The 55869-nt window shown below is 65.4% G+C and carries 53 protein-coding genes and 1 tRNA gene (2 of these 54 running past the window's edge); 27 read left to right on the top strand and 27 right to left on the bottom strand.

Annotation, left to right across the window (positions count from 1 at the left end; translation table 11 throughout):
• From Q8J98_RS00610 to hisH, 11 genes are all read left to right on the top strand, one after another.
• A protein-coding gene (locus Q8J98_RS00610; protein WP_305292556.1) for an ABC transporter ATP-binding protein crosses the window boundary here: on the top strand, positions 1-231 show its end. The gene continues 708 nt to the left of window position 1, outside the view; 231 of the gene's 939 nt are visible here — the last part of the coding sequence; its start codon lies beyond the left edge, outside the window; it ends in the stop codon at positions 229-231.
• Entirely contained in the window at positions 228-1358 is a 1131-nt protein-coding gene (locus Q8J98_RS00605) for an ABC transporter permease (protein ID WP_305292554.1), read from the top strand. Before Q8J98_RS00610 ends, Q8J98_RS00605 begins: the two co-directional genes overlap by 4 nt.
• A 223-nt stretch (positions 1359-1581) precedes the next feature.
• Entirely contained in the window at positions 1582-3153 is a 1572-nt protein-coding gene (locus tag Q8J98_RS00600; protein ID WP_305292552.1) for a 2-isopropylmalate synthase, read from the top strand.
• A gap of 152 nt (positions 3154-3305) precedes the next feature.
• Positions 3306-4340 carry a rod shape-determining protein gene (locus Q8J98_RS00595; protein ID WP_305184172.1) on the top strand — a complete coding sequence of 345 codons (1035 nt, stop codon included), beginning with the start codon at positions 3306-3308 and terminating at the stop codon, positions 4338-4340.
• A gap of 56 nt (positions 4341-4396) precedes the next feature.
• Positions 4397-5329 carry a rod shape-determining protein MreC gene (gene mreC / locus Q8J98_RS00590; protein WP_305292550.1) on the top strand — a complete coding sequence of 311 codons (933 nt, stop codon included), beginning with the start codon at positions 4397-4399 and terminating at the stop codon, positions 5327-5329.
• Positions 5322-5861 (top strand): rod shape-determining protein MreD, encoded by a 540-nt coding sequence (locus Q8J98_RS00585; protein ID WP_305184174.1) that lies wholly within the window; start codon positions 5322-5324, stop codon positions 5859-5861. Before mreC ends, Q8J98_RS00585 begins: the two co-directional genes overlap by 8 nt.
• Complete coding sequence (mrdA, locus tag Q8J98_RS00580; protein WP_305292548.1) at positions 5858-7804, top strand: penicillin-binding protein 2; 1947 nt, start codon at positions 5858-5860, stop codon at positions 7802-7804. Before Q8J98_RS00585 ends, mrdA begins: the two co-directional genes overlap by 4 nt.
• Positions 7801-8940: a rod shape-determining protein RodA gene (rodA, locus tag Q8J98_RS00575; protein ID WP_305292546.1), complete on the top strand. Its 1140-nt coding sequence runs from the start codon at positions 7801-7803 to the stop codon at positions 8938-8940. Before mrdA ends, rodA begins: the two co-directional genes overlap by 4 nt.
• Positions 8921-9880 (top strand): 2-hydroxyacid dehydrogenase, encoded by a 960-nt coding sequence (locus Q8J98_RS00570; RefSeq protein WP_370868036.1) that lies wholly within the window; start codon positions 8921-8923, stop codon positions 9878-9880. The genes rodA and Q8J98_RS00570 overlap by 20 nt, the downstream gene beginning before the upstream one ends.
• A 119-nt stretch (positions 9881-9999) precedes the next feature.
• Complete coding sequence (gene hisB / locus Q8J98_RS00565) at positions 10000-10587, top strand: imidazoleglycerol-phosphate dehydratase HisB (RefSeq protein ID WP_305184178.1); 588 nt, start codon at positions 10000-10002, stop codon at positions 10585-10587.
• On the top strand, positions 10587-11225 hold the full coding sequence (gene hisH / locus Q8J98_RS00560; protein WP_305292544.1) for an imidazole glycerol phosphate synthase subunit HisH: 639 nt from the start codon (positions 10587-10589) through the stop codon (positions 11223-11225). The genes hisB and hisH overlap by 1 nt, the downstream gene beginning before the upstream one ends.
• Before the next feature lie 18 nt (positions 11226-11243).
• On the opposite strand, the gene Q8J98_RS00555 is transcribed toward hisH, so the two are convergent.
• The 3 genes from Q8J98_RS00555 to Q8J98_RS00545 all read right to left on the bottom strand — a co-directional run bounded on the left by Q8J98_RS00555 (position 11244) and on the right by Q8J98_RS00545 (position 13366).
• Positions 11244-11630, bottom strand: coding sequence for a DUF2147 domain-containing protein (locus Q8J98_RS00555; RefSeq protein WP_305184180.1), 387 nt, complete (start codon positions 11628-11630; stop codon positions 11244-11246).
• Between the two features lie 76 nt (positions 11631-11706).
• A complete protein-coding gene (locus tag Q8J98_RS00550) occupies positions 11707-13176 on the bottom strand; it encodes a sodium:solute symporter (protein ID WP_305292542.1) in 1470 nt (489 codons plus the stop codon).
• A 4-nt stretch (positions 13177-13180) separates the two neighbouring features.
• A complete protein-coding gene (locus Q8J98_RS00545; RefSeq protein WP_305184182.1) occupies positions 13181-13366 on the bottom strand; it encodes a hypothetical protein in 186 nt (61 codons plus the stop codon).
• A gap of 167 nt (positions 13367-13533) precedes the next feature.
• Between Q8J98_RS00545 and hisA the strand changes: the two genes are divergently transcribed.
• The 4 genes from hisA to Q8J98_RS00525 all read left to right on the top strand — a co-directional run bounded on the left by hisA (position 13534) and on the right by Q8J98_RS00525 (position 16961).
• A complete protein-coding gene (gene hisA / locus Q8J98_RS00540; protein ID WP_305292540.1) occupies positions 13534-14253 on the top strand; it encodes a 1-(5-phosphoribosyl)-5-[(5-phosphoribosylamino)methylideneamino]imidazole-4-carboxamide isomerase in 720 nt (239 codons plus the stop codon).
• A 91-nt stretch (positions 14254-14344) separates the two neighbouring features.
• Positions 14345-15106, top strand: a complete 762-nt coding sequence (gene hisF / locus Q8J98_RS00535) for an imidazole glycerol phosphate synthase subunit HisF (protein ID WP_305292538.1) — start codon at positions 14345-14347, stop codon at positions 15104-15106.
• Positions 15103-15411 carry a phosphoribosyl-ATP diphosphatase gene (locus Q8J98_RS00530; protein ID WP_305184185.1) on the top strand — a complete coding sequence of 103 codons (309 nt, stop codon included), beginning with the start codon at positions 15103-15105 and terminating at the stop codon, positions 15409-15411. Before hisF ends, Q8J98_RS00530 begins: the two co-directional genes overlap by 4 nt.
• 182 nt (positions 15412-15593) lie before the next feature.
• Positions 15594-16961 carry an aminotransferase gene (locus Q8J98_RS00525; RefSeq protein ID WP_305292537.1) on the top strand — a complete coding sequence of 456 codons (1368 nt, stop codon included), beginning with the start codon at positions 15594-15596 and terminating at the stop codon, positions 16959-16961.
• 30 nt (positions 16962-16991) lie between these two features.
• Here the strand turns inward: Q8J98_RS00525 and phaR are convergent, their stop codons facing one another.
• The 3 genes from phaR to phaC form a co-directional block, all read right to left on the bottom strand.
• On the bottom strand, positions 16992-17555 hold the full coding sequence (phaR, locus tag Q8J98_RS00520) for a polyhydroxyalkanoate synthesis repressor PhaR (protein ID WP_305292535.1): 564 nt from the start codon (positions 17553-17555) through the stop codon (positions 16992-16994).
• A 145-nt stretch (positions 17556-17700) separates the two neighbouring features.
• Positions 17701-18153, bottom strand: a complete 453-nt coding sequence (locus Q8J98_RS00515; RefSeq protein WP_305184188.1) for a phasin, PhaP — start codon at positions 18151-18153, stop codon at positions 17701-17703.
• Positions 18154-18269: 116 nt separating this feature from the next.
• Positions 18270-20063, bottom strand: a complete 1794-nt coding sequence (gene phaC, locus Q8J98_RS00510) for a class I poly(R)-hydroxyalkanoic acid synthase (protein WP_305292533.1) — start codon at positions 20061-20063, stop codon at positions 18270-18272.
• A 93-nt stretch (positions 20064-20156) separates the two neighbouring features.
• On the opposite strand from phaC, the gene phaZ reads away from it, so the two are divergent.
• Positions 20157-21422: a polyhydroxyalkanoate depolymerase gene (gene phaZ, locus Q8J98_RS00505; RefSeq protein ID WP_305292532.1), complete on the top strand. Its 1266-nt coding sequence runs from the start codon at positions 20157-20159 to the stop codon at positions 21420-21422.
• Between the two features lie 152 nt (positions 21423-21574).
• On the opposite strand, the gene Q8J98_RS00500 is transcribed toward phaZ, so the two are convergent.
• Positions 21575-22312, bottom strand: coding sequence for a carboxylesterase (locus tag Q8J98_RS00500; RefSeq protein WP_305292530.1), 738 nt, complete (start codon positions 22310-22312; stop codon positions 21575-21577).
• A 114-nt stretch (positions 22313-22426) separates the two neighbouring features.
• Here Q8J98_RS00500 and thrS point away from each other — a divergent pair, with 114 nt between their 5' ends.
• On the top strand, positions 22427-24373 hold the full coding sequence (gene thrS, locus Q8J98_RS00495; protein WP_305292526.1) for a threonine--tRNA ligase: 1947 nt from the start codon (positions 22427-22429) through the stop codon (positions 24371-24373).
• Between the two features lie 190 nt (positions 24374-24563).
• Complete coding sequence (locus Q8J98_RS00490; RefSeq protein ID WP_305184193.1) at positions 24564-24770, top strand: cold-shock protein; 207 nt, start codon at positions 24564-24566, stop codon at positions 24768-24770.
• 69 nt (positions 24771-24839) lie between these two features.
• On the opposite strand, the gene Q8J98_RS00485 is transcribed toward Q8J98_RS00490, so the two are convergent.
• The 3 genes from Q8J98_RS00485 to Q8J98_RS00475 all read right to left on the bottom strand — a co-directional run bounded on the left by Q8J98_RS00485 (position 24840) and on the right by Q8J98_RS00475 (position 29170).
• Positions 24840-26732 carry an acyl-CoA synthetase gene (locus Q8J98_RS00485; RefSeq protein ID WP_305292524.1) on the bottom strand — a complete coding sequence of 631 codons (1893 nt, stop codon included), beginning with the start codon at positions 26730-26732 and terminating at the stop codon, positions 24840-24842.
• Between the two features lie 108 nt (positions 26733-26840).
• Positions 26841-28631 carry an ABC transporter transmembrane domain-containing protein gene (locus Q8J98_RS00480; RefSeq protein ID WP_305292523.1) on the bottom strand — a complete coding sequence of 597 codons (1791 nt, stop codon included), beginning with the start codon at positions 28629-28631 and terminating at the stop codon, positions 26841-26843.
• A 453-nt stretch (positions 28632-29084) separates the two neighbouring features.
• Positions 29085-29170 (bottom strand) — tRNA-Leu (locus tag Q8J98_RS00475).
• Positions 29171-30427: 1257 nt separating this feature from the next.
• On the opposite strand from Q8J98_RS00475, the gene Q8J98_RS00470 reads away from it, so the two are divergent.
• The 3 genes from Q8J98_RS00470 (at position 30428) to metG (ending at position 34301) form a co-directional block, all read left to right on the top strand.
• Positions 30428-31648 carry an MFS transporter gene (locus tag Q8J98_RS00470; RefSeq protein WP_305292521.1) on the top strand — a complete coding sequence of 407 codons (1221 nt, stop codon included), beginning with the start codon at positions 30428-30430 and terminating at the stop codon, positions 31646-31648.
• Positions 31649-31717: 69 nt separating this feature from the next.
• Entirely contained in the window at positions 31718-32470 is a 753-nt protein-coding gene (locus tag Q8J98_RS00465) for an SDR family NAD(P)-dependent oxidoreductase (protein ID WP_305292519.1), read from the top strand.
• Positions 32471-32558: 88 nt separating this feature from the next.
• Positions 32559-34301, top strand: coding sequence for a methionine--tRNA ligase (metG, locus tag Q8J98_RS00460; protein WP_305292517.1), 1743 nt, complete (start codon positions 32559-32561; stop codon positions 34299-34301).
• A gap of 63 nt (positions 34302-34364) precedes the next feature.
• Here metG and Q8J98_RS00455 read toward each other — a convergent pair whose 3' ends face one another.
• The 5 genes from Q8J98_RS00455 to Q8J98_RS00435 are packed head-to-tail and all read right to left on the bottom strand — an operon-like array spanning position 34365 to position 38111.
• Positions 34365-35279 (bottom strand): ornithine cyclodeaminase family protein, encoded by a 915-nt coding sequence (locus Q8J98_RS00455; protein ID WP_305292515.1) that lies wholly within the window; start codon positions 35277-35279, stop codon positions 34365-34367.
• Entirely contained in the window at positions 35276-35893 is a 618-nt protein-coding gene (locus Q8J98_RS00450; protein ID WP_305184429.1) for an HAD family phosphatase, read from the bottom strand. The genes Q8J98_RS00455 and Q8J98_RS00450 overlap by 4 nt, the downstream gene beginning before the upstream one ends.
• Positions 35886-36347, bottom strand: a complete 462-nt coding sequence (locus Q8J98_RS00445; protein ID WP_305292513.1) for a YaiI/YqxD family protein — start codon at positions 36345-36347, stop codon at positions 35886-35888. Before Q8J98_RS00445 ends, Q8J98_RS00450 begins: the two co-directional genes overlap by 8 nt.
• On the bottom strand, positions 36347-37174 hold the full coding sequence (fghA, locus tag Q8J98_RS00440) for an S-formylglutathione hydrolase (protein WP_305292511.1): 828 nt from the start codon (positions 37172-37174) through the stop codon (positions 36347-36349). The genes Q8J98_RS00445 and fghA overlap by 1 nt, the downstream gene beginning before the upstream one ends.
• Positions 37175-37184: 10 nt before the next feature.
• Positions 37185-38111, bottom strand: coding sequence for an AEC family transporter (locus Q8J98_RS00435; protein WP_305292509.1), 927 nt, complete (start codon positions 38109-38111; stop codon positions 37185-37187).
• On the opposite strand from Q8J98_RS00435, the gene Q8J98_RS00430 reads away from it, so the two are divergent.
• The gene (locus Q8J98_RS00430) at positions 38110-38925 is read left to right on the top strand and encodes a hypothetical protein (protein WP_305292507.1); all 816 of its coding nucleotides are present in this window, start codon (positions 38110-38112) and stop codon (positions 38923-38925) included. The genes Q8J98_RS00435 and Q8J98_RS00430 overlap by 2 nt on opposite strands.
• Positions 38926-38941: 16 nt before the next feature.
• Here Q8J98_RS00430 and Q8J98_RS00425 read toward each other — a convergent pair whose 3' ends face one another.
• The 3 genes from Q8J98_RS00425 to mbfA all read right to left on the bottom strand — a co-directional run bounded on the left by Q8J98_RS00425 (position 38942) and on the right by mbfA (position 41003).
• Positions 38942-39178 (bottom strand): GDCCVxC domain-containing (seleno)protein, encoded by a 237-nt coding sequence (locus Q8J98_RS00425; protein ID WP_305292505.1) that lies wholly within the window; start codon positions 39176-39178, stop codon positions 38942-38944.
• A 125-nt stretch (positions 39179-39303) separates the two neighbouring features.
• On the bottom strand, positions 39304-40008 hold the full coding sequence (locus Q8J98_RS00420) for a nitroreductase family protein (RefSeq protein WP_305292634.1): 705 nt from the start codon (positions 40006-40008) through the stop codon (positions 39304-39306).
• Positions 40009-40025: 17 nt separating this feature from the next.
• Positions 40026-41003, bottom strand: coding sequence for an iron exporter MbfA (mbfA, locus tag Q8J98_RS00415; RefSeq protein WP_305292503.1), 978 nt, complete (start codon positions 41001-41003; stop codon positions 40026-40028).
• A gap of 141 nt (positions 41004-41144) precedes the next feature.
• Here mbfA and pncA point away from each other — a divergent pair, with 141 nt between their 5' ends.
• Positions 41145-41753, top strand: coding sequence for a bifunctional nicotinamidase/pyrazinamidase (gene pncA / locus Q8J98_RS00410; protein WP_305292501.1), 609 nt, complete (start codon positions 41145-41147; stop codon positions 41751-41753).
• 1 nt (position 41754) lies between these two features.
• A complete protein-coding gene (gene pncB / locus Q8J98_RS00405; RefSeq protein ID WP_305292499.1) occupies positions 41755-43050 on the top strand; it encodes a nicotinate phosphoribosyltransferase in 1296 nt (431 codons plus the stop codon).
• Positions 43051-43058: 8 nt separating this feature from the next.
• Here pncB and Q8J98_RS00400 read toward each other — a convergent pair whose 3' ends face one another.
• The 8 genes from Q8J98_RS00400 to Q8J98_RS00365 form a co-directional block, all read right to left on the bottom strand.
• Positions 43059-44531: an inorganic phosphate transporter gene (locus tag Q8J98_RS00400; RefSeq protein ID WP_305292497.1), complete on the bottom strand. Its 1473-nt coding sequence runs from the start codon at positions 44529-44531 to the stop codon at positions 43059-43061.
• Positions 44532-44610: 79 nt separating this feature from the next.
• Positions 44611-45081 carry an NUDIX hydrolase gene (locus Q8J98_RS00395; RefSeq protein ID WP_305184419.1) on the bottom strand — a complete coding sequence of 157 codons (471 nt, stop codon included), beginning with the start codon at positions 45079-45081 and terminating at the stop codon, positions 44611-44613.
• Complete coding sequence (arfB, locus tag Q8J98_RS00390) at positions 45071-45493, bottom strand: alternative ribosome rescue aminoacyl-tRNA hydrolase ArfB (RefSeq protein ID WP_305184418.1); 423 nt, start codon at positions 45491-45493, stop codon at positions 45071-45073. The genes Q8J98_RS00395 and arfB overlap by 11 nt, the downstream gene beginning before the upstream one ends.
• 334 nt (positions 45494-45827) lie before the next feature.
• Positions 45828-46433 (bottom strand): VUT family protein, encoded by a 606-nt coding sequence (locus Q8J98_RS00385; protein WP_305292495.1) that lies wholly within the window; start codon positions 46431-46433, stop codon positions 45828-45830.
• 85 nt (positions 46434-46518) lie between these two features.
• Positions 46519-47415: an esterase-like activity of phytase family protein gene (locus Q8J98_RS00380; RefSeq protein ID WP_305292493.1), complete on the bottom strand. Its 897-nt coding sequence runs from the start codon at positions 47413-47415 to the stop codon at positions 46519-46521.
• Positions 47388-48275 (bottom strand): penicillin-insensitive murein endopeptidase, encoded by an 888-nt coding sequence (mepA, locus tag Q8J98_RS00375; protein WP_305292491.1) that lies wholly within the window; start codon positions 48273-48275, stop codon positions 47388-47390. Before mepA ends, Q8J98_RS00380 begins: the two co-directional genes overlap by 28 nt.
• The gene (locus Q8J98_RS00370; protein ID WP_370868035.1) at positions 48272-49699 is read right to left on the bottom strand and encodes an MFS transporter; all 1428 of its coding nucleotides are present in this window, start codon (positions 49697-49699) and stop codon (positions 48272-48274) included. The genes mepA and Q8J98_RS00370 overlap by 4 nt, the downstream gene beginning before the upstream one ends.
• Positions 49668-50198, bottom strand: coding sequence for an acyl-CoA thioesterase (locus Q8J98_RS00365; RefSeq protein ID WP_305292487.1), 531 nt, complete (start codon positions 50196-50198; stop codon positions 49668-49670). Before Q8J98_RS00365 ends, Q8J98_RS00370 begins: the two co-directional genes overlap by 32 nt.
• A 133-nt stretch (positions 50199-50331) precedes the next feature.
• Between Q8J98_RS00365 and Q8J98_RS00360 the strand changes: the two genes are divergently transcribed.
• Together Q8J98_RS00360 and recQ are read left to right on the top strand one after the other, a co-directional pair.
• A complete protein-coding gene (locus Q8J98_RS00360; RefSeq protein WP_305184413.1) occupies positions 50332-50625 on the top strand; it encodes a YggT family protein in 294 nt (97 codons plus the stop codon).
• A gap of 2 nt (positions 50626-50627) precedes the next feature.
• On the top strand, positions 50628-52676 hold the full coding sequence (recQ, locus tag Q8J98_RS00355; RefSeq protein ID WP_305292485.1) for a DNA helicase RecQ: 2049 nt from the start codon (positions 50628-50630) through the stop codon (positions 52674-52676).
• Positions 52677-53089: 413 nt separating this feature from the next.
• On the opposite strand, the gene Q8J98_RS00350 is transcribed toward recQ, so the two are convergent.
• The gene (locus Q8J98_RS00350; protein ID WP_305292484.1) at positions 53090-55303 is read right to left on the bottom strand and encodes a response regulator; all 2214 of its coding nucleotides are present in this window, start codon (positions 55301-55303) and stop codon (positions 53090-53092) included.
• 152 nt (positions 55304-55455) lie between these two features.
• On the opposite strand from Q8J98_RS00350, the gene Q8J98_RS00345 reads away from it, so the two are divergent.
• Positions 55456-55869: the start of an alpha-2-macroglobulin family protein gene (locus Q8J98_RS00345; RefSeq protein ID WP_305292482.1), read on the top strand. It continues 5043 nt past the right edge of the window; 414 of the gene's 5457 nt are visible here — the first part of the coding sequence; its start codon is at positions 55456-55458; its stop codon lies beyond the right edge, outside the window.

Genomic DNA, 55869 nt, shown 5'->3' with positions numbered 1-55869 from the left:
ATCGGCGCGCTCGAGGCGGAACTGCGCTCAACCCCCGGCGTCGGGCAAGTGGCGCGCTTTGGCGCGGTGCTGCACGTTTCGGGAACCGATGCGGCGGCGCTTGAAGCGGTGGCGCGGGCGGGCATGGCGCGCGGCCTGCACCGCTGGCAAAAGAAGGAAGCCGAGCTTGAGGAAGCCTTCATCTACCTGATGGCCGGGGCCAGCGACAATTTCGCGGAGGCAGCCGAATGAGCTTTTCCCTCTCGCGGTTCTTTGCGGTGCTGGCCAAGGAATTCGTGCAGATGCGGCGCGACCGCGTCACCTTTGCGCTGATGATCGGGGTGCCGATCATGCAACTGCTGATCTTCGGTTTCGCGATCAACACCGACCCGCGCCATATGCCGACACTGGTGGAAATGGCCGATAGCGGACCGGCGGCGCGGGCGGTGGTTGCGGGCATGCAGGCCTCGGGCTATTTCGATATCATCGGCACCGTCACCAGTGCCGCCGAAGGCGACCGGGCGTTGCGCGAAGGCAGCGCAAGTTTCGTGCTGGTGATCCCGCCGGGGTTTGAGCGCGACGTGCAGCGCGGGCTGTCGCCGGAACTGCTCTTGTCGGTCGATGCGTCAGACCCGAGCGCCGCCGCCGCGGCGGTGGGCGCGATGCCCGGCATCGCCGCCACAGCGGTTGCCGAAACGCTCTCCGGGCCTGTCGCGGCCAAAGCCACCACGCCCGACCCCTTCGGCGTGACCGTGCACCGCCAGTACAATGCCGAGGGCAAGACCTCGACCAACATCGTGCCCGGCCTGCTGGCGATCATCCTTGCCATGACGATGGTGATGATTACCGCCGTCGCTATCGTGCGCGAGGCGGAGAAAGGCACGATGGAGGCGTTGATTGCCACCCCGGTGCGGCCAACCGAGGTGATGCTCGGCAAGATCATTCCCTATGTGCTGGTCGGATATGTGCAGACGCTGGTCTTTCTGCTGGCCGCCAAGGTGCTTTTCGATGTGCCTTTCATCGGCAGCCGGTTCGCGTTCTTTCTCGGCTTCAACCTTTATATCGTCGTCAATCTGGCGCTCGGGTTCCTGATCTCGACGCTGTCGCGCTCGCAGATGCAGGCCATGCAGATTTCGTTCTTCACGCTTTTGCCCTCGATCCTGCTTTCGGGCTTCATGTTCCCCTTCGCGGGCATGCCCGGCTGGGCGCAGGCAATCGGCACCGCGATTCCGGCCACGCATTTTCTGCGGCTGACCCGCAAGGTGATGCTCAAAGGGGCGACCATTCCCGACATCGCCCCCGACATGGCGGCGATTGCCGCGATCATGGCGGTGATCGTCGTGGCGGCGATGCTGCGCTACCGGCAGACGCTCGACTGAGCGATTTTGCGCTTTTCTTTTGCCGCGCCCTGCCTATAGTCCGGCCCCATGACCCGCATGCGGCCCCCCTTCGCAGCCTGCCCCGCCCCGCTCGGCACCCCGCCCTGCGCGCTGCAAGCCCGTGGTCTGCTTCTTCTTGGTCGCTTCTGAGCGTGCCTTTGGGTGCGACCGCTCGGACTGACCAGCACCCGGAATGAAGCCAGCCCAATCCGAGAGAAGTGACATGACCGACCACAGCCCCGACCGCGTCCTGATATTTGATACCACCCTGCGCGATGGCGAACAGTCGCCCGGTGCCACCATGAGCCAGTCCGAAAAGCTAGAAATCGCCCTGCTGCTTGATGAAATGGGCGTCGATATCATCGAAGCCGGTTTTCCGATCGCCTCCGAGGGTGATTTCGAGGCGGTGAGCGCAATTGCCAAGGTGGCCAAATCGGCCGTCATCTGCGGCCTCGCACGCGCCAACATGAAGGATATCGACCGCTGCTGGGAGGCAGTGCGCCATTCGCCGCGCCCGCGCATCCACACCTTCATCGGCACCTCGCCGCTGCACCGCGAAATCACCAAGCTTGATCCCGAGGCGATGCTGGCGGTGATCCACGACACCGTGACCCACGCCCGCAACCTGACCGACAACGTGCAATGGTCGGCGATGGACGCGATCCGCACCGAGCGTGATTATCTCTGCCGGGTGGTGGAAACCGCGATCCGCGCCGGGGCCAGCACGATCAACATTCCCGATACCGTGGGCTATACCCTGCCTGAAGAAAGCGCCGCGATCATCCGCATGCTGCTGGAAAAAGTGCCCGATGCCGACAAGGTGATCTTTGCCACCCATTGCCACAACGACCTCGGCATGGCCACCGCCAACGCTCTGGCGGCCGTCGGCGCGGGGGCGCGGCAGATCGAATGCACGATCAACGGGCTGGGCGAGCGCGCCGGCAATACCGCGCTTGAGGAAGTGGTGATGGCGCTCAAGGTGCGGCGCGATCTGATGCCCTTCATCACCGGCATCGACACCACCAAGATCATGAACCTGTCGCGCCGCGTCGCGCAGGTTTCCGGCTTTCCGGTGCAGTTCAACAAGGCGGTGGTAGGCAAGAACGCCTTCCTGCACGAAAGCGGCATCCATCAGGATGGTGTGCTGAAAAACGTCGAGACCTTCGAGATCATGCGCCCCGCCGACATCGGCATTACCGAAACCAACATTGCCATGGGCAAGCATTCGGGCCGCGCGGCGCTGCGCGCCAAGCTTTCCGATCTCGGCTTCGATCTGGCCGACAACCAGCTCGGCGACGTGTTCGTGCGCTTCAAGGCCTTGGCCGACCGCAAGAAAGAGGTCTATGACGATGACCTGATCGCGCTCATGTCCGACACCGCCACCAACACCGACAGCGACTATCTGCAGGTGAAATGGCTGCGGGTGATCTGTGGTTCCGAAGGCCAGTCGGCGGAACTGAAACTGCTGGTCGATGGCGTCGAACATTACGCCGACACCTCGGGCGACGGCCCGGTCGATGCCGCCTTTCGCGCCGTCGACGCGCTTTACCCGCACAAGGCGCGGTTGCAGCTCTACCAGGTCCACGCGGTGACCGAAGGCACCGATGCGCAGGCCACGGTTTCGGTGCGGATGGAGGAAGACGGGCGCATTGTCACCGGCTCTGCCGCCGATACCGACACCATTCTGGCCTCGGTCAAGGCCTATGTCGGCGCGCTGAACCGGCTGCGGCTCCGGCGCGAAAAGACCGCGCCCGATGCCGACCGCAAGACGGTGTTCATGACCACGCCTTCCTGAGCGCCCGGCCCGGCGGGTTACCGCCGGGCCAAGCCGGGCAGTTTTGCCATTTTCCCTTCCGCCGCAGCACGCTGCACCGTATATGGGGGGTCAACCAAGGCTCGGGGCGCGCCGAGTCGGGGGCTGGTGGATATTGGGGAACGGAAAACATCATGGCAGGTTTTGGTCTGTTCTCGTCCGACATGGCGATCGACCTCGGCACCGCGAACACGCTCATCTATGTCAAGGGCAAGGGTATCGTGCTTAACGAGCCTTCGGTTGTCGCCTACCACGTCAAGGATGGGAAAAAGGTGGTTCTTGCTGTCGGCGAAGATGCCAAGCTGATGCTTGGCCGCACGCCGGGCAGCATTCAGGCGGTGCGGCCAATGCGCGATGGCGTCATCGCCGATTTCGACAGCGCCGAAGAGATGATCAAGTATTTCATCCGCAAGGTCGCCAAGCGCTCGACGTTTTCGAAGCCGAAAATCATCTGCTGCGTGCCACATGGCGCGACCCCGGTTGAAAAGCGCGCCATCCGCCAGTCGGTCCTGTCGGCAGGTGCCCGCCGCGCCGGTCTTCTGGCCGAGCCGATCGCCGCCGCCATTGGTGCCGGCATGCCGATTACCGACCCGACCGGCAGCATGGTGGTCGATATCGGCGGCGGCACCACCGAAGTTGCTGTGCTCAGCCTTGGCGACATCGTTTACGCCCGCTCGGTGCGGGTCGGGGGTGACCGCATGGATGAGGCGATCATTTCCTATCTGCGCCGCCAGCAGAACCTGCTGGTGGGCGAATCGACCGCCGAGCGCATCAAGCTTGCAATCGGCAACGCCCGGATGCCCGATGACGGGCGCGGCATCGGCATGCTGATCCGCGGCCGCGACCTGCTGAATGGCGTGCCGAAGGAAATCGAGATCAATCAGGCGCATATCGCCGAGGCGCTGGCCGAGCCGGTGCAGCAGATCTGCGAGGCGGTGATGACCGCGCTCGAGGCAACCCCGCCCGACCTTGCCGCCGACATCGTTGACCGGGGCGTGATGCTGACCGGCGGCGGCGCCCTCTTGGGCGATCTTGATCTGGCGCTGCGCGAACAGACCGGGCTGTCGATCTCGGTCGCGGAAGCGCCGTTGAACTGCGTGGCACTGGGCACCGGCAAGGCCCTTGAATTCGAAAAACAGCTTCGCCACGTCATCGACTACGACAGCTGAGCGCGCCGCCGCCGCCGCGACGCGACGGATGGGGCCGCCCCTGAGACGAGGCCACATTGGCAAGAAACCGCGACGACATCGACTTTGCCAGACCCGTGCGCCGCATCCTGATTGCGGCCATGGCGGTCGTGCTTGCGCTTACCTTTCTGGTCTGGCGTATCGACAGCCCGCGCGTCGAACGCTTTCGCGCCGCCTTCATCGACCGCTTCGTGCCCACGTTCGACTGGGCAATGGTGCCGGTCACCAAGATGCTGGGCATGGTGGAAGGCTTTCAATCCTACGCCCGGATCTACGAACAGAACCAGGAACTGCGCCGCGAGTTGCAGCAGATGAAGGCCTGGAAAGAGGCGGCAGTGCAACTGGAACAGCAGAACGCGAAACTGCTGGCGCAGAACGCTGTGCGGCTTGACCCCAAGCTGACCTCGGTTTCGGGGGTGGTGCTCGCCGACTCGGGCTCGCCGTTCCGCCAATCGGTGCTGCTCAATGTCGGCTCGCGCGACGGGGTGGTGGATGGCTGGGCGACGATGGACGGGCTCGGCCTTGTCGGGCGCATCTCGGGGGTCGGGCGCACCACCGCCCGGGTCGTGCTGCTGACCGACAGCTCCAGCCGGATTCCCGTCACCATCCAGCCCTCGGGCCAGCGGGCGCTGCTCTCGGGCGACAATTCGGCGCTGCCGCTGGTCGAGTTTCTGGAAAGCCCCGAACTGGTGCGGCCTGGCGACCGGGTGGTAAGCTCGGGCGATGGCGGGGTGTTTCCCGCCGGAATTCTGGTAGGCCAGGTGGCGCAGGGCAGCGACCGCCGCCTGCGGGTGCGCCTTGCCGCAGATTACGAGCGGCTCGATTTTCTGCGCGTGCTGCGCAGCCACCCGGCCGAACAGTTGCAAGACGTGGGTGCGCTGATCCCGCCGGCACCCGAGGCGGGCGAGGCTGGCTCATCGGCACCGCTCACCGCGCCGGCGGCGCTTCCGAGGCCCGGCGGCAATGGTTGACCCGATTTCCCGGCAACTGCTTTTCCACCGCACGCTCTTTCTGGGCCTGGCGCTCGGCGTGCTGTTCTTGCGCCTGTTACCGCTGTCGAGCGGCACATCGGGCTGGCCCGGCCCCGATATCACGCTGGCAATCACGCTCGCCTGGCTGCTGCGCCGCCCGGAATATGTGCCTGCCATGCTGATCGTCGCTGTGATGCTGATCGAAGATCTGATGTTCCAGCGCCCACCCGGCCTCTGGGCGCTGATCGTGCTCGGCGGCACCGAGTTTCTGCGCGCCCGCGAGGCAAGCCTGCGCGATCTGTCGTTCTTGCTCGAATGGCTGACGGTCGGCGTGCTGCTTTTGGCAATGGTGCTGGCTAACCGCATGGTGCTGGCGGTGCTGATGGTGCCGCAACCCGCGCTCGGCCTGTCGCTGCTGCACTTCCTCGCCACCATCGCCGTCTATCCGCTGGTGGTGATCGCCAGTTACATCGCCGTCGGGCTGCGCCGCGCTGCCCCCGGCGAAGTTGACGCGTTTGGCAGGCGGCTATGAGGCGTTCCCCCCGCGACAGCGCCGAAAGCCAGCGCAAGATCAGCCGCCGCGGCCTCATGCTTGGGGCGTTTCAGGCGGGCACAGTGGCGGTGCTGGCGCTGCGGATGCGCGGCATGCAGCTTGCCCAGGCCGACGAATACCGGCTTTTGTCCGAGGGCAACTCGATCAAGATCCGCCTGCTGCCGCCAGCCCGCGGGCTTATTCACGACCGCAACGGTTACCTGCTGGCGGGCAACGAATCGAATTACCGGGTGACCATCACCCGCGAAGACGCGGGCGATGTGGCCGATGTACTGGCACGGCTTCGCCGCCTGATCGCGCTGAGCGATGCCGAGGCAGAATCGATTCTTGCCGAAATGCGCCGCCGCAGCCCGATTGCGCCCTTTACCATCGCCGACCGGCTGAGCTGGGAGGAGTTTTCGCGCATCGCGGTCAACGCCCCGGCTCTGCCCGGGGTCACGCCCGAAGTCGGTCTTTCGCGGTTCTACCCGCGCCACGCCGATTTCGCGCATGTACTCGGCTATGTCGGGCCGGTCTCCGACTTCGACCTTGGCCGCATCGAAGACCCTGACCCCTTGCTGCGGATTCCGCGCTTCCAGATCGGCAAGGTCGGCATCGAGGCGAAGATGGAACAGGCGCTGCGCGGCCGCGCGGGCACAAGGCGGGTCGAGGTCAACTCCGCCGGGCGCGAAATGCGCGAGCTTTCCCGCCAGGAGGGCGACCCCGGCGATGCGCTGCAACTGACCGTCGACTACCGCCTGCAAAACTATGTGCAGGAGCGGCTTGGCAAGGAAAGCGCCTCGGCGGTGGTGATCGACGTGACCAATGGCGATATCATGGCGATCGCCTCGGCCCCCTCGTTCGACCCCAACCTGTTCGTGCGCGGCATTTCCTCGGCAGCCTATCGTGGCCTGAATGAAAACGACCACCGCCCGCTTGCCGACAAATCGGTGCAGGGCCTCTACCCGCCGGGTTCGACCTACAAGATGGTCACTGCGCTCGCGGCAATGGAGGCCGGGGTGATCGGCCCCAAGGAAACCGTGCGCTGCCCCGGCTTTGTCGAGGTCGGCGGCCGCAAGTTCCACTGCTGGCGCCCGGCCGGTCACGGCAACATCAACCTGCAACAAAGCCTCGAACAATCCTGCGACGTTTTCTATTACGATGTCTCGCAGCGCGTCGGCATCGACAAGATCTCCGACATGGCGCGCAGGCTTGGCCTTGGCATGCACCACGATCTGCCGCTGTCGGCGGTGGCCGATGGGCTGGCACCGACCCAGGAATGGAAAAAGCGCCGCTACGGGCGCGATTGGGTCATCGGCGATACGCTGAATGCAACCATCGGTCAGGGCTTCGTGCTCACCTCGCCGCTGCAACTGGCGGTGATGACCGCGCGCATCGCCTCGGGGCGCGAAATCGTGCCGCGCCTGGTGCGTTCGCGCAACGGCGTTGAAATCGCCGCGCCGCGCGCCGCCGTGCTGGCCATAGACCCGGCCTATCTCGAAGCGGTCCGGGCCGGTATGGATGCTGTGGTCAACTCGACCAGGGGCACCGCCAACGGCTCGCGTATCGTCGCCGCCGAAATGCGCATGGCGGGCAAGACCGGCACCAGTCAGGTGCGCAACATCTCGGCCGCCGAACGTGAAGGCGGCGTCACCTCCAACGAGGACCTGCCCTGGGCACAGCGCGACCACGCGCTTTTTGTGGCCTATGCCCCGGCGAATGCGCCGAAATACGCCGTGGCACTGGTGGTAGAACATGGCGGCGGTGGCTCGGCGGTGGCAGCACCGCTGGCGCGCGACATGCTCCTTTTCGCGCTCTACGGCAAGCTGCCGCCGCTCTCTGCCTATCCCGAAAGCCAGCGCACCCGCATTCAGACCCAACACGACCAGATGCAGCTTGTCGATCCTGACGAAACGCCGCCGCGCACGAGCAGCCGCGCATGACCCATCTCGATTACGGCCTCAGATCGGCACCGACGGGCTTTCGCAAGGTGCTCCATATCAGCTGGCCGCTGGTCGTGCTGCTCTCGGCCATCGCCTGCGTCGGCTTTCTCATGCTTTATTCGGTGGCGGGTGGCCGCATCGAGGTCTGGGCGGAACCGCAGATCAAACGCTTCGCGGCAGGCATGGCCGCAATGCTGATGATCGCCATGGTGCCGATCTGGTTCTGGCGCAACCTGTCGGCGCTGGCCTATGCGCTTTCGCTAGCGCTGCTGATCGCGGTCGAGTTCTTCGGCGATGTCGGCATGGGCGCGCAGCGCTGGCTCGAGCTTGGGCCGCTGCGCCTGCAACCCTCCGAGGTGATGAAGATCGCGCTCATCATGGCGCTCGCCGCCTATTACGACTGGCTCGACCTCGCGCGAACCTCCCGGCTCATCTGGGTGGCAGTTCCCGCCGCGCTGATCCTGGTGCCGACGGCGCTGGTGCTGTCGCAGCCCGACCTCGGCACCGCGCTGATGCTGGTCATGGGCGGCGGCCTGGTGATGTTCGCGGCGGGGGTGAGCTTGTGGTATTTCGGCTCGGTGCTGGCGCTGGGGGTGGCGGCGGTCGCCGCGGTGCTGCAAAGCCGCGGCACATCGTGGCAGCTTCTGCGCGATTATCAGTATCGCCGCATCGACGTGTTTCTTGATCCCGCAAGCGATCCGCTCGGTGCCGGCTACAACATCACCCAGGCGCAGATCGCGCTCGGCTCCGGCGGCTGGGCCGGGCGCGGCTTCATGCAGGGCACCCAGTCGCGGCTCAATTTCCTGCCCGAGAAGCACACCGATTTCATTTTCACCACGCTGGCGGAGGAATTCGGCTTTGTCGGCGGGGCCTCGCTGCTGGCGCTTTATGTGCTGGTGATCGCCTTCTGCATCCACTCGGCGCTCTCAAACAAGGACCGCTTCGCAGCACTTCTCACGCTCGGCGTTGCCGCCACCTTCTTTCTCTATTTCGCGGTGAACATGGGCATGGTGATGGGGCTTCTGCCGGTGGTTGGGGTGCCCTTGCCGCTGGTCAGCTACGGCGGCACCGCAATGATGATCCTGCTCATGGCCTTCGGCCTGGTGCAAAGCGCCCATGTCCATCGCCCGAGGTAACCCGATGCAAACCGTGCTTTTCGCCGCCCCCGCCCGGCTCTGGGCAAAGTATCAGGCACCGCTTGCCGAGGCTTTCCGCCAAGCCGGGCTGAGGGTGCAGATGGCCGATGCCACCACCCCGCCCGAAACGGTAGATTACATCATCTTCGCCCCCGGCGGGCTGCTGGCCGATTTCACCCCCTATCGCCGCACCCGCGCGGTGCTGAGCCTCTGGGCCGGGGTCGAGCGGATCGTGACGAACCCGAGCCTGACGCAGCCGCTTGCCCGCATGGTCGATCCGGCGCTCAGCGAGGGCATGGTGGAATGGGTCACCGGCCATGTGCTGCGCCACCACCTCGGGCTCGATGCCCATATTCTCGGCCAGGACGGCATCTGGCGCGGCGCGCTCACCCCACCCCTGGCGCGGGAACGCAACGTGGCAATCCTTGGCCTCGGCGAACTTGGCCGCGCCGCCGCAACGGCGCTTGCAAGCCTCAATTTCCGCGTCACTGGCTGGAGCCGCGCGCCAAGGGAACTGCCCGGCATCCGCTGCCTTTCGGGTGCCGCAGGGCTTGCCGAAACCCTTGCCCGCGCCGAAATTCTGGTCACGCTTCTGCCCGATACGCCGGAAACCGAAAACCTGCTGAACGCCGCCACCCTCGCAAGGCTGCCGCGCGGTGCCGTCATCATCAACCCCGGCCGCGGCAGGTTGATCGACGATGCGGCGCTTCTTGCCGCACTTGATGCAGGCCAGATCGCGCATGCCACGCTCGATGTGTTCCGCACCGAGCCCCTGCCGCCAGATCACCCGTTCTGGGCGCATCCGGGGGTCACCGTCACCCCGCATATCGCCGCCGAAACCCGCCCCGCCTCGGCCGCGCGGGTGGTGGCCGAAAACATCCGCCGCGACCTCGCAGGCCTGCCGCTGCTGCACCTTGTCGATCGTGCGCGCGGCTACTGACAGCTGCTTCAGAAAGAAATATCCCCGCCGGAGGCGCAGCCCGCCACGCGCGTTCCCGCATGGCTTAACAAACCCCCGCGCGCCGCCTATAAGACAGGCAGCAGCAGCAAAGAGGCCCCATGCGTAACGCCACCATCACCCGCCAGACCGCCGAAACCCGGGTTGCGGTCACGGTCAACCTTGACGGCACCGGCGCTTATGAAAACGCCACCGGCGTCGGCTTTTTCGATCACATGCTTGACCAGCTTGCCCGCCACTCGCTGATCGACCTGACCATTCATGCCACCGGCGATCTGCACATCGACGATCACCACACCGTCGAGGATGTAGGCATCACCCTTGGCCAGGCGCTTGGCGCAGCACTCGGCGACAAACGCGGCATCCGCCGCTACGGTCACTTCGATCTCGCGATGGATGATGCGCTGGTGCGCGCCGCGCTCGATCTGTCGGGCCGCCCCTATCTTGTCTGGAGTGTCGATTTCCCGACCCCGAAGATCGGCAGCTTCGACACGGAACTGGTGCGCGAATTCTTTCAGGCGCTGAGCACCCATGCCGGCATGACACTGCATGTTGACCGCCTGCACGGGCTCAACAGCCACCATATCGCCGAGGCCAGCTTCAAGGCGGTTGCCCGGGCCCTGCGCGCGGCGGTCGAACCCGACCCGCGCATGGGCGGCGTGCTGCCTTCCACCAAGGGCGCGCTTTGATGCTGACCGTTCTGGTCGATTACGAAAGCGGCAACCTGCATTCGGCCGAAAAGGCGTTTCAGCGCATGGCGGCCGAGGTCGGGGGCGGCGCGGTGCTGGTTTCCTCGCGCCCCGAAGATTTGGCGCGCGCCGATCGCATCGTGCTGCCTGGCGATGGTGCCTTTCCCGCCTGCCGCCGCGCGCTCGATGCCCATGGCGGGCTTTTCGAGGCGATCGAAGAGGCGGTCACGGCGCGCGCGCGGCCCTTTCTCGGCATCTGCATCGGCATGCAGATGATGGCGACGCGCGGGCTTGAATATACGCCGACACCGGGCTTTGACTGGATCGGCGGCGAAGTGGTGAAAATCACCCCCTCCGATGCGGGCATGAAGGTGCCGCACATGGGCTGGAATGACCTGGTGATCGACCGCCCGCACCCGCTGCTGGCGGGCATCGTGACCGGCGATCACGCCTATTTCGTGCATTCCTACCACTTCAAGGTGGCCAACCCCGCCGACAGGCTGGCGCATTGCGACTACGGCGGCGAAATCACTGCCATTGTCGGGCGCGCCAACATGGTCGGCACCCAGTTCCACCCCGAGAAAAGCCAGGCCGCGGGCCTGCGGCTGATTGCCAACTTCCTGCGCTGGAACCCGTGAAGCCCGCCGGCGCGGCGCTCAGTTGGCCCGCGTCCAGGTGCCGCCATTACGGCAGAGGAAGGCAATGCAACCCTCGACCGCCAGAGTATTACCCGAAAGCGTCAGCTTCGACTTGTAGGTTTTGTCGCGGTCCGGCGACCAGAGCATGCCCTTGTAGCCGCTCGCGCCGTTGGCCACCATATCCCAGATGATCAGCTTGCCGATGTTTTCCGAAGCCATCGGTTTGCCGGCGCTGTCGAACGATTTGATTAATGTGCCGCAGAGCGCCGACCCGCATGGCACGATCTGCACATGGCCGGAGTTGCCGTTGTCGTCGGGGGCAGTCCTCCAGATGCCTTCCAACGGGTCCGCGCCCGCAACACCCGCCGCCACGGCGAAAACCGCCGCCAGTACCACTCGTTTCATGTCTATCCTCCCTGATAGCTGGCACCATATCAGCCACACTGCCCGATTCCCGGCAAGCCTGACGTCGGGTCGCAGGTTACCAGGCGTTGTGCCGCACCAGATCATCGCGCAACTCGCCGGCAAAATCGAGCGCCATCGGCCGAGGGCGGGTGAACAGGCTCACGGCGACGAACAGCCCGCTGCTGATCGCCGTCACACTCACCGCGAGCCATGGGTTGAACACGCTCACCCCCTGCACCAGCGACAGCCACACCGCGACCATGGCCCCCCCGGCCAGGCAGGCAAGCGCGCCCGCAGCGGTGCCGCGCCGCCAGAAGAAGGCACCGATGATCGGCGGCACGGTAACCAGAAGCCCCGCCGCCGAAAGCGCCGCCAACTGATCCACAATCCGCGCCGAGTCGATGGCAAAGGCTGCCGCAAAAACAATCACCGCCACCACCACCATCCGCCCGGCAAACACCTGCCGCGCGTCGCTGGAACCCCGGCGCATCAGATCCCGCGCCACCATCGAACCGACGGTGAGCGCAATCGAATCGAGCGTCGAGATCGCCGCCGAAAGCACCCCGATTATCAAGAGCACCGCCACCGGCACCGGGATAGCCCCCGAGGTCAACAGCGCTGGCGTCGCCAACGCGGTATTCTCCAGCCCCGGCACCAGTTGCAGGGCCGCAAAACCCCAAATCACCGCGATCAGCGTGAAAATGAAGCCGAACCCGAGCACCCACAGGATCATCCGCCGCATCGCAGCGAAATCGCGCGCCACGAACAGCCGCTGGCTCACCTGCGGGTTCGAGATCGCAAAGAAGAACCACGGCAGCGCCAGCGCGGCGAAGGTCGGCAGGCTCCACAGCCCCGGTCCCGGCAAATCAAGCCACTTGCCGTGCGTCGCAATTGTCGCATCGACAAAGGCCCCGGGTCCGCCGATTGCCGCGACCGCAAAGCCCACCGCCAGCAGTCCCGACAACAGCATCACCCCTGCCTGCGCCGCATCAGTCCAGGCGACCGACCGCAGACCCGCCAGCAGCGTCCAGAGCATCGCCAGCACCGCACCGGTCACCACCGCCGCGACGAGCGAGATGCCGCCGCCGGTCACGCCCGAAAGCAACAGGCCGATACCGGCCATCTGGGTTGTGCAATAGGGCAAGAGGAACACCAGCGCGACCACCGCCATCAACCGCGCCACGCCCTTGCTGCCATAGCGCGCGCCGACCATTTCGGCGGGCGAAATGAACCCCCATTTGCGCGCCGCCAGCCAGAACCGCGGAGCAAAGATCACCAACAGGCTCAGCCCGGCGAAATAGATCAGCTCGAACCCCAGCGCGCCTACGCCGCCGCGATAGGTCAGCCCGGTCAGCACCACCAGCATGAAGGCGGAATAGGTTGTGGCACCGTAGGAAAGCCCGGCAACCAGCCCGCTCAGCCGACCGCCGCCAAGGTAATAATCGGCGGCCGTGCCGGTGTTGGCCCGGGTCGCTGCCCGCGCGATCAACATCCCGACAAGCGCAAACACCGCGATCGCGGCCGAGATCAGCGTGGTGGAGAGCATGCTGTCAGTCCTTCCAGCGCATCACGGCAAGGCCGATCATGGCGATCACCGCCACCCCGAAAGCCGACCAGAAGCCGAAGATCGCCAGCGACGGCGCGCCGCCCGCCAGCACGCGGTAGGGTATGGCCACCGCCAACAGCACCAGCGCCGCAGTTACAACCGCCCACGCCCAAAACGATCGATGCCCCATATGCGCCTTCCTCTGCCCTGGTCGCGAGACCTATCGCCACCGTCGCGCGGACGCAACCACTTCTTGACGTTACGTCAACATTGGTTACACGCCGCACCCGCGCGGTTTGCACCTGCCGCCGTTTCCCGCTATCACCCGCACCAGATAGCGCCCGGCGGAGCCGAACGATGATCCTTTACCCCGCAATCGACCTCAAGGACGGTGCCTGCGTGCGGCTGATCCATGGGCGCATGGAAAGCGCCACGGTGTTCGGCACCGACCCCGGCGCGCAGGCCGCCGCCTTCGTGGCGGCGGGCGCTGAATGGCTGCACCTCGTCGATCTCAACGGCGCCTTCGCGGGCACGCCGGTAAACGCCGCGGCGGTCGAGGCGATCCTTGCGCAGGTGAAGGTGCCGGTGCAACTCGGTGGCGGCATCCGCGACATGGCCACTATCGAACGCTGGCTTGCCAAGGGCCTCGCCCGGGTCATTCTCGGCACCGTCGCGGTTGAAAACCCGGGCCTGGTGCGCGAAGCGGCGCGCCGCTTTCCGGGCCATATCGCGGTCGGCATCGACGCGCGCGAAGGGTTTGTGGCCACCAAGGGCTGGGCCGAGGCCACCGCCGTGCAAGCCACCGACCTTGCCAAAAGCTTCGAAGACGCGGGTGTAAGCGCGATCATCTACACCGACATCCTGCGCGACGGTGCCATGGGCGGCCCAAATATCGCCGCCACCGCGGCGCTGGCCCGCGCCGTCACCATCCCCGTCATCGCCTCGGGCGGCGTGTCGTCACTCGCCGACCTCGTGGCGCTCCGCGATACCGGGGTGATCGCCGGGGCAATCTCGGGCCGCGCGCTTTATGACGGGGCGATTGATCTCTCCCAGGCCCTCGCCACGCTGAAAGCCTGACCCGCTTCATCAGCGCCCAAACCTCGGCGGGCGCGCGCCCCCCTTCCCTCGCGCGCCCCGAGGCGCTACCTAGGGGGCAAGGAGCCCCGCCATGCTGAAAACCCGCATCATCCCCTGCCTTGATGTCGCCGATGGCCGCGTGGTCAAGGGCGTCAACTTTGTCAATCTGGTCGATGCGGGTGACCCGGTCGAGGCGGCCAAGGCCTATGACGCGGCGGGGGCGGACGAGCTGACCTTTCTCGACATCCACGCCACGCATGAAAATCGCGGCACCATGTATGACGTGGTCACCCGCACCGCCGAACAATGCTTCATGCCCTTCACGGTGGGCGGCGGCGTGCGGAGCCATGCGGACGTGCGCGCGCTGCTGCTTGCCGGTGCCGACAAGGTTTCGTTCAACTCAGCCGCCGTCGCCAACCCCGATGTGGTCGCCGAGGCCGCCGACCGTTTCGGCAGCCAGTGCATCGTGGTGGCGATCGACGCGAAAACCGTGGCCCCCGGCCGCTGGGAAATCTTCACCCATGGCGGGCGGCGCGCCACCGGCATCGACGCTGTCGAATTTGCCCGCACCGTGGCGGCCAAGGGTGCCGGGGAAATCCTGCTGACCTCGATGGACCGCGACGGCACCAGGCAGGGCTTCAACATCCCCCTCACCCGCGCCATCGCCGATGCGGTGTCCATTCCGGTGATCGCTTCAGGCGGCGTCGGCACGCTCGACCACCTCGTCGAAGGCATCACCGAAGGCCACGCCAGCGCCGTGCTCGCCGCCTCGATCTTCCACTTCGGCACCTTCACCATCCGCGAGGCCAAGGAACACATGGCCGCCGCGGGCATCCCGATGAGGCTCGCATGAGCGCCCTTTACCGCCTTGCCGCCACCATCGCGGCCCGCAAGGGCACCGACCCGGAAACCAGCTGGACCGCGAAACTGCTGGCCAAGGGCCCCGAAAAATGCGCCGAGAAATTCGGCGAGGAAGCCATCGAGGCGATCATCGAAGCGGTCCGGGGCGACAAGGCCCGCCTCACCGCCGAGGCGGCGGACGTGCTCTATCACCTGCTGGTCATGCTCGCCGCGCGCGAGGTGAGCCTTGCCGACATCGAGGCCGAACTCGAGCGGCGCGAAGGCACCTCGGGCCTCGCCGAAAAAGCATCGCGCTGACTGCTTCAGAAAGAAATATCCCTCGCGGAGCGCGCTTGGTGTGCGGCAAGAGCCTCCGGCGGGGATATTTGCACTGAAGCAGTTGCAGCGACGTCGCGGGCCGCTGCGGCGTTTCATCTGCCCCCATTGAACCCGCCCGCGCACCCGGCTAGCCTGCCCTTCATGCTTTGAAGGAGAGTGCCATGCGCGACAACGCCCCCAATTCCTGGGAAGCCCGGGCCGACCGCTATTCGCTTTACGGCTTCACCGATCTGCCCTCGGTGCACGAACGCGGCGCGGTGGTGCTGACCCATGGTCGCGGGCCTTACGTCTATGATACCCACGGGCGCGAATATCTCGATGCGAACTCGGGGCTTTGGAACATGGTTGCGGGCTTCGATCACCCCGGCCTGATCGAGACCGCAAAGAGGCAATATGAAAAGCTGGCAGGCTATCACGCCTTTTTCGGCCGGATGTCGGACCAGACCGTGTTGCTGAGCGAAAAGCTGGTGGAAGTGTCGCCGTTCAGCCGGGGCCGGGTGTTCTACACCAACTCCGGCTCCGAGGCGAACGACACGATGGTCAAGATCCTGTGGTTTCTGCATGCGGCCGAGGGCAAGCCACAACGCCGCAAGATCCTCACCCGCTGGAACGCCTATCACGGGGTCACCGCGGTTTCCGCCAGCATGACCGGCAAGCCCTACAACAGCGTTTTCGGCCTGCCGCTGCCGGGCTTTCTGCACCTTGGCTGCCCGCATTACTGGCGCTATGGCCAGCACGGCGAGACCGAGGCGCAATTCACCCGGCGCTTGGCCAATGAGCTTGAGGCGACGATCATCAAGGAGGGGGCAGACACCATCGCCGGGTTCTTCGCCGAGCCGGTCATGGGCGCGGGCGGGGTAGTGGTGCCCTCGGCGGGGTATTTTCAGGCAATGCTGCCGATCCTGCGCAAATACGGGATTCCGGTGATTTCGGACGAGGTCATCACCGGCTTCGGCCGCACCGGCAATACCTGGGGCTGCGAAACCTATGGCTTCATGCCCGACGCGATCATTTCCTCAAAGAACCTCACCGCCGGATTTTTCCCGATGGGTGCGGTGATCCTTGGCGACGAATTGGCCGACCGGGTGCAGGCCGCAGCGGAAGCGATTGAAGAGTTTCCGCATGGCTTCACCGCCTCGGGCCACCCCGTCGGCTGCGCCATCGCGCTCAAGGCGATCGACGTGGTGATGAACGAGGGTCTGGCGGAAAACGTCCGCCACCTCACACCGCATTTCGAGGCGGGGCTGGCGCGGCTGGCGGAAAACCCCAATATCGGCGAGTGGCGCGGCAAGGGGCTGATGGGCGCGCTCGAAGCGGTGAAGGACAAGGCCACGAAAACCCCGTTCGACGGCTCGCTGAGCGTATCGGAGCGCATCGCCAATGCCTGCACCGATCAAGGGCTGATCTGCCGCCCGCTGGGGCAGGCGATCGTGCTTTGCCCGCCGTTCATCATGACGCTGCCGCAGATGGACGAGATGTTCGACAAGCTTGAACGGGCGCTGAAACAGGTCTTTGCCGAGGTTGCCTGAAAGGGTGGCGGCGTAGCGCCGCCGTCATTCTCACAATTTGGAAAGCTTCGCCTGCAATTCGGCCAGTTGCTTCTTGATCGCGTCAAGGTCTTCGCGGCCCGCCGGTTTGGCGGTGGCGGTATCGCTTGCGGCCTCGTCGTCGTCCGGACTGGCGGCCCAGCCCCCCATCATGGTCTTCATGAACGCCTGCTGCTGGCGCTGCAACGCCTCGAAGCCCGGCATCTTGGCCATCGGGTTGGGAAAGGCGGTGAGGTTTTCCATCAGCTTCGATTGCCCTTCGCGCAGGATCTGGAAGCTGGCGGCAAGAAACTGCGGCACCACGCTTTGCGCCTGGGTGGTGTAGCTGCGCACAAGATCGGTGAGCAGATCGACCGGCAGCACGCTTTCGCCACGGCTTTCATGGTCGGATACGATTTGCAGCAGATACTGGCGGGTAAGGTCATCGCCCGATTTCAGGTCGATGATCTGCACCTCGCGGCCGTCGCGGATGAAGGCGGCAATATCCTCCAGCGTCACATAATCGCTGGTTTCGGTGTTGTAGAGTCGGCGGCTGGCGTAACGCTTGATGAGCAGCGGCTTGGCGTCTTCGGCCATGTGGTCCTCCGGAAGCTTTTGGCAGTGCAGCGAAGCCTAATACTCGGACGCGTAAAAGCAACAAAAGAAAAAGGCGGGCCCTGAAGCCCGCCTTGAATGCAGCTGCGGCAGAGAGGATGGCCGCAGTGCCAATCTGAAATGGCGATCAGGCCTTGACGCTCGCGGTGGCTTTCTTGGCCGCAGCGGTCACGTCATCGGTCGCTTTCTTCACCGCAGCGGTCGCATCTTCCGACGCTTCCTTGCCCGCCGCAAGCATCAGCTCGACGGTTTCCATCTGCACTTTCTTCGCGACTTCGGCGAAGGCGGCGAGGTTTTCGGCTGCGGTCTCGGCAGCGGCCGAAGCAAAGTCGGTCATCGCCTTGGCGTAATCGGCCGGTTCCGCTTTCGATTTCGACAGATCGCCAACGCGCGACAGCGTCGCCTTGGTCCATGCCGAGGAAATCTCGGTCGATTTTTCGGCGGCTTCAAGCGCCACCTTGGTCAGGCGCTCGCCCATCGCGGTCGAGCTTTTGAACGCTTCCTGGAACGCCGAGGTGTCGATCGGGAAGGCGCCGAACATGTCTTGCATGGTCTTGGTGTAGTCTTGGGTCTTGGCCATTTGAATATCTCCGGTTTGGGGTGCGGTGTGTTTCTGCCAAGATACATACACGCTGCGCTGCAGCATTTCAAGAGGCAAATTGCTGCAACGCAGAATACCCATAGTTTCGGCCAATATCAGGCCTCTGGCCGCTCCAGCACATAGGTGCCCGGCGCGGGTGCCAGCACCGGATGCGCCGAATCGCCCAACTCCCGCGCCGCGATCCGCTTGCCGGAGCGCCCAGCCAGCCACGCCCCCCAGCGCGGCCACCAGCTGCCCTTGTGGAACTCCGCCGCCGTGCGCCAGGCATCGGCATCGGTGATCGCTGCTGGCGAGGTGTAATGGCCGTATTTGTCCTTGCCCGGCGGGTTGACGATACCGGCGATATGGCCCGACTGCGACAGGATGAAGGTCTTGTCCTTCGCGCCCATCTGCGCCACCCCGGCAAAGCTCGCGCGCCAGGGCGCGATATGGTCGGTTTCGCAGGCAATCGCGCAAAGCGGCACCTTGACCCCGGAAAGCTTTACCTTCTCGCCCAGCACCGTGAACCCCTTGCCGGCGAACTCGTCGCGCTGGCAAAGCCCGCGCAGATATTCGACCGCCATCTTGCCCGGCAGATTGGTGCCATCGCCGTTCCAGAACAAGAGATCGAAGGCGGGCGGGGCCTCGCCCATCATGTAGCTGCGGATCGCCGGCTGATAGATCAGGTCGTTGGCGCGCAGATAGCTGAAGGTGCGGGTCATGAAATACGACGCCAGCACCCCTTCGCGCGCAACCTGTTCTTCAATGCCATCGACAAAATCATCTTGCAGGAAAGCGGTGAACTCTCCCTGATCGGCGAAATCGGTAAGCGTGGTAAAGAAGGTTGCCGCGTTGATCGACTTGTCGCCGCGCTTTAGCATAAGCGCCAGCGTCAGCCCAAGCGTGGTGCCCGCGATGCAATAGCCGACCGCATTCAGCTTTTCCTCGCCGGTGATCGCCTTGATCTCGCGGATCGCGGTCAGATAGCCATCGCGCACATAGTCGTCCATGCCGATCTTGGCATAGGAGGCATCGGGGTTTTTCCATGCCACCACAAACAGCGTGAAGCCCTGATCGACGATCCAGCGGATCAGGCTGTTTTCGGGCTTCAGGTCGAGAATGTAGAACTTGTTGATCCATGGCGGAAAGATCACCAGGGGCGTCTGGTGCACCGTTTCGGTGCTGGGGCTGAACTGGATCAACTCGAACAGATGGTTGCGATAGACCACACCGCCCTTTGCGGTGCCGATATTGACCCCGACCTTGAAGGCGTCGCGGTCGGCCAGGGTGATCACCAGATCGCCCTTGTGTGCCTCGATGTCGGCAACAAGGTTTTCCATCCCCCGCACCAGACTCTCGCCCTCGGTTGCCACCGCGCGCTCCAGCGCATCGGGGTTGGTGGCAAGGAAATTCGTCGGCGCCATCAGGTCGATGATCTGCCGGGTGAAATAGTCGATCCGCTTGCGGTCAACCGGCTCAAGCCCCTCGATCGCGGAAACCGACGCCTCGATCGCCTTCGCCGATATCAGGTATTGCTGCTTGACGAAGTTGAAATAGGGGTTGGTGTCCCAGAGCGGGTTGGAAAAACGCCGGTCCTTTGGCCCGGTATCCTCGGGCACCGCGAGCTTGCCCTTTGCCAGCACGGCCTGCGCCTCGGCATAATGCTTCAATGCCTGGCCCCAATAGCTGATCTGCGTTTCCATCAGCTTGCCCGGGTGCTCCAGCCATTCCTTCATCAGCGCCGAGCCTGCCTTGAGGAAAAGCTCCTGCCCCGGCGCTTCAAGGGCCGGGTTGGGTGCCCGCTTTTGCGCCAATGCCGCCACAAGGCGTTGCGACAAAGCCTCGACTCGGGCCAGATTCTCGGTCAAATGCTGCGTCGCAGCAGGAAGGTCACCGTCAGCCGTTGTCATGGCAATCTTTCCTCCCTATCCTCACATGCAACATAGCGTCGCAGGGGCCGGGCGGTAAAGCGGCGTTTGGGTCCGGTCCGTTGGGGAGACACGATGAAGGGCATGATGAGTTATGACCTGATGGAAACCATCAGGAATACCAACGAATGGATGGGTGCCTCGGCCCGCGCCGTGGCCTCCTACCCCGCCTGGGGCCTGGTGCCGCACCCGATGTTCAAGGTCATGTCGGCCTGGGGCCGGGTGACCGAGCGCAGCTTCGCCCGCATGGTGATCAAACCCGACTGGGGCATCCGCAGCATTCCGGGGATCGACGGGCGCGACCATCTGGTGAACGTCGAAACCCTGATCGAACGGCCCTTTGGCAGCCTCATTCACTTTGCGGTAGCCGGGCGCGGGCCTATGCCGCGCCGGGTGCTGCTGGTGGCACCGATGTCGGGCCACTACGCCACGCTCTTGCGCTCAACCGTGGCAAGCCTGCTGCCCGATGCAGATGTCTATATCACCGATTGGCACAATGCCCGCGACATCGCGGTTTCCGAAGGCAAGTTCGACATCGAGGATTACACACTCTACCTCGTTGATTTCATGCGCCATCTCGGCCCCGATATCAACGTGATCGCGGTCTGCCAGCCGGCCCCGCTGACGCTTGCCGCCACCGCCTATCTGGCCGAAATCGACCCCGCCGCGCAGCCCCGCACCCTGACCCTGATCGGCGGCCCGATCGACCCCGATTCCAACCCCACCGAAGTCACCGACTTTGGCCGCCGGGTGACCATGGGCCAGCTTGAACACCTCGTCATCCAGCGCGTCGGCTTCAAATACCGGGGTGCCGGGCGGCTGGTCTATCCCGGCCTGATGCAGCTTGCCTCGTTCATCTCGATGAATTCCGAATCCCACACAAGGGCCTTCGCCGACAAGATCACCGCCGAAGCCAAGGGCGAGGGCTCCGAACGCGACAAGCACAACATCTTCTACGATGAATATCTCTCGGTCATGGACATGACCGCCGAATTCTACCTTTCCACCGTCGAGCGCATCTTCAAGGGCCGCGAGATTGCCGAGAACCGGTTCGTGGTCGCCGGGCACCAGGTCGATATCGGCCGCATCACCGATGTCGCGGTGAAAACCGTTGAAGGCAGCAAGGATGATATCTCCGCGCCCGGCCAGTGCGCCGCAGCACTCGATCTGCTCACCGGCCTGCCGCCGGAAAAGAAGGCAGGCTATATCGAGATCGGCGCGGGGCACTACGGCATCTTCGCCGGCAGAAGCTGGCGCGAGCGCATCCGCCCGCTGGTTCTGCGCTTCATCGACCAGAACGCGAATACCGCCGCGAAGGTGACCCCGCTCCGCGCCGTCTGAACACCACCAGACAAACGTAATATTTCCACCCGGTCGCGCCAGCCAAGCGGAGGCCGGGTTGCATTTATCCCACTCGGCGCTTCTTCAATGCCCAAGTACCCTCGGGGGGTGAATTGCGCGGGAACCGCGCAAGAGGGGGGCAGACGGCCCCCCTACCCCGCCAGTTCCGCCACCGCCGCCTCGATCAGCCGCAGACACTCCGGCGTCGAAAACCGATGGTCCGCCGCTTTCACCAGCGTCAGCCGAATGTCCGGCCCCTCGGCATGCGCCAATAGCCGCAGCGCCACCGCCTGCGGCACATCGGCGTCGGCGGTGCCCTGCAACATCCGCACCGGCATCGGCAGGTTGAGCGGCATGCGCAACAGCAGATGCCGCCGCCCGTCCTCGATCAGCCGAAGGGTGATGGCATAGGGCTCGGCGGAATAGTCCGACGGCATTTCCACCCGGCCCGCGCGCAAAAGCTCGGCGCGGCGCGCCGCATCGAACCCGGCCCAGAACCCGTCCTCGGTGAAATCCGGCGCGGCGGCAATCGTTACCAGCCCCGCCACCCGCTCCGGCATCGCGCGCGCCAGCAATAGCGCTATCCAGCCACCCATGGATGATCCGACCAGCACCTGCGGCCCCTCGGTCAGGCCCAGCGCCGCCCGCGCATCCGCCAGCCAGTCGCCAATGCACCCCGCCTCGAAATCGCCGCCCGAGGTGCCGTGCCCCGAATAATCGAAGCGCAGAAAGCCACGCCCCGCTGCGGCTGCCCAGGCCTCGAGCGCCAGCGCCTTGGTGCCCTGCATGTCGGACCGGAAGCCGCCCAGAAACACCACGCCCGGGCCCCGCCCCGCATGCTGCACAAAGGCAATCCGCCGTCCCTCGGGCGAAATGAAATCTTCTGTCATGAGGGCCTCCCGGCAGCCTGCCCGCCGTTGACTTGGGCGCGAATTCTTCCTACCACGCGCAGCATAACCCGCAACCGGGCGTTTCGTAGGCGCCAAACCGACGAGGAGGACCGCATGTCCCAGATTACCCTCACCCTTCCCGATGGCCAGAGCCGCAGCTACCCCGCAGGCATCACCGCCGCCGAGGTCGCAGCCTCCATCGCGCCCTCGCTCGGCAAGCAGGCGATTTCGGCGCAGCTCAACGGCAAGCACTGGGATCTGGCCTGGCCAATCGCTGAAAGCGCCGCAATCGCCATCAACACGATGAAGGATGAGGCAGCGGCGCTTGAACTCATCCGCCACGATCTCGCGCATGTCATGGCCCGCGCCGTGCAGGAGCTCTGGCCGCGCGTCAAGGTCACCATCGGCCCGGTGATCGAAAACGGCTGGTATTACGATTTCGACCGTGCCGAGCCCTTCACCCCCGAAGACCTCGGCGCGATCGAGGCAAAGATGCGCGAAATCATCAACCGCCGCGATCCGGTCACCACCGAGGTCTGGGTCCGCGCCCGCGCGATTGCCCATTACGAGGCGCTGGGCGAGCCCTACAAGGTGGAGCTGATCGGCATGATCCCCGAAGATCAGCAGATCCGCATGTATTGGCATGGCCACTGGCAGGATCTCTGCCGTGGCCCGCATCTGCAACACACCGGCCAGCTTCCCGCCGACGCCTTCAAGCTGATGAGCGTGGCCGGTGCCTATTGGCGCGGCGACAGCACCCGGCCGATGCTGCAACGCATCTACGGTGTCGCCTTCAAAAACCGCGACGCCTTGAAGGCGCATCTGACCATGCTGGAAGAGGCCGCCAAGCGCGACCACCGCAAGCTCGGCCGCGAAATGGACCTTTTCCACATGCAGGAAGAGGCACCGGGGCAGATTTTCTGGCACCCGAACGGCTGGAGCATCTATGTCGCGCTGCAAGACTACATGCGGCGGCGGCAGCGCGAAGGCGGCTATGTCGAGGTGAACACCCCGCAGGTGGTTTCCCGCAAGCTCTGGGAAGCCTCGGGGCACTGGGAAAAGTATCAGGAGAACATGTTCATCGTCGAGGTTGACGAAGAAGGCGCGCGCGAAAAAACCATCAACGCGCTGAAGCCGATGAACTGCCCCTGCCATGTGCAGATCTTCAACGTCGGTCTCAAGTCCTACCGCGACCTGCCGCTGCGCATGGCCGAATTCGGCTCGTGCAACCGCTATGAGCCTTCGGGTGCGCTGCACGGCATCATGCGGGTACGCGGCTTCACCCAGGACGATGCGCATATCTTCTGCCGCGAAGACCAGATCGAATCCGAGACCAGCCGCTTCATCGGCTTCCTGTCATCGGTTTACCGCGACCTCGGGTTCGAGAGCTTCAAGATCAAGTTCTCCGACCGGCCGGAAAAGCGCGCCGGCAGCGACGAGACCTGGGACAAGGCCGAGGCGGCGCTGGCCAATGCCACCCGCGCGGCGGGATATGATTTCATCATGAACCCCGGCGAAGGGGCGTTTTACGGGCCGAAGCTCGAATTCGTGATGACCGACGCCATCGGGCGCGATTGGCAATGCGGCACGCACCAGGTCGATTTCGTGCTGCCCGAGCGGCTTGATGCAAGCTACATCGCCGAAGACGGCATGAAACACCGCCCGGTGATGCTGCATCGCGCCACGCTTGGCAGTTTCGAACGGTTCATCGGCATCCTGATCGAAAGCCATGCGGGCAAGCTGCCGCTCTGGCTTGCGCCGCGGCAGGTGGTGGTGGCCTCGATTGTCTCCGATGCCGATGCTTTCGTGGGTGAGGTGGTGGCGGCGCTTCAGGCGGCAGGGATCCGCGCCGAGGCCGACATTCGCAACGAAAAGATCAACTACAAGGTGCGCGAGCATTCGGTCGGCAAGGTGCCGGTGATTCTGGCAATCGGCATGAAAGAGGTTGCGGAGCGTTCGGTCTCGATGCGCCGCCTGGGCGATGCGCATTCGCGCATGCTTGCGCTTGCCGACGCGGTCGCAGAGCTTGTGGCCGAAGCCCTGCCCCCCGACCAGCGCTAGCCCCACCGGCGGGACACCGCGCCCGCCAGTTTTTTTGTTGATTTTCGGCACGGATGCGGCATGCTTTTGCCTGCGCTGCTGCTGCCTTTCCTACCGCCTCCCCGATCAGGGCAAGCCGGAAGACCCGAAAGACCTGGCTGCACGGCCCGGTGCATTCCGCCCCGGGAACACTGATGATGGAGAGACGGGGATGGCCACTGGCACCGTGAAATGGTTCAACACCACCAAAGGTTTTGGCTTCATCGCGCCTGACGACGGCGGCAAGGATGTGTTCGTGCACATCTCGGCGGTCGAACGTGCGGGGCTGAAGGGCCTCAACGACAACCAGAAGGTTGCCTACGAGCTGCAATCGGGCCGTGACGGGCGCTCGTCGGCGGGCGATCTGCGGCTGCTCTGAGGCAGTTCGGCAGTTACCGCAAAAGCTTTCGGCCCGCGCGTTGGCGCGGGCCGTTCTCGTTTGGCGGTCCTATTTCGCCCAGTCCCAGGGCGTGGTGAACTCGCCCATCTTGGCGGCAAGTGCGGCATCGTCGACATCGCCAAGGCGGCGCAGATGCGCGACCAGCCCGCGTTTCTTGTCTTCGGTGACCGTCGCCACATTGGCGGCAAAGCCCGCCGCCGCCAGCGCCTCGTTGTACACGCGGGTAATGGCGCGTTTGCGCAGGTCGGGCTTGAAGATCTTGCCAACCCCGGTCTTTGGCAGTTCCGCCAGCACCTCGACATGCTTCGGTATCGCCGCGCGCTCGCGGATATGGCTGCGGGCGTGCTCCATCAGTTCGGCTTCGGTGACATCGGCACCCTTCACCAGTTCCACATAGACGCAGGGCAGTTCACCGGCAAAGGCATCGGGCTGGCCGATCGCCCCGGCAAAGGCCACCGCCGGATGCGACATCATCGCCTCCTCAATCTCTGCCGGGTCGATGTTGTGGCCGCCGCGGATGATCAGGTCTTTCTTGCGCCCGGTGATCCAGAGATAGCCATCGGCATCAAGCCGCCCGAGGTCGCCGGTGCGCAGGAACCGGTTTTCGGCGAACAGGCCATGGTTCTTGTCCACCTCGGTATAGGTCGAACCCTCGAACACGCCGGGGTTGGCAATGCAGATCTCGCCGACCTCGTCAGTCGCGCATTCGCGGAACGTGCCGTCGCTTTCCTGCAACAGAATCCGCACATGCGTATGCGGCATCGGAATGCCCACCGAGCCGACCTTCTTCTTGCCGTCAACCGGGTTCACCGACACGAGGCAGGTGGCCTCGGTCAGCCCGTAGCCTTCCGATATCTGCACCCCCGTGGCCTTTTCAAAGCGGTTGTAAAGCTCGACCGGCAGCGGTGCAGAACCCGAAAGCGCGGTTTTCAGCGACGAGACATCGGCATTAACCGGGCGCTGCATCAGCGCCGAAATCGCCGTGGGCACGGTGATGAGAAAGGTCACCTGCCAGCGCTCGATCAGCTTCCAGAAATTGTCGAACACACCTTCGCCGCGGTAGCCCGCAGGCGTCGGAAACACCACATGCGCGCCCGAGGCAATCGCCGACATCAAGACCGGATAGGCCGCGAAGACGTGGAACAGCGGCAGCGGGCAGATCAGCACATCGGTTTCGTCAAACAGAAGCCGCGCCCCCAGCCAGCCGTTGTAGATCATCCCCGAATACTTGTGCTGCGCCACTTTCGGCATGCCGGTGGTGCCGCCGGTGTGGAAATAGGCTGCAACGCGGTCGCTCTTGCTGTCGGCAAAGGTCAGCTGCCCGGCGGGCTGGCGGGCACATTCGGCGTTGAAGTTCTTCACGTCGGCCTTGTGTGAAACCGGGTTTTTCGGGCGCACCAGCGGCACGATCCAGCTTTTTGGCGGGCCGAGGTAGCGGTTCAGATCAACCTCGAGCACGGTTTTCACATTTGGCGCAAACCGCACTGCCTCGGCGGCCTTCTGCGCCACGTCGGTTTTCGGGAAAGCCTTCAGCGTCACCAGAACCTTGGCCTTGGTCTCGCGCAGGATCGCCGAGATCTGTTCGGGTTCCAGAAGCGGGTTGATCGGGTTCACGATCCCCGCGATCGAACCGGCAATCAGCGAAATCACGGTTTCGCTGCTATTGGGCAAAAGGTAGGCAACCGTATCGCCTTCGCCAATGCCAAGGCTGCGGAACAGGTTGGCCGCCTGCGTCACCTGCGCCAGAAGCTGCGACCAGGTCAGCGTTTCGGCCTTGTCCTTCACCCCCGAAAGCAGTTGAAACGACGTCGCCGGGCGGCTGCCGTGCCGCGCCGCGACATCGGCGATGAACTGATACATGGTCGGCGCGCGCGGTCGCTTTTCCCAGGCCATTTCCTGTTCGACCGCATCCCGGCTCGCGACGCTCTCAAATCTCGACATCAGCTTCCTCCCCATGGCCCTTCCTCGCGGGCCTTTGGGGCAGAATGGTCAGAAATTCGCCGTCCGGCAAGCAAAAGCGGCACCCGGCACGCCGCGTCACAATGCCCTTCAGTCGGTGGTGGTGCCGGTGGTGAACTGCAACCTTGCGAGGCGCGCATAAAGCCCATCCTCGGCGACCAGCGCCTCGTGGGTGCCCTGCGCGACAATCCGGCCCTTGTCAAAGACCACGATCCGGTCAGCGCGCTTCACCGTGGCAAGCCGATGCGCCACGATCAAGGTGGTGCGCCCGGAGGAAAGCCGCTCGACCGCCGCCTGCACCAGCCCTTCGCTTTCGGCGTCGAGCGCGCTTGTCGCCTCATCGAGAAGCAGCACCGGCGCATCGCGCAAGATCGCCCGGGCAATGGCGATGCGCTGCTTTTGCCCACCCGAAAGCATCACCCCGCGCTCGCCCACATAGGCGTTGTAGCCCTCGGGCAGTGCCATGAGGAAATCATGGGCATGCGCCGCCCGCGCCGCCACTTCGACCTCGGCATCACTCGCATCGGGTCGGCCAAAGCGGATATTCTCGCGTGCTGTGGCGGCAAAGATCACCGGATCCTGCGGCACAAGCGCAATCGCGCGGCGGAAATCGGCGCGGGTAAGATCGCGCAAATCCTGCCCGTCAAGCGTGACCCTGCCGTGCTCGGGGTCCCAGAATCGCTGGATGAGCTGAATCATCGTGGTCTTGCCCGCCCCCGAGGGGCCGACAAGCGCCACGGTCTCGCCCGGCGCAATGCTGATCGTCACCCCGTCAAGCGCCGAAGTGGTGGGCCGCGACGGGTAGTGAAAGGTCACATTCTCAAAGCCGATCTCGCCGCGCACCGGGCGCGGCAGCACGGTGGGGCGTGCCGGGTCGCGCACCGGGTCTTCGGCCGATAGCAGCTCGGCCAGCCGTTCGGTCGCCCCCGCCGCCCGCTGCACCTCGCCCCAGATCTCGGAAAGCGCCCCAACCCCGCCCGCCACCATGATCGCGTAAATGACGAATTGCACCAGTTCGCCCACGCTCATCGCGCCCAGCCGCACATCGCGCGCCCCGACCCAGAGCACCCCCACCACGCCCGCGAAGATCAGGAAGATCACGATCACCGTCATCACCGCCCGGGTGGCGATGCGGCGGCGCGCCGAGACAAAGGATTTTTCGGTGACACTGGCAAACTCGGCACGGCTCTGCGCCTCGTGGGTGAAGGCCTGCACCGTCTGCGCCGACAAAAGCGCCTCGGTGGCCGAGCCCGCCGAATTGGCGATCCAGTCCTGATTCTCGCGCCCAAGCGTGCGCAGTTTGCGCCCCAGCACGACAATCGGCACAATCACCACCGGCACCAGCAGAAGAACCAGCCCGGTCAGCTTGCCCGAGGTAAAAAGCAACATGCCGAGGCCGCCGAACAGGATCAGCACATTGCGCAGCGCGACCGAAACCGAAGAGCCGATCACCGACAGGATCAGTGTCGTGTCGGTGGTGATCCGGCTGATCACCTCGCCGGTCATCACCCGCTCGAAAAACGCCGGCGACATGCCCAGCACGCGGTCGAACACCGCCTTGCGGATATCGGCCACCACCCGCTCGCCAAGCCGGGTGACAAGGTAATAGCGCAGCCCGGTGCCCAGCGCGAGCAATGCGATGATGAAAAGCGCGGCGGCAAAATATTCATCAAGCAGTTCCGCGCCCGCCTGAAAGCCATCGACCACGCGGCGCACCGCCAAGGGCAGGATCAGGTTGATCGAGGCGGTCAGCACCAGCGCCAGCAGCGCCCCCAGAACCTGCCCCCGATAGGGCTTCACGAACGGCACCAGGGCACGCAACGCGCCAATCTTCTTCGTCGTGGGTCGGTCTTCAAGAACTGCCTGGGGTCCGCGTGCCATTCACTTTTCCTTTTGCCTTGCGGCGATCTATGCGCAGTGGCGCGCATGGGCAAGGGCGCAATCGCCCTTCGCCGCCACGCCCGGCGCTCTGAACTGAACCGCCCCGGCTTTGCCGGAGACCGAATAGTCCGTGTTACGCGACCATATTGAGTGTGTTCAGGTTTGCATAAAACGCCTCCTCTGCTTCGGCTGGTGGGATGTTTCCGATGGGCTCGAGCAGGCGGCATTCGAAACTGGGCTACCTCAGCCCCATGGGTTCGAGGCCCGCGCTATGCTAGCTTAACCTGCTGTCCACGAAACCGGCAGCAGGCCAAATGGCCAAAGGCTTAAGTTAGCGCCTATGGGGGTCAACCGCCGCCCGCCCAGGCTCCATCCCCGTCGCGCCGTGGCTAACCTCCACCCGCCCGGAGCCCGTCCCCGCCGCGCCCGGGGCTCATCTCGTCATGCCGGGGGTGGTGCGGGCGGCCGGACTCGAACCGGCATGGGCTTTCGCCCGAGGGATTTTAAGTCCCATGCGTCTACCATTCCGCCACGCCCGCGCAGCCCTGTTCATCGCTAATCGCTTCGGCGCGGTGCGGCAAGGGGGGGGCCGCACCGAAGCTTTAGCGGCCTGCCCGGCGGCACGGCTCCGACGCGATTGAGAGCGATTGCGGAACGCTCTGGCCCTGCCCCATACCCACTCGCCCCCCCACCCCGAAGCTGCGGCTTGGTCCGGGGGGCCGCGTTCGCGCGCGACCGCGCGCAGGAGTTTGCTGCCCGGCGCGGCGCACCCTGGCGCTGATGCAGGTGGGCAGGCTAGCGGGCAGACGCTCCGGATCGCGGCGCGCTCAAGCCTCGGGGCATGCGCGGGCTTTGCGCCCCCCGACCGACCGATCTTCCCCCCCGCCCCCGGCGCGGCGCGCTGGAGCATGGACGAGGCGCTGCGCAGCGGTGCCGTGGCGCTGGTGGTGGCCGGGCTTGCCGCCCCCCCCCGGCCCAACCCCCGATGCGGCGGCCGCAACTCGCCGCCGAGGCCAGCAGCCGCGCGCCCCCGCCGACCTCATCCTGCCCCCCGAGGCGGGCGGCGCGCCGGGGGTCGAAAGCCGCTGGCAGATGGTCCATGCCGAAGGCCGCGCGCAGATGGCGGGAACAGCGTCGTGCCCGCATGGCCCCCGCCGCCGCATCGCTGCTCGAACCCGGTGACGGCGCAGCACATCTGACCCCGCAAGCCGCACCCGAGGGCTGAGCCACCCCGAACTCGAACCCGGACCAGTCCAGAGCCCGGGCTTGAACTCAGGCCTGAACTCAGGTCCGAACTCAGGCCCGAACTCAAGGTTGAATTGCCGCACCCACGCGCCACCCCAAATTGACCCCCGCGCATGATTTCTCTGCCACTATCGGCCTTCATCGGCGCAGGCAACCGGCATGGGGGCGCGATGGGGCAGATCATTCCGAGGCGAAAAGCAGTCTCCCCCGCTCGCGCACCGGCGGCGGTGCCCGCGCGCGGTTCCGACGCCGCCCCGCCACAACCGTCAGGCAATCCAGCCAACCCCCGCCCGATCCTCCTCGACCTCGACGACCACGGCATCCGCATTGCCGAGCAGTCGCGGTCGCGCATGTTCGTCGATGCCGGGGGTGATGGCCTCAAGCACCGCACCGCCTGGGCCGGGGCGGGCGACGGGGTGCTGGCATGTCGCGCGGCAGACCGGCGTTCTGGCCCGCGCGCCAGGATGATCGCCGCACCGGCCAAAGCACGGGTGCGCGCCGCCGCGTAATCGCTCTTTCGCGCGCCGCCCTGCCCGGCTAGCCTGCCGCGCATGCGCCTCTTGATCTCTTTCGCTGCCCTGTTTCTGTCGGTGATCTTCGTCCAGCTCGGCTCGGGCGCGGTGGCACCGCTTGATGCCATCTCCGGCCTCGGCCTCGGCTTTTCCAAGGCCGAGGTCGGCATGCTCGGCTCGGCGCATTTCATCGGCTTTTTCATCGGCTGCTGGTGGGCACCGCGGATGCTTGGCTCGGTCGGCCATGCGCGCGCCTTCGCGGCGTTTTCGGCGCTCGGCACCATCGGCATCGCCGCGCACATGATGCTGGTGAACCCGATCGCCTGGTCGGCCATGCGCATGCTTACCGGGCTTTCGGTGGCGGGCTGCTACACCATCATCGAGGCCTGGTTGCAGGCCAGCGTCACCAACGAAACCCGTGGCCGCGCCACCGGAGTTTACCGGGTGGTCGATGTCGGCGCCTCGCTCGGCGCGCAGCTGATGATCGGGGTGCTGACCCCGTCGAGCTATGCCTCCTACAACCTTCTGGCAATCCTCTGCTGCGCGGCGCTGCTGCCGCTGGCGCTGACCCGCACCCGCGAGCCGGAAACCCCCGAGGCTCCGCGCCTGCGCCCCGCCATGGCCTGGGCGCGCTCGCCGCTGGCGGCGGCGGGGGTGGTGGTCACCGGCATCACCGGTGCCGCCTTCCGCTTTGTCGGCCCGGTCTATGCCGTCGAGGTGGGGCTGACGCTCGACCAGATCGCGGTGTTTCTGGCGGTCTATGTGCTGGGTGGCTGGATGGCGCAACTTCCGGTCGGCTGGCTCGCCGACCGCTTCGACCGCCGCTGGGTGCTGATCGGCCTGTCGCTGGCCTCGGTGCTCGCCTCGGCGCTTACCGTGGCGCTGGCGGGGGCGGGCAGCCTGGCGATCTACCTCGCAGCCGGTTTCTTCGGCTTTGTCACATTGCCGATCTATTCGATCTCCTCCGCCCATGCGCATGACCACGCCACCTCGTCCGAACGGGTCGAGCTTTCCGCCGCGCTGATGTTCCTTTACGCGATCGGGGCGATCGCCTCGCCGGTGCTGGCCTCGCTGCTGATCGAGGGCTTCGGCCCCGCCTCGATGTTCTGGGCCATTGCGCTGGTGCATGTCGTGCTGGTCGTCTTCGGCCTCTGGCGCATGGCGCTGCGCCCCGGCCCGCGCCGCCGCCTGCCCTATACCTGGATGCCGCGCACTTCGTTTCTCGTCGGCCGCCTGTTCGGGCGCGGGCGCGAGGAATAGGCCTTATTCCCGCGCCGCCGCGACGCCATATCTGGCCAGGTGGTTCAATTCACGCGAAGGGGGCTCGAAATGGATATTCGTTTTGATGGCAAGGTGGCACTCGTCACCGGCGCAGGGGCAGGCATCGGCGCGGCAATCGCCCGCGAACTGGCGGCTTCCGGGGCAAATGTCGCGGTGGCCGATATCGACCGCGCGGCGGCTGATCGCGTGGTCGCTGAAATTGCCACTGCGGGCGGCACTGCGGCGGCATTCACCTGCAACGTGGCCAGCGCGGGTGCGGTCAGCGAAATGATGTCGGCGGCGGTCGCGCGCTTTGGCAGGCTGCAACTCTTGGTCAACAACGCCGGTATCGGCGGGCCGAGCGCACCGGTGGGCGGGTACCCGCTTGATGGCTGGCGGCAGGTGATGGGCGTCAACCTCGACGGGGTTTTTTTCGGCATGCGCGCCGCGATGCCGCATCTGATCGCGGCAGGTGGCGGCGCGATCGTCAACATCGCCTCGATCTTTGGCACGGTGGGCTTTGCCAATGCCCCCGCCTATGTCGCGGCCAAACATGCGGTCGTCGGGCTGACCAAGAACGCGGCGCTTGAACATGCCAGTGCCGGGGTCCGGGTCAATGCCGTTGGCCCCGGCTTCATCCGCACGCCGCTGCTTGATGTGCTGCCGCCCGAGGCGCTCGAAGGGATCGCCGCGCTGCAAGCGCTGAAACGTCTGGGCACTTCGGAAGAGGTCGCGGCGCTGGTGCTGTTCCTGCTCTCGGATCAGGCGAGCTTCATCACCGGCTCCTACCATCTGGTTGACGGCGGCTATACCGCGCAGTGATGCCAGCTTGGCCAGCGGGGCAAACCCCCTCTGGCCTTGCCCGCACAAGGGCTGTAAACCGCGCTGAAACGACAAGGTAAGGCGCGCGATGGTCCCGGAACGCAAACGACATCTCATCACCTCGGCTATCCCCTATATCAACGGCATCAAGCACCTCGGCAACCTCGTTGGCAGCCAGTTGCCGGCCGATCTTTACGCCCGCTACCTGCGCGCGCGCGGGCACGAAGTGATGTTCATCTGCGCCACCGATGAACATGGCACCCCGGCGGAACTTGCCGCTGCCAAGGCGGGCAAGCCGGTGGCCGAATACTGCGCCGAAATGCATGCGGTGCAGGCCGAACTCGCGCGCGGCTTCCGGCTTTCCTTCGATCATTTCGGGCGCTCGTCCAGTGCGCGCAACCACGCGCTCACCCAGTATTTCGCCCGCACTCTGGGCGAACAGGAGCTGATTTCCGAAGTGGCGGAAAGCCAGGTGTTTTCTGTCGATGACAACCGCTTTCTGCCTGACCGCTACATCGAGGGCACCTGCCCCAATTGCGGCTATGAACGGGCACGGGGCGACCAGTGCGAAAACTGCACCAAGCAGCTTGACCCGACTGACCTGATCAACCCGCGCTCGGCCATTTCCGGCTCGACCCGGCTTGAGGTGCGCGAAACCCGGCACCTCTATCTGCGCCAGCGCAGCCTGAAGCCCGAGATTGCCGCCTGGATCGACAGCAAGACCGATTGGCCGGTGCTGACCACCTCGATCGCCCGCAAATGGCTCAATGACGGCGATGGGTTGCAGGACCGGGGCATCACCCGCGATCTGGCCTGGGGCGTGCCCGCGCAGTTTGATGGTGCGCCGTGGCAGGGCATGGAAGGCAAGGTCTTCTACGTCTGGTTCGATGCGCCGATCGAATACATTTCCGCCACCGCCGAATGGGCCGACGCAACGGGGCAAGACGATGCCGCCTGGCAGCGCTGGTGGCGCGTCGACAAGGGCGCAGGCGATGTGACCTATACCGAATTCATGGGCAAGGATAACGTGCCCTTCCACACGCTTTCCTTTCCCGCCACCATCATCGGAGCCAACCGCGCCGGGGGTGCCGAGTGGAAGCTCGTGGATTACATCAAGTCGTTCAACTACCTCAACTATGACGGCGGCCAGTTCTCCACCAGCCAGGGCCGCGGCGTGTTCATGGATCAGGCGCTCTCGATCCTGCCCGCCGATTACTGGCGCTGGTGGCTCTTGTCGCACGCGCCGGAAAGCGCCGACAGCGAGTTCACCTGGGAGAATTTCCAGCAAAGCGTCAACAAGGACCTTGCCGATGTGCTTGGCAACTTCGTCTCGCGCATCACCAAGTTCTGCCGCGGCAAGTTCGGCGAGGCGGTGCCCGCGGGCGGCGAATATGGCCCGCAGGAACTGGCGCTGATCGCCGCCGTGGCCGAAGGTGTGGCCTCCTATGAGAATATGATGGACGCGATGTCGATACGCCGCGCCGCGCAGGATCTGCGCGCGCTCTGGGTCTTGGGCAACGAATACCTGCAATCCGCCGCGCCCTGGACCGTGTTCAAGACCGACCCCACCCGCGCCGCCGCGCAAACCCGCCTGTCTCTCAACCTCGTGCGGCTTTATGCGGTGCTTTCAGAGCCCTTCATTCCCGATGCCGCCGCCTCGATGCTGGCGGGCATGCAGACCACCAACCGCGATTGGCCGGAGGATGTTCCCGCAGCACTCGCGGCACTCGCCCCGGGCCACGCCTTCACCACCCCCGAGGTGCTGTTTCGCAAGATCACCGATGAGGAGCGCGAAGACTGGCAGAAGCGGTTCTCGGGCATCCGCAGCTGATCCGGCAAGGCCGGGGGTTTTGCACCCCCGGACCCCGCAGGGTATTTTCGCAAAGAAGAAATCCTAGCGCTGCCGCCACGCCGCAAGGATGTATTGCGCGCAGATGAGATCAAGATGCGCGCCGCCGCCGTTCTTGCACAGGGTGATCTCGTCGGCGTTGGAGCGGGCAAAACCACCTGAAGCGAGGTCGTAGAAATCGGCGCGGATGCTTGCCGGGGTGATGACGCCGCGCGCGATCGGGTCTTTCAACTCGCCGATATGGGCGATGGTGGTGGCGCGGGCATCGACAAACAGGCTGGCGCGGGTCAGCGCCGTGTCATCTACCTCGCGCATGTCGGGGCGGTAGGCACCGATCAGATCAAGGTGGGTGCCGGGGCTGAGCCATTCGCCCCTGATCAGCGGCACCGAGGACATGGTGGTGGTGGCGATGATCTCGGCGTTGCGCGTGGCGGCCTCCAGATCCTCTGTCGTCGTCGCGCCGGTGGCGGCGGCAAGCGCGCGGGCGGCCTCGGGCGAGCGGTTCCAGAGGGTGAAGCGAGCTGCTGGAAAAGCCGCCGAATAGGCCGCGATCATCGAGCGTGCCACCTGCCCCGCGCCGACGATCAGAATGCGCCGCGCCTGCGGCCGGGCAAGGCGGCGTGCGGCCAAAAGGCTGTCACCGGCGGTTTTCCATTTGGTGACGAGGTGGAAATCGACGATGGCTTCAAGTCGGCCGGTCGCGTCGTCGTAAAGCGTGACGGCACCGTTCACCATCGGCACGCCGGCCGCGGGGTTGCCAGGGAAAATGCTCGCCGCCTTGACCGCCAACCCAAGCCCGCTGATCCAGGCCGAGCGGGTCAGCAGCGTGTCCTTGCCGCGATACAGAAAGGTATCGGCCACCTCGGCGCGCGGCAGCGCATGGCCGGCGGCGATGGCATCGGTGAGCGCGAGCCAGTCAAGATGCGCCTCGGCCTCGGGGCCGATGATTTCCACGCTCATTGTGCTTCCCTTTCGTTCAGCAAGCCTTCGGCGACCAGCCGCGCCGCCCAGCCCTCGGGACCGAGGAACTGGTGCACCTGCCAGCCGCGCGCGGCGGCGGCGGCGATGTTGTCGGCGCGATCGTCGGTGAACAGGAGTGCGCCGGGGCCGAGGCCACAATCGGCCTCGACCAGGGCATAGATCTGCGGGTCGGGCTTGATCACGCCCATATGGCCGGAAACCCAGGTCCGGTCGAATTCGTCAAGAAAATCATACCGGGTGCGGGCATAGGCAAACGAGCCGATGCCGAAATTGGTCAGCGCGAATACCGGCACACCACGCGCCCGCAGCGCCCGCATGAGCCGCACCGAGCGCGGGATCACCGGGCTTGCCATGTCGATCCAGTTTGCATGCCAAAGCCGGATTTCCGCGCGCCAACGGGGGTAGCGCTCGGCGGTCGCATGGATCGTGCCCTGAAAATCGCCGCCCCGGTCAATGGCGTCGTTCATGCCGTGCAGATCGACCTCGGCAAACATCGCCGCCCGCGCCTCGGGGCCAATGGCGGCATCGTAGAACCGCTCGGGCTGCCACTCGATCAGCACATTGCCAATGTCGAAAACCACCGCCTCAATCATCGCGCGCGTCCCTTTCGGCGGCCCGCAGCAGCCTGTCGAGCGCATCGAGAAAACGCGAGCGGTCGGCCTTTGTAAAGCCCTTGCCGGAACCTTGGCGGAACGGGTCGGCGGCGCGCAGATCTGCCATCAGATCGCGGGTGGCAAGGATCTGGCCGATGTTGGCCTGGGTCAGCGGTTCGCCCGCATGGGTCAGCACCCGCGCCCCCGCCGCCACGCATTTCGCGGCAAGCGGAATGTCGGCTGTCACCACCACATCGCCACGCCCGGCGCGTTCGGCTATCCACTTGTCGGCTTCATCCGCGCCGGAGGCAACATAGACCATTTCCACCAGCGGATTGGCCGAGGGGCGCAGACCGCCGTTCGAGACCATGAACAGGTGCGCGCGCAGCCGGGTGGCAACCGCTTCGGCCTCGGCCTTGACCGGGCAGGCATCGGCATCGATGTAAAGCGCCATTACGCCAGCGCCTTGGCGTGAAAGGCAATGTGCTCGGCGATGAACGAGGCGACAAAGAAATAGCTGTGATCGTAGCCCGCTTGCAGCCGGAAGCTTCCCGGCTGGCGGCGGGCGGCCATTGCGCCAGCCAGCGCCTCGGGTCGCAAGAGATCGAGGTAGGGGTCGGCGGTGCCCTGATCGATCAGCACTTCGCCCGCAAAGCCTTCGGTCTGCATCAGATAGCTTGCGTCATGCGCCAGCCAGCGGCTTTCATCAGGCCCGAGATAGGCCGCAAACTGCTTGCGCCCCCAATCCGACCGCGAGGGCTGCGCTATCGGCGCGAAGGCAGAGACCGAGCGGTAGCGGCCGGGCAGGCGCATCGCCAGCGTCAGCGCACCATGGCCGCCCATCGAATGGCCGCACACACTCTGGCGCGCTTCATCCACCGTGAAATTGGCGGTGACGATGCGCGGCAATTCTTCGGCCAGATAGTCCCACATGCGGTAGTGCGCGGCCCAGGGTGCCTCGGTTGCGTTCAGGTAGAACCCGGCACCTTGACCAAGGTCATAAGCCGCGTCATCGGCCACGCCCGGCCCGCGCGGCGAGGTATCGGGGAAGCACAGCGCCAGCCCTGCCCTGGCAGCAAAGGCCTGCGCCCCAGCCTTGACCATCGCGTTTTCGTGGGTGCAGCTCAGCCCTGCCAGAAACCACAGCAGCGGCACCGGCCCGGCCTCGGCGGCAGGCGGCAGGTAGAGGCCAAAGGTCATGTCGCAGCCGGTCGCTTGCGAAGCATGGGCATAAACGCCCTGCACGCCGCCAAAAGCCCGGTTTTCGGAAATCATGCGCATTGGTTACCCCCTAGCTGGCCGTGACCCAGGCAATGACGGCGGGCACGGTAAGGATGGAAAACGCGGTCGAGATCAGGATTGCGGCCGAAACCCGCTGTGGTGCAACCCCATAGTGGCTGGCAAGAATATAGACATTCCCCGCCACCGGCAAAGCCGCCGCTGCAATCATCACCCCGGCCGCGTAGGGTTCCACGGCAAAAAGAAGCGCCGCCACCGCAACCGCCAGCGGGTGCAACACGAGCTTGGCGAAGGAAAGCCAGATCGCCGGGCGGATACGCTCTGCCGACCGCGGGGCAAGCGAGGCACCGATGGCAAAGAGCGCCCCCGGCGTGGCGGCAGCACCGAGAATGGTGACGAATTCCATCAGCGGCCCCGGCATCGGCAGGCTGAAACCGGCCCATGCCAGACCCGCCACCATCGACATGATCATCGGGTTTTTCAGCAGGCCGAGTGCCAGCGCCACAAACATCGCAGCCGAAACCCGACCATGCCTGGCCCCGGTAACCAGAAGCGTGATCAGCGATGAGAACACGATCAGATCGATCGCCAGCACCATCAGGACCGGGCCGACCGCTGCCGGGCCCAGAAGCACAACCAGCATCGGCACCCCCAGAAAGCCGGTGTTGCCTGTCATTCCGGTATGCGCCTCCATCGCCGCCGCGGCCAGCGGCAGGCGGCGGGCGCGCGCCACTGCCATGCCTACGGCCCAAACCAGCGCCGTGCCGCTGAGATAGGCGAGCACGAATCGGCCGTTGAACAATTCGCCAAGACTGAGTGTTGCGGAAAAGCGAAAGAGCATCGCCGACAGCGCGAAATAGAACACGAATTTCGTCAGCCATGCGGTCGCCTCGGGCGGGAAAAACCGCAACCGCCCGGCCGCCCAGCCAAGCCCGATCAATGCAAAGAACGGAAGCGTTTTCAGGAATATCGCCAGCATGGCCGCAGGCTTTCACGGCGCGCTTGCGAATGCAAGATGGGCCGGGCACCTTGGGCGCATGGCGCATTTCGCATTTCAGCACCTCCGCTCCACGCCCAACATCGGCGACCGTGTTGCCACGCCCGCACGCTGGCTCGATTTTGGCGGGCAGGTGAGCGTGCAGGACCTTGGCGAAGAATTTCCCGCCTGCGATGTGGCGGTGCTGGGCGGTGGGCAGGTTTATGGCGAGGTGGCGCGCGCGGTGCTCTATCACAGCGCCGCCGCGCGCCGCCGGGTGGTCTGGGGCGTCGGCATGCTGGGCGTCAACCGCGATACCGCGCGCCATGATATCTTGGCCGGGGCGGTCGATCTCATGGGGTGCCGCGATCTGGGTGTTCCCGGCACCATTCATGTGCCCTGCGCAAGCTGCATGGCCTCAAGGCTCACCAAACCGCCGCCGCCGCGCCATGCGGTGGTGATCTACGCCCATGCCACCAAATCGGCCGGTCTCGCGCGGCCGCCCGGCATTCCCCATGCGACCAACCATCAGGGCAGCTTCGCGCAGGCGATCGATTTCATCGCTTCCGGCGAAACCGTTGTCAGCAACTCCTACCACGGCACCTATTGGGCAATGCTGATGGGCCGCCGCGTGCTCTGCCTGCCCTATGGCGCAAAATTCGGCGGCTTCTCGCAGCCACCGGAAATGGCCGATGCTGCCGACTGGCGCGCAGCTCTGCCCCGCGCGCATGTGGCGGATGGCTATCTGGAGCAGTGCCGCAGCCTCACCCGCAGTTTTCACGCCCGGGTCATGGACCTGGCGGAAGCTGGCGGGTAACCCGGCGCTTGGCGGCTCAGCAAGTGCAGGCACCGGTGGCTTCAGGTCCCGGCAACGCCCGCTGCGCTTGAATCGACGGGCAAGGTGCCGAGCCATAGGAACAGAACACGCAGCAATCGCCCGGCTTCGGGCGCAACACCGTGCTGCACTGCGCGCATTCATAGAGGAACTGGCACGAATCTGTCGGCATTTCCTCCAGCTTGCGGTGGCCGCAGACCGGGCAGGTAATTTCCGAATGGGTCTCGATAGCCATGCTGCCTCCTTCACGATCAGCCATAGCGACACGACTGGCACGGGCGTGTAACGTTACACCGGTTTGCACCGCGCGCTGGCATGCATGCCAGGCGAGGCGCGCGAATCCCCGCAGTCATGCCCGGATCAGCCAGAGCCACCCTGCAAGACGGTCAGCACCTCTTCGGGCGGCTTCTTGATCTTGGAGGCGGCGGGGACGGTGGCATGCGGGGCCGGGTAGCCCACCGGCAGGATCATTACAGGCTTTTCATTTTCCGGCCGCCCGCAGGCGGCGTTGAGAAACTTCATCGGGCTCGGCGTATGCTCAAGGCACACCAGCCCGGCGTGATGGATGGCGGCAATCAGCACCCCCACCGCAATGCCGACGCTTTCGGGCACATAATAATGCTTGATCCGCTTCCCCTCGGGCCCGATCCCGTAGCGCTGCGCGAAGACCACGATCAGCCAGGGTGCCGCTTCCAGATGCGGCTTTTTCGCCCCGGTGCCGATCGGTTCCAGCGCCGCCAGCCATTCATCGCCCGCAGCCCCCTCGTAAAACGCGCGCTCCTCGGCCTCGGCCTCGGCGCGGATGCGGGCCTTCAACACCGGGTCGGCGACGGCGACAAAATGCCACGGCTGGCGGTTGGCCCCGGAAGGGGCGCTGGCGGCAGCGGCAATGCAGGCCTCGATCACCTCCCGTGCCACCGGCGTGGGGGCATAATCGCGCACCGAATGGCGCTTGCGCATATAGTCGCGAAACGCCTGCGCGGCGGCAAGCGAAGCGGGCGCGGGCAATTGTACCCGGTCAGGCAGCGGCAGGGCGTGGTAGGCGGGCTTCGGGGTCTTGGGCATCGCAGTCATGTTTCTCCTCAGCCGCCGCCGATCAGCACACCCGCCGCAAACACCAGCGCGCCGCCCAGCACCACCTGCAAGGCGGCGCGCAGGAACGGGGTTTCCATGAAGCGGTTCTGAATCCAGGCAATCGCCCAAAGCTCGACGAACACCACCACCATCGCCACCGAGGTCGCGGTCCAGAAATCCGGGATCAGGTAGGGCAGCGCGTGGCCCATGCCGCCAAGCGTGGTCATCACCCCGCTTGCCAGCCCGCGCTTGAACGGGCTGCCGCGGCCGGAAAGCACGCCATCATCATGCGCCGCCTCGGTGAAGCCCATCGAAATGCCCGCCCCCACCGATGCCGCCGCCCCCACCAGAAACGTCGTCCAGGTGTTTTGCGTGGCAAAGGCGGTGGCGAAGATCGGCGCGAGGGTGGAAACCGAGCCATCCATCAACCCCGCAAGCCCCGGTTGCACCCAGGTCAGAATGAACTGGCGGTGTGCCGCGCGGTCTTCCTTGCCCTTTTCTTCCGCATCAAGATGCGTGGCGACCAATTCGCCCGCCCGCGCTTCATGCCCCTGCTCTGCCGCCGCCAGATCACCAAGCAACCGGCGCGCGGCGGCATCGGTGCTGTGCTGCGCGGCGGCGGTATAGAACTTCGCAGCCTCGTGCTCCATCGCCTCGGCTTCGGCGCGCATCCGCTCCAGTGACAGGTTCTCCATCAGCCAGACCGGGCGGCGGGCATAGAACCCGGCCACATGCTCGCGCCGGATGAGCGGGATTACCTCGCCGAAGCGCGCACGATGCACCTCGATCAGGCGGCGGCGGTGGTCATCCTCTTCCGCAGCCATCCCGTCAAACACCTGCGCCGAAGCCGGATAGTCCGCGCGCAACCGCTGCGCGTAGGTGCGGTAGATGCTGGCGTCATCCTCTTCGGAGGAAATCGCCAGGGCGAGGATTTCCCGTTCGGAAAGGTCCGAGAACCGACGACGCGAGGCAAGACCGGGGATCATGGCGCACCTTGAATGGTTTTTCGCCATGCTAGCCCGCCTTCGCCGCGCAGCAAGTGCAAAACGCCGCCCGCGCGGCCATTGACGGGGCAAAGGGCGGCACTTAAGGCTGAGGGGTATTGCCAGCCAGAGGGAGAGGGATCGATGCCGGGCGAAACCCAAGCGCTGATCGTGATCGACCTGCAAAACGATTTCTGCCCCGGCGGTGCACTTGCGGTAGCCGGTGGCGACGAAATCGTGCCGCGCGTCAACGCGCTGCTCGATGCCTTCCCGATCCGCGTGCTGACCCAGGATTGGCACCCCGCGAACCACACGAGCTTTGCGCAAAACCATCCCGGAGCCGCGCCGTTCTCGACCACCGAAATGCCATACGGCCCACAGGTGCTCTGGCCCGCGCATTGCGTGCAGGGCACCCCCGGCGCGGCGTTCCACCCAGGGCTGCACGCGGACCGCGCCGACCTGATCCTGCGCAAGGGTTTTCGCGCCGCGATCGACAGCTATTCGGCCTTTTTCGAAAACGACCGCACCACCGCCACCGGCCTTGCCGGCTACCTGCGCGAACGCGGTGCCACGCACCTCACCTTTGCCGGGCTCGCCACCGATTTCTGCGTGGCTTGGTCGGCGATTGACGCGGTGCGGGCGGGCTTTGGTGCAACCGTGCTGCTTGGTGCCTGCCGCGCCATCGATCTGAACGGCTCGCTTGCCGCAGCCCGACAGGCCATGCGCGCCGCCGGCGTCGAACTGGAGAGCTGACATGGCCGACATCGCCAGCCGCGTCTATGACCACAAGTGGAAGATCGACCCGATCGTGCGCAGCCTGATCGATACCGACTTCTACAAGCTGCTCATGTGCCAGTCGGTGTTTCGCAATCGCCCTGGCACCCAGGTGACGTTCAGCCTGATCAACCGGTCGCGCAAGATCCGCATGGCCGATCTCGTGGACGAGGGCGAGCTGCGCGAGCAGCTCGACTACCTGCGCACGCTGTCGCTCAGCCGCGGCGAAAGCACCTGGCTGCGGGGCAACATGTTCTATGGCAAACGCCAGATGTTCCGCCCCGACTTCATGGAGTGGTTCGAAGGCTTCCGCCTGCCGCCCTATCACCTGGAACGGCGCGATGGCCAGTATGAGCTGACCTTCGAGGGCGACTGGCCCGATGTGATGATGTGGGAAATCCCGGCGCTTGCGGTGCTGATGGAACTGCGCTCACGCGCCGTGCTGAAAGACATGGGCCGGTTCGAGCTGCAGGTGCTCTACGCCCGCGCCATGACCCGCCTTTGGGAAAAGGTCGAACGTTTGCGCGCCTCGGGCGCGACACCGCGCATCGCCGATTTCGGCACCCGCCGCAGGCATTCCTTCCTCTGGCAGGATTGGTGCGTGCAGGCGATGATGGAGGGGTTGGGAAGCAGCTTTACCGGCACCTCGAACTGCCTGATCGCCATGCGCCGCGACATCGAGGCAATCGGCACCAACGCGCATGAATTGCCGATGGTCTATGCCGCCCTTGCCGACAGCGACGAGGAGTTGCGCCAGGCCCCCTACCGGGTGCTCGCCGACTGGCAGGAAGAACACGAAGGCAACCTGCGCATCATCTTGCCCGATACCTATGGCACCGCCGGGTTTCTTGAACGCGCGCCGGATTGGCTTGCATCCTGGACCGGCATCCGCATCGACAGCGGTGACCCGGTGGAGGGTGCGGAGACCGCCATTGCCTGGTGGAAATCGCGCGGCGAAGACCCGCGCGAAAAACTGGTGATCTTTTCCGACGGGCTCGACGTTGAAACCATCCTCTCGCTTCAGGCGCGCTTTGCCGGCCGGGTAAAGGTCTCGTTCGGTTGGGGCACGCTTTTGACCAACGACTTTCGCGGCCTCGTAGCGGGCGATGGCCTCGCGCCCTTCAGCCTGGTGTGCAAGGCGGTCTCGGCGAACGGCCGCGCCACGGTCAAGCTTTCCGACAACCCGATGAAGGCAATGGGCCCCGCCGCCGAGATCGAGCGCTACAAGCGGGTGTTCGGCGTCGGTGCACAGGTGGCGCGCCCGGTCATGGTCTGAACCCGGCGTCAGGCGATGAAGCGGAGCACCGCAAACACCAGCGCCGAAAGCGCCGCCGAGGCGGGCACCGTAATCACCCAAGCCGCCGCGACCGCGATCAGATGCGAGCGCCGCACCAGCTTGCGCCGCCGCCGTTCCTCTGGCGGAACTACCTTACCCTTGACAAGGCCCAGCGCCCGGGCCCGCCGCTCGGCATGCCATTCGCGAAAGAACCCGACGCCGAACACCGCGCCCACCGCAATATGCGTCGAGGAAACCGGCAGGCCCAGCCACGAAGCGACGATCACCGTCACCGCAGCAGAAAGCGCCACGCAATAGGCGCGCATCGGGTTGAGCTTGGTGATCTCGTTGCCGACAATGCGAATGAGCTTCGGCCCGAACAGCACCAGACCAAACGAAATGCCGCCCGCGCCGATCGTCATCACCCAGATCGGAATCGCAACGACTGATGCGCCCGCATCGCCTTCGCCGACTGCATGCACGATCGCGGCAAGCGGCCCCACCGCATTTGCCACGTCATTGGCACCATGCGCGAACGACAGCAGCGCGGCGGAAACCACCAACGGCACCGCGAACAGCCGCTTGAGCGATTTCTTGCGGTTCTCCATGGCCTCGGACTGCCGCCGGATCACCGGCACCATCACGCCCCAGGCGACCACCCCGACCGAAAAGCCGATGGTCACAGCTGAAGCCAGATCGATCTTGACGACCTTGCTCAGCCCTTTCAGCGCCAGATAGGCGGCAAATGCCCCCGCCATGATGCCGATCAGCACCGGCACCCAGCGCCGCGCTGCCGCGATCTTGTCTTCGGCATACATGATGCGGGCCTTGATGAGGGCCAGAAACAGAGCCGCAATCAGCCCGCCGAGCACCGGCGAAATTATCCAGCTCAAGGCGATGCGCCCCATCGCCACCCAGTTGACCGCATCCATGCCGCCCGCCGCGATGCCCGCCCCCACCACGCCGCCAACGATCGAATGCGTGGTCGAAACCGGTGCCCCGAACCATGTCGCGAGATTAAGCCACAGCGCCGCCGCCAGCAGCGCCGCCATCATCGCCCAGATGAAGGTCGCAGTGTGCTCGAAGGCACCGGGTGCCACGATCCCCGCGGAAATGGTCTTGACCACATCCCCCCCGGCAATCAGCGCCCCCGCGGTTTCGAACACCGCGGCAATCAACAGCGCCCCGCCAAGGGTCAGCGCATTGGCACCCACCGCCGGGCCCATGTTGTTGGCTACATCATTGGCACCGATGTTGAGCGCCATATAGGCACCTATCACCGCCGCCGCGATCACCACCAGCGCCCCCGGCTGGGCACCAAAGAACACCGCCGCGCCGATCCCGGTCAGCGCCACGAAGGCCAGTGCAATGCCCGGTGCCACCAGCGGCCGTGCCACGAAATGCGTCGCCTCCTCCAGCCGGTCGATCCGGCCGAGGTCCTTGTCGAGCGTTTTCCACTGGTTTTGCGGCGGCAAGGCCATGTCACAAATCCGTCGTGCAACCGTTACATTCGGTCAGCGGGGTAGCCGGAACCGTTGCGCGTGACAACTGCCAATCAGCTCAGAGCCCGCCGATGAGCGCCCTCAGCCCCGGCTCATCCACCATCGCCACCGCCTCGATCGGGCGTACCCAGCGCCGCACCCGCTGCCCCGCCTCGGGATAATCCGCGTCAAGCCCGCTGACCTTGACGATGAACACCTGCACTTCGCAGGGCGTCGGCGCGGCGCTTTCGCGCTGCTTGGCATAGCCAAAGCTGCCAAAGGGCAGCGCGCCCACCTCGCCCTGCACCCCCGCCTCCTCCCAGGCTTCGCGCAGCGCCGCTTCGGCGAGCGTGCGCCCGCGCATCGGCCAGCCTTTGGGAATGATCCAGCGTCCGGTGCCAAGCGACGAGACCAGCAGCACCTCGCGCCGCCCCGGCCGCCCGCGCAGACAAAGCGCCCCGACCTGCAACGAAGGCAGGCGGCGGCTGAAGAACCGCACCAGCCAGCGGCGCAGAACATTCGCGGCGCGGGTCATCGGACTAATCGTCATCAGCCACCTTGCCGCGCATCACCTTGACCTCGCCGCGTTCGGTCTTTGCCGCAAGCCGCCGCCTCTGGCTGCCCAGTGTCGGTTTTGTCGCCAGCCGCCGCTTTGGCACCACCAGCGCCTCGCGGATCATTTCGGCCAGCCGCTCGCGCGCCAGGGCGCGGTTTTGCGCCTGGCTGCGGGTCTCCTCGGCGCGGATGACAATTGCCCCGTCCAGCGTCCAGCGCCGCCCCGCCAGCCGTTTCAGCCGCGCCTTGACAGCGGGCCCGAGATGCGGGCTGCGCGCGGCTTCGAAGCGCAATTCGACCGCCGAGGAAACCTTGTTGACGTTCTGCCCGCCCGGCCCCTGCGCGCGGGTGAAGCTCTCGACCAGTTCCCAGTCGGCTATCGCTATGGCGTCATTGATCCGCAACATGCCCAAAAGCCTGCGTCCCGGCAGAGCGCACCCCGCCCCTGCCTCTTCCTTGTCTCAAATACCCCGGGGGTCCGGGGGCAGCGCCCCCGGCTGCCAATCGAAAGGCCGCCCGTTGCCGGGCGGCCCTCGAGATCTACGGAGATGGGCCAGTTAGGGGGTCGTTGCCGACTGGTCCCAGTCAGGGTTGGTAACCCTTGGGTTTGCCCTCAGGCAACGGCCCCCCTGACTGTCCCGACACCTCTCTCCAATATCACTCTCGACACTGGACCACCTCCTTTCGCTCGTGTTACCGTTACCTGCAAGCTGACACAGATTTTGTGTTTGTCAAAAGTTTTTACGCAACGCCTGCGATTAGTCTCTTCACAATGATGCGAAATAGCGGCAGCGCCAGAAGCGCGAGCGCCAGTTTCACCCCCAGATCGGCCAGTGCAAGCGACACCCAGAGCGGCGCTTCGGGGCCACTGCCAAGCATCGGCACCAGCTCTGTCGCCCAGCCCGTATCACCGCCCGGTTCAAGGAAAACGAACACCGCCGCAAATGCCACGCTGAAGAAGATCGCCGTATCGAGCGTTGCCCCGATCAGCGTCGAAACCAGCGGCGCGCGCCACCATTGGCCCGCGCGCAACCGGTCAAACACCACCACGTCGGTCATCTGCGCGACCACGAACGCCAGCCCCGACCCAAGCGCGATGCGCAGGGTGGTGAGGTTCAGGCCCGCCGCGACCAGCGAGCAGACAACGCCCACGCCGAACCCCGCCAGCACCACCCTCTTGGCGGCGTCCGGGCCATGGACACGGTTCATCACATCATTGACGAGAAAGGCGAATGGATAGGTAAAGGCACCCCAGGTCAGCCAGTTGCCAAAAAGAAACTGCACCAGAATGTTCGAAGCCACCACAAGGGCGGACATGGCAAGAATGCCGGGAAGGTAGCGGGTCATGGGATCATCCGTTTTGACAAGGTGGCGGAAACTTGGCCCGCGACCGTCGCGGGCAGCGCGCCTTACGCGCTTGCGGTGGCCCGCGTCAATCCCTGACGCGGTATTCGGCAATCTCGTTGCGCTGAAAGCCGCGAAAGTTGTTGTCGGCGATCAGCGTCAGCCTGATGTCGCCCGCCCCGTCGCGCCACACCGCGATGCCTTCCAGATTGTCGTGCACCCGCGCCGCCGTCTCGAAAAGCAGGGTCTCGCCCGCAAGGCCTGCCTCGGTCAGATCGAACCGCCGCGCCCGGCTGAGAAACCCGAGCAGCCCCCAGAAGTCGCGCTCCAGCAGATAAAACCGCCCGTCGGGGCCAATATCGGCCCCCACCGGCAGCCAGTTGCCATCGCGCGGCACCTCAAAGGGCTGGTCCCAGACCCCGCCGCGAAACCGCCACACCGGGAAAGGCACAGCCTGCCCGCCCGAGCGTTCGGGCAGGGTGTAAAGCGTGCCATCCGGACCGATTGCCAACGCTTCCAGTGACGCATTCGACTGCATCGCCTTGAATGCCTCCGGGCGCGGCAGCGGTTCGGATGCGGCACCGGCGCTGGGGTAGCGCACCACCCGCGCCAGGCCCTCGAAACTCACATAAATGCTGCCGTCTTCGGCCAGCGCCAACCCCTCGGAATCGGTCAGATAGCCGCGCAGCGGTGCGCCTTCGGCGTCGTGCAGCAGATCATGCCCGAGCGCCTCGGCACCGGTCATGCGGCCCTCGCGGTCGCGCAAGATGCGCCCGCGCCAGAGCGTTGCCCGGTCCGACAGCGCCAGAAAGCTCGCTCCGTCGGCCGCCACATCAATACCTGAAAAGCCGCCAAACGCCGGGTCGGCATCGGCCCAGATGACCGAGCCGAGGTATTCGGCAAGCCCGTCGGCGCTGCATGCGCCGGTGCCAAGCACCAGCACCAGAAGCGCCGCGCTCAGCCGGCGGCCAGAACAGCGGCGCATTGAGCGGGAAGGTCAGACATGAGAAAGGTGCGCGCATTGCGCGGCGGCGGTGTGGTCGGCTTTGGCGGCGGGTTCGCGGGCGGCTTTGGTGGCTCAAGGTAGGTTGTCACCCACCAGTCGAGCGTGGCATCGCAGCCGCTGCCGCCATCGGAAAGCTCGGCCACCGTGGGCGACTGGGTGACACAGCTTGCCGAACCCTCCGGGCAGCGCAACCGCACATGGAAATGGGTGTTGTGCCCGGCTATCGGCCTGATCTTCTGCAACCACGTTTTATCGCGCCGGGTTGCGGTCTTGCACATCTCCAGCTTCACCGCCGCCGCAACGAAAATCCGTTCCACCCTCGGGTCAGAGGCGGCGGCTTGCAAAAGTGCGGCATGGGCGGGGGTGAAATTGGCATTCACCGCGCGCTGGTCCTCGGTGCGCACCGAAATCGAGGAAATTTCCTCGCGCTCGGCGCGGCTCAGATTGAGCCGCCGGGGCGGCAACATCCAGATGTCGGCATCAAGCCCGATCTGGTGGCTGGCATGGTCGCCGGTCATCGGCCCGCCGCGCGGCTGGCTGATATCGCCAATGTAAAGCCCGGCCCAGCCGAGCCCCTGCGCCACAAGCGACAGGTCTTGCAGATAGTCGATCATCGCCGGCTGGCCCCAGAAGCGGTTGCGGCTCAGCCGCATCGCCTGCCAGCCCGGCCCGCTTTCCGGCATTGCCACCAGCCCGGCGGCGCAACCCCTTGCATACGACCCGATCGCCTCGCTCGCCTGCTGCGATGGCACCTTGGCCGCCCCAAAAAGCGTGCGCGCCAGCGGTTCCGCCCCGGCAGGGGTGGCAAGCAGCAGCGCGGCGAGCAATGCCCGGATCATGCCTTGGCCTCTCCCTCGGGTTTCACCCAGATCATAAGCACAAGCCCGGTCAGGAACAACACCACCAGCGGCGTTATGCCGATCTGCTGGCTGCCGCTCAATTGCGTCACCACGCCGATGCTGAGCGGCGCAATGAATGAGGTCGCCTTGCCGGTCAGCGCATAAAGCCCGAAACTTTCGGTGATCTTCGCCGGGTCGGCCTGGCGCACCATCATCGACCGGCTGGCCGCCTGCATGGTGCCTCCCGCCGCCCCGATCAGCCCGCCGATCAGATAAAAAGCGATGTCGGGCAGCTTGCTTTCCGGCCCCACCGCGAAGCCGAAAACCGAGCCGCGCGAAACAAAGACCACGCCCACCGCCACCAGCGCCAGCACCGCCACCGCAAAGATGATGACCGGTTTCGGGCCAAATCGATCATCGGCCTTGCCGCCGAGCCAGGCAAAGGTCGCCCCGGTGATGGTGCCCAGAATGCCGAAGATACCGACACTGATGATCGACCAGCCAAGCACGCCCACCGCGTAGATGCCACCGAAGTAGTAGATGCCATTCAGCGCATCGCGGTAAAACATCGAGGCCATGAGAAAGGCGAACAGGCTGCGGTCGCGCGGCAGGTGCCGCAGCGTTTCGCGCAGTTCCGGCCAGGCTCCGCGCACGGCGGTGCCGATTGATACCATGCCGGGGCGGCGGACTTCGCGCACCCATAGAAAGAACGGCACCATGAACACCGCATACCAGATCGCGGTGAATGGCCCGACCGACCGCGTGCCCTCGCGCGCCGCGGCATCAAGCCCGAAGATCGGCGCAATGCCGATCAGCGTCTTGCCCTCGCCGTTCTCGGCCAGAAGCGTGAGCATGACGATCAGCGCGACCATGCCGCCAAGATAGCCGAACGCCCAGCCAGAGCCGGAAATGCGCCCGATCTCGTCTGCCGGGCCAAGGTCGGGCAGCATGGCGTTGGTGAAGGTGGTGGCAAACTCCATGCCGATCATGCCGATGGCAAAGGCGAGCATCACCAGCCAGACATTGAAATTGTCCGGTGCCGCATACCACAAAAGCCACGCCCCGACGACATACATGACCGAGAAAAGCCAGATGAACCGCATCCGCCCACCCGCCTTGTCGGCCACGGCACCCAGTAGCGGTGCCAGAATGGCGATGACAAAACCGGTGGCACCGATGCCGTAGCCCCAAACCGTCTGCGCGGCGGTGCCGCTGCCCAGAAGCTCGGTCATGTAGGGGGCGAAGATGAAGGTGATGAGCAGGGTGTTGTAGGGTTGGCTCGCCCAGTCGAAAAACCACCAGCCCCAGATTTTCCTGCTTGCGCGCGCCATGCTGCCCCCCCTGCCCCGATGCCGTCGATCAAGCCCGAAATCGGCGCGCGGCGCAAGCGGATCAGGGCGCGGGCGGCCAGGGCCGGGTTGCATCGGCGTCAATCCACGCCTGCACCCATTGCGGCAGCGCCGGGGAGGCATCGGCATGGCCAAGCTCCGCCGCCAGCCGCGCTGGCGCTATCATCCCGCCCTTGGTGATCACCGCCATTCGCAACAGCATCTGGTTGGTGCATTCGCCCGCCCGCCACATGCTCTGCTCGATATAGAAGAACCTCGCATCCCAGCCGATCAGGCGGCTGCGCATTTCAAAGCGTTGGAACATCTGCACCCGGCGGCGGTAGCGCACCGAGACACCGGCCACGGTCAGCCCCCAGCCCTTGTCGCGCGCCGCCTGCGTCAAGCCGGTGCGCGCGGCGAGCGGTATCCGCCCGAGGTCGTAAAGTGTCAGCGCGCGGCCGTTGTTCAACTCCATCCAGGGGTCGATATCCCATGGCCAGCAGACATGCCGGCTCAGATGCGTGCCAAACAGCCCCAACGGCGGGGCCTTGCGAGAATTCAGCGCCTCTTTCGCCAGCCTGACATATGGATACATGGCACTCTCCCTCATCGCCGCCTCGCTGCCAAACCTCCCCGCCGCCGTCAACCCGCCACGTTGCGGCACGCCGCCGGTTGCAAGCCGCGCGCCGCTGGCATACCTCTGGGGCCGCAACGCCAAGAGAGGCCCCATGATCACGCTCTATCAAGCTCTGACGCTCATTCTCGATGTGGTCTGGTTCGTCATGATCGCCCATATCATCCTGAGTTGGCTGATAAATTTCCAGGTTCTCAACGTCCGCCAGCCATTGGTGGCACAGATATGGTATGGCCTCACCCGCCTGCTTGATCCGCTTTACACGCCGATCCGCCGGGTTCTGCCCAACATGGGCGGGCTGGATCTGGCACCCTTGGTCATGTTCGTCATCGTCATCATCCTGCAACGCGCGCTGATCAACAACGCGGGCTTTTTCTACGGCTTTTGAGGGTGAACGCGCCCGCCCCGCTTTCGCTTCTGGCCTCGGTCTTCGGCTTCTCCGCCTTCAGGCCGGGGCAGGAAGAGGTGGTGCGCGCGGTCATGGCGGGGCGCAACACGCTTGCCATCATGCCAACGGGGGGCGGCAAGTCGCTCTGCTTCCAGTTGCCGGCACTCTGCCGTGAAGGGGTAACGGTGGTGATCTCACCGCTGATCGCGCTGATGCGCGATCAGGTGCGGGCGCTGCGTGCCGCCGGGGTCGAGGCAGGCGCGCTTACCTCCGGCAACACCGACGCGGAAACCGAAGAAGTGTTCGAAAGCCTTGATGCGGGCCGCCTGCGCCTGCTCTACATGGCCCCCGAGCGGCTGGCCGGGGCCGCCACGCTTGGCCTCCTGCGCCGCATCAACACCACCCTCATCGCGGTGGACGAAGCGCATTGCGTCAGCCAGTGGGGGCATGATTTTCGCCCCGATTACCTGCGCATCGGCGATCTGCGCCGGGCGCTTGGGGTGCCGCTCGCCGCCTTCACCGCCACCGCAGATGAGGAAACCCGCGCCGAGATTGTCACCCGCCTGTTCGGCGGCACCCCGCCCGAAACCTTCCTGCGCGGCTTTGACCGGCCCAACATCCACCTTGCCTTCGCCCCGAAAGACGAACCGCGCGCGCAGGTCCTTGGCTTTGCCGATGCGCGCCGCGGCCAATCCGGCATCGTCTATTGCGCCAGTCGCGCCAAGACCGAAACCCTCGCCACGGCGCTGCGCGCGGCGGGCCACAATGCGCTCGCCTACCACGCCGGAATGGAGGCAGAGCCGCGCCGAGAAGTGGAAGCCCGCTTTCAGCGCGACGATGGGCTGATCGTGGTCGCCACCATCGCTTTCGGCATGGGCATCGACAAGCCCGACATCCGTTGGGTCGCCCACGCCGACCTGCCAAAATCGATCGAGAGCTATTATCAGGAAATTGGCCGCGCCGGGCGCGATGGTGCCCCCGCAGAAACCCTCACGCTTTATGGTGCCGACGATATCCGCCTGCGCCGCGCCCAGATCGACGAGGGGCTGGCTCCGCCCGACCGCAAGGCCGCCGACCATGCCCGGCTGAACACTCTTCTGGGGCTGGCCGAGGCCACCGCCTGCCGCCGCCAGCGCCTGCTCGCCTATTTCGGCGAGGCGTCAGAGCCTTGCGGCAATTGCGACCTCTGCATGACCCCGCCCGAGGTGTTCGATGCAACCGAGCCGGTGCGCAAGGCGCTTTCCGCCTGCCTGCGCACCGGCGAGTCGTTCGGTGCCGGTCACCTGATCGACATTCTCACCGGCACCTCAACCGACAAGACGCGCGAACGCGGCCACGACCGGCTGCCCACCTTCGGCGTCGGGCGCGAGCTTTCCAAGGCCCAGTGGCAATCGGTGTTTCGCCAGATGCAGGGGCACGATCTGATCCGACCCGACCCCGCCCGCCATGGCGCGCTGGCGCTGACCGAAGCCGCCCGCCCGGTGCTGCGCGGCGAATCCACGCTCAGCTTCCGCCGCGACCTCGTGCAGCGCGCCCGGTCCGGCCCCGTGGTGCGGGCGCTGGTTGCCGATGAAGATGCGCCGCTGCTTTCCGCGCTCAAGGCCCAGCGCCGGGCGCTGGCCGAGGCCGCGCGGGTGCCCGCCTACATCATCTTTCCCGACCGCACGCTGATCGAAATGGCCGAAGCGCGGCCGCAGACACTGGACGATATGGCGCGCATCTCGGGCGTCGGCGCGAAAAAGCTTGAAAGCTTCGGCGCGGTGTTCCTGCAAGTCATCGCCGGGGCCGCGCCACCCATGCACCCGGCGCGGTTGAAGCTTGCGGGCAGCGACGCGGGCGCAGTGTTCGACCGCCTTCAGGCCGCGCAACTGGAGCTTGCGCGCGGCCCCGACGGGCAGGGCCGCTACCTCGGCTGCACCCAGACCACCTTGCGCCAGATCGCCGAGGCGCGCCCGCAATCGCTGCAACAACTCGCCCGGATCCCGGGAATGGGCGATGCCAAGACCGAACGCTTCGGCCCGGTGTTCCTGTCGATCGTCGCCGCTGGCTAGGCGCGGCACCTGCTGCCGCCGCGGCGCGGATCGGTCAGTTTTCCGGCCCCGCAGCGCTTGAAACAAGCCAGTTCACCAAGCGCCCGAATTCATCCGCTGCACCAGCCGCGGGTTCCCCCGCACCTGCCGAACCCTTCGCCCGAAAGCCGGAATTCCCGCCCGGCGCGCGCTGCGCCGCCTTTGCCAAGTGCCGATGGCGGGCGGAAAACGCCCCCCGCATTCCGCCACAGGGCAGCCCGGCGCGGCGGCGAGGCGCGCCAAGCCGTGCCGCGCGTGCTGCGCCGCGGTGATCGGTTCTTGCCCCGGGCGATGGGCCAGAGGCCCCGGCAGCACAGGCGCAAACGCCCGGCACTCTGGGGCCAAGCAGCGCAGCAAAGCGCGCAGCCCAACAATGCGCGTCGGGCAACGGCGACCTAGGCGGGTTCCGCCACCGGCACGGCGGGGCGCGCCGTGCCGGGGCAGTGGCTTCGGATATGTTCGGCAATCGCGGTCTTTTTCAATGGCTTGGTCAGGTAGTGGTCAATCCCCGCCGCCAGAATCGACACCGCGTCGCCCTCCATCGCATGCGCGGTCAGCGCCACGATCGGGGTTCGTGGCAGCCCGTGCAGCTGTTCGCAGTCGCGGATTTGCCGCGTTGCCTCGCGCCCGTCCATTTCGGGCATCGAGATATCCATGAACACCAGATCGGGTCGCAGGTCCTGCCACATCGCCACCGCCTCGCGGCCGTTGTCGGCAAATTGCAGATCGATGTCATAGTCCTTCACCATCTTGCGAAACACCAGTTGGTTGGTTCGGTTATCCTCAGCCGCCAGCACCCGCATCTGCCGCAGCGCAGGCACCGCTTCAGCCGACACCGGCACCGCCACCACCGGTTGCGAGATCTGTTGCAGGTTGCGGAACAGCTCGGAGCGCAGCACCGGCTTTTCAAGCACCCCGGCAAGCGCCCCGCGCAGCGCCGACTGTGCCGCCTCGTCGGGGTTCGAGGTGAGCAGCAGCACCGGTGCCTCCTGCCCCATCTCGCGCATGCGCAGCACCAGTTGCAGCCCGTCCATGTCGGGCATCTGGTGGTCCGTCAGCACCACGTCGAACCGCGCCCCCGCGTCGAGCGCCGCCAGCGCCTCGGCACCGGAACGGCAGAGTGTCACCGCCAGCCCGAAGGTCTGCAACTGCCGCTCCAGTATTACCCGGTTCACCATCAGATCGTCAATCACCAGCGCCGCCTTGAGGGTAATCGGCGGCGTCGGCCCCGGCACCGCATCGCGTGGTTCTGCCACCGCCAGCGTCACCTTGAAGCCAAAGCACGAGCCTTGCCCCAGTTCGCTGTCAACCCAGACCGTGCCACCCATCAGCTCGACCAGTTGGCGGCTGATCGCCAGCCCCAGCCCGGTGCCTTCAAACTTGCGGTTCGATTCGCTCTCGACCTGATTGAACTCGCCGAACACATGCTCGATATGCTCGGGCGCTATGCCGATACCGGTATCTTCCACCGTCACATGCAGGTCAAAGTGGCCATCGCCCCGGTCAATCCCCACCACCCGCGCCAGCACATGCCCTGCCGGGGTGAACTTGACCGCGTTGCCGATGAGGTTGGTCATTACCTGCCGCATCCGGCCCGGATCCGCCAGAAAGCGGGTCGGCAGGAACATGTCGTAATCGACCAGCAGTTTCAGCCCCTTGTCCTTGGCCGAGGGACCAAGCAGCACCATGATCTCGTGCAGGCAACGTTCAAGGTCGAACACCTCCGGGTAAAGCCGCAGCCTGTCGGCCTCGATCTTGGAATAGTCGAGCACCTCGTTGATGATCTTCAGCAGCGCTTCGCCCGAAGATTTTATGGTTTCGGTGTAAAGCCGCTGGTCTTCGGTCAGTTCGGTTTCGCACAGCAGGTCGGCCATGCCCACCACCCCGTTCATCGGGGTGCGGATCTCGTGGCTCATGTTGGCGAGGAAGGCCGATTTGGCGCGGTTGGCGGCTTCGGCCCTGGCGCGCGCTTCGTCCAGTTCTGCCTCGCGCGCCATGGTCTTGGTGATGTCTTGCACAAGGCACACAAGATCGCCGTCATCACCCCAGCGATCGATCAGCCGCAGGTAGCGCCCGCCGGTCAGCCGCAGCACCTGCGGCTCGATCTTGGCGCGGCGAATGCGCGCCACCATCTCGTGGTGCCAATCCAGCGGGTCGCGGCCGTCAAGGTCGAACATGCCATGCTCGGCGACGATTTTCAGCACCGCGTCATAGCTGACCCCGGCGGTCACCGCCACCTGACCATCGAAAAACCCGAGATACGAACGGTTCGCCGCGACCAGCCGCAGGTTTGCATCGAACACCGCAAACCCGTCTCGGATCGTCTCGAGCGCTTCCCAGAGCCGCCGTTGAGCAATCTGCACCGCAGAATTGGCCAGTTCCAGATCGTCGCGCACCCGGTGGTTTTCGCCAGCCAGCGATTCGGCCTGCGCGCGGGCGCGTTCCAGCCCGTGCCGCTGTTCCACGATCTGGTCCGAAAGCGAGCGCGCGTGCAGCGCGAGCTTCTGGTTCGCGGCGAAAAGCTCGACTTTCTTCTGTTCCAGCAACCTTTCGGCCGCCAGCCGGGCGCGGCGTTCCTGCGCCAGTTTGTCGGCAATGCTGACCTGCATCCTCTAGGTGCCCGTTGTTGCCTGAATGTTTCGCGCCAAGCCTGCACAACCTCAGTGAACAAGCGCTTAATCGGTTCCGCGAAACCGCCCGCGCTTGCGCCATGAGGGCGAAAGTGAGACCATCCCGACATTCAGCCATCAAGGAGTTTCCCATGCGCGCCCTGCTGACAGCGGTTCTTCTGAGCGCCCTCGCCATGCCCGTCTTCGCGCAGGAAACACCGCTGATCCCGCCAAAGCGGCTGGTGTTGAGCGAAAACCTCGATCTTGTCGGCACCGACATCACCCAAATCTTTGATACCACGCTTGAAGCCTGCATGACCGCCTGCCTTTCCAACAGCGCTTGCGTGGCAATGACCTACAACACCCGCAACGGCTCGTGCTTCCCGAAATCGGCGGTTACCCGCGAATCGGCCTACCAGGGGGCCTATTCGGCGCGGATGCGCCTTGCCGCCGCCGGTGTGGCCAACCGCGCCATCGGGCGTGCAGCGGAACTGGCGTTTCTCGATGCGCGCGATCTTGCCGCCGCCTACACCCAGGCCGCAACGCTGGCACAGACGCATCTGACC

The organism is Phaeovulum sp. (assembly GCF_030684035.1).
Classification (GTDB): Bacteria; Pseudomonadota; Alphaproteobacteria; order Rhodobacterales; family Rhodobacteraceae; genus UBA6213.
The sequence above is the reverse complement of the archived record's forward strand: the minus strand, read 5'-3'. Positions and strand labels throughout refer to the sequence as shown.

Bases quoted from the DNA above. Each gene is read 5' to 3' on its own strand.
- Q8J98_RS00470 (WP_305292521.1), top strand. From the start codon at position 30,428: ATGCGCCTCTTGATCTCTTTCGCTGCCCTGTTTCTGTCGGTGATCTTC.
- pncA (WP_305292501.1), top strand. From the start codon at position 41,145: ATGCCGGGCGAAACCCAAGCGCTGATCGTGATCGACCTGCAAAACGAT.
- Q8J98_RS00455 (WP_305292515.1), bottom strand. From the start codon at position 35,279: ATGAGCGTGGAAATCATCGGCCCCGAGGCCGAGGCGCATCTTGACTGG.
- Q8J98_RS00400 (WP_305292497.1), bottom strand. From the start codon at position 44,531: ATGGCCTTGCCGCCGCAAAACCAGTGGAAAACGCTCGACAAGGACCTC.
- Q8J98_RS00420 (WP_305292634.1), bottom strand. From the start codon at position 40,008: ATGCCCAAGACCCCGAAGCCCGCCTACCACGCCCTGCCGCTGCCTGAC.
- thrS (WP_305292526.1), top strand. From the start codon at position 22,427: ATGTCCCAGATTACCCTCACCCTTCCCGATGGCCAGAGCCGCAGCTAC.
- phaC (WP_305292533.1), bottom strand. From the start codon at position 20,063: ATGACAACGGCTGACGGTGACCTTCCTGCTGCGACGCAGCATTTGACC.
- Q8J98_RS00600 (WP_305292552.1), top strand. From the start codon at position 1,582: ATGACCGACCACAGCCCCGACCGCGTCCTGATATTTGATACCACCCTG.
- Q8J98_RS00430 (WP_305292507.1), top strand. From the start codon at position 38,110: ATGGCCGCAGGCTTTCACGGCGCGCTTGCGAATGCAAGATGGGCCGGG.
- hisB (WP_305184178.1), top strand. From the start codon at position 10,000: ATGCGTAACGCCACCATCACCCGCCAGACCGCCGAAACCCGGGTTGCG.
- Q8J98_RS00360 (WP_305184413.1), top strand. From the start codon at position 50,332: ATGATCACGCTCTATCAAGCTCTGACGCTCATTCTCGATGTGGTCTGG.
- Q8J98_RS00525 (WP_305292537.1), top strand. From the start codon at position 15,594: ATGCGCGACAACGCCCCCAATTCCTGGGAAGCCCGGGCCGACCGCTAT.
- hisF (WP_305292538.1), top strand. From the start codon at position 14,345: ATGCTGAAAACCCGCATCATCCCCTGCCTTGATGTCGCCGATGGCCGC.
- pncB (WP_305292499.1), top strand. From the start codon at position 41,755: ATGGCCGACATCGCCAGCCGCGTCTATGACCACAAGTGGAAGATCGAC.
- hisA (WP_305292540.1), top strand. From the start codon at position 13,534: ATGATCCTTTACCCCGCAATCGACCTCAAGGACGGTGCCTGCGTGCGG.
- metG (WP_305292517.1), top strand. From the start codon at position 32,559: ATGGTCCCGGAACGCAAACGACATCTCATCACCTCGGCTATCCCCTAT.
- Q8J98_RS00450 (WP_305184429.1), bottom strand. From the start codon at position 35,893: ATGATTGAGGCGGTGGTTTTCGACATTGGCAATGTGCTGATCGAGTGG.
- phaR (WP_305292535.1), bottom strand. From the start codon at position 17,555: ATGGCCGAAGACGCCAAGCCGCTGCTCATCAAGCGTTACGCCAGCCGC.
- Q8J98_RS00500 (WP_305292530.1), bottom strand. From the start codon at position 22,312: ATGACAGAAGATTTCATTTCGCCCGAGGGACGGCGGATTGCCTTTGTG.
- Q8J98_RS00385 (WP_305292495.1), bottom strand. From the start codon at position 46,433: ATGACCCGCTACCTTCCCGGCATTCTTGCCATGTCCGCCCTTGTGGTG.
- Q8J98_RS00380 (WP_305292493.1), bottom strand. From the start codon at position 47,415: ATGCGCCGCTGTTCTGGCCGCCGGCTGAGCGCGGCGCTTCTGGTGCTG.
- Q8J98_RS00515 (WP_305184188.1), bottom strand. From the start codon at position 18,153: ATGGCCAAGACCCAAGACTACACCAAGACCATGCAAGACATGTTCGGC.
- Q8J98_RS00550 (WP_305292542.1), bottom strand. From the start codon at position 13,176: ATGCTCTCCACCACGCTGATCTCGGCCGCGATCGCGGTGTTTGCGCTT.
- Q8J98_RS00365 (WP_305292487.1), bottom strand. From the start codon at position 50,198: ATGTATCCATATGTCAGGCTGGCGAAAGAGGCGCTGAATTCTCGCAAG.
- Q8J98_RS00490 (WP_305184193.1), top strand. From the start codon at position 24,564: ATGGCCACTGGCACCGTGAAATGGTTCAACACCACCAAAGGTTTTGGC.
- Q8J98_RS00480 (WP_305292523.1), bottom strand. From the start codon at position 28,631: ATGGCACGCGGACCCCAGGCAGTTCTTGAAGACCGACCCACGACGAAG.
- arfB (WP_305184418.1), bottom strand. From the start codon at position 45,493: ATGTTGCGGATCAATGACGCCATAGCGATAGCCGACTGGGAACTGGTC.
- mepA (WP_305292491.1), bottom strand. From the start codon at position 48,275: ATGATCCGGGCATTGCTCGCCGCGCTGCTGCTTGCCACCCCTGCCGGG.
- Q8J98_RS00395 (WP_305184419.1), bottom strand. From the start codon at position 45,081: ATGACGATTAGTCCGATGACCCGCGCCGCGAATGTTCTGCGCCGCTGG.
- Q8J98_RS00595 (WP_305184172.1), top strand. From the start codon at position 3,306: ATGGCAGGTTTTGGTCTGTTCTCGTCCGACATGGCGATCGACCTCGGC.
- Q8J98_RS00555 (WP_305184180.1), bottom strand. From the start codon at position 11,630: ATGAAACGAGTGGTACTGGCGGCGGTTTTCGCCGTGGCGGCGGGTGTT.
- rodA (WP_305292546.1), top strand. From the start codon at position 7,801: ATGACCCATCTCGATTACGGCCTCAGATCGGCACCGACGGGCTTTCGC.
- Q8J98_RS00465 (WP_305292519.1), top strand. From the start codon at position 31,718: ATGGATATTCGTTTTGATGGCAAGGTGGCACTCGTCACCGGCGCAGGG.
- hisH (WP_305292544.1), top strand. From the start codon at position 10,587: ATGCTGACCGTTCTGGTCGATTACGAAAGCGGCAACCTGCATTCGGCC.
- Q8J98_RS00605 (WP_305292554.1), top strand. From the start codon at position 228: ATGAGCTTTTCCCTCTCGCGGTTCTTTGCGGTGCTGGCCAAGGAATTC.
- Q8J98_RS00435 (WP_305292509.1), bottom strand. From the start codon at position 38,111: ATGCTGGCGATATTCCTGAAAACGCTTCCGTTCTTTGCATTGATCGGG.
- Q8J98_RS00485 (WP_305292524.1), bottom strand. From the start codon at position 26,732: ATGTCGAGATTTGAGAGCGTCGCGAGCCGGGATGCGGTCGAACAGGAA.
- Q8J98_RS00350 (WP_305292484.1), bottom strand. From the start codon at position 55,303: ATGCAGGTCAGCATTGCCGACAAACTGGCGCAGGAACGCCGCGCCCGG.
- Q8J98_RS00425 (WP_305292505.1), bottom strand. From the start codon at position 39,178: ATGGCTATCGAGACCCATTCGGAAATTACCTGCCCGGTCTGCGGCCAC.
- fghA (WP_305292511.1), bottom strand. From the start codon at position 37,174: ATGCGCATGATTTCCGAAAACCGGGCTTTTGGCGGCGTGCAGGGCGTT.
- Q8J98_RS00545 (WP_305184182.1), bottom strand. From the start codon at position 13,366: ATGGGGCATCGATCGTTTTGGGCGTGGGCGGTTGTAACTGCGGCGCTG.
- mbfA (WP_305292503.1), bottom strand. From the start codon at position 41,003: ATGATCCCCGGTCTTGCCTCGCGTCGTCGGTTCTCGGACCTTTCCGAA.
- phaZ (WP_305292532.1), top strand. From the start codon at position 20,157: ATGAAGGGCATGATGAGTTATGACCTGATGGAAACCATCAGGAATACC.
- Q8J98_RS00585 (WP_305184174.1), top strand. From the start codon at position 5,322: ATGGTTGACCCGATTTCCCGGCAACTGCTTTTCCACCGCACGCTCTTT.
- Q8J98_RS00570 (WP_370868036.1), top strand. From the start codon at position 8,921: ATGTCCATCGCCCGAGGTAACCCGATGCAAACCGTGCTTTTCGCCGCC.
- Q8J98_RS00370 (WP_370868035.1), bottom strand. From the start codon at position 49,699: ATGCAACCCGGCCCTGGCCGCCCGCGCCCTGATCCGCTTGCGCCGCGC.
- Q8J98_RS00445 (WP_305292513.1), bottom strand. From the start codon at position 36,347: ATGGCGCTTTACATCGATGCCGATGCCTGCCCGGTCAAGGCCGAGGCC.
- mrdA (WP_305292548.1), top strand. From the start codon at position 5,858: ATGAGGCGTTCCCCCCGCGACAGCGCCGAAAGCCAGCGCAAGATCAGC.
- Q8J98_RS00530 (WP_305184185.1), top strand. From the start codon at position 15,103: ATGAGCGCCCTTTACCGCCTTGCCGCCACCATCGCGGCCCGCAAGGGC.